Source organism: Paracoccus ravus (genome assembly GCF_004522175.1).
Taxonomy (GTDB): Bacteria; Pseudomonadota; Alphaproteobacteria; order Rhodobacterales; family Rhodobacteraceae; genus Paracoccus; species Paracoccus ravus.
In genome coordinates this window covers 1-53,414 of record NZ_SDEB01000012.1, presented here as the reverse complement: position 1 = coordinate 53,414, position 53,414 = coordinate 1, and the positions used below count along the sequence as shown (strand labels likewise).

Below are 53,414 nucleotides of genomic sequence, written 5' to 3'. Positions count from 1 at the left end.
ACATCATGTCCATGCCCCATTGGGGTTGAAAGGTCATCTCGACATCGACCTGCTTGACGCCGGGCAGCGCTTCGACGGCATCGGCGACCCAACCGGGCATCTCGCCCGCGACGGGGCAGCCCGGCGCGGTCAGGGTCATCACGACTCGCACCGCGTTTTCGGGATCGATGGCGATCGTGTAGATCAGCCCGAGGTCAAAGATGTTTACCGGAATTTCCGGATCATAAACCGTCTTGCAGGCTTCGACGACTGAATCGTAAAGCGGATGATCAGTTGTCGAAGGGGCAATCAGCGGATCGCCCTCCTGGAGGGTTTCAGTCGTCATGCGGCGCGTCCTGTCAATCGTTGATGATTATATAGGACTCTGGGCCGCCGGGGTCCAGTGCGCATCCTGGCCTTGATCAAAAGCGGAAATTCAGCCGCCGCGCGATGCCCAGATTGATCTCGGGCTGGTTGCGCTCTTGCACGATGGGACTGTCGCCGGCGTCGTTCAGAAGCCGTCCATAGGTGACCTTGCCCAGGATCGAGGTCTTGGGCGTCAGGGCGTAGCGCGCCTCGAGGCTGATATTCGCGCCATAGATGCCGCCCGAAGGATCATATTCGCGGAAATTGCTTGCCGCCGATTCGTCGGGGCTGACGCCGAAATAGGTATCGGTGAATTCGTCATCGCCCAGTTGCAGCTCGGCCGCGGTCCAGAGCGTCAGCTTGTCATTCACGATGAAGCGGTATTTCGTCCCGATTTCACCCACCAGCCCGTCATGGCCGCCGACGCCGAGGCGGACCGCGCCGTAGCTCATCGCCGGGCCCGAGACATAGTTCACGCGCAGCCCGATCTCGCCGGTCCAGTCGATGTCATCCAGACCCTCAAGCTCGTCGTGATCATCGGCCTTGCGGTCGCCGATATAGCCGAAGGAGGGGATAAGCGAGAAACCCTGCTTTTCCTCGCCGGTTTCGGTGCCGAGCGTCAGGTTGCGCATCGTGCCCCAGGGGCCAAGCTCAGTCTCGTCATCGCCGAAATAGCCGGGGCCATAGCTGATCCCCGCGCCGACATCGAAGGACGCCTCGCTGATATTATTGATCCATTGCGCGCTGGCAGGCGCGGCAAGGGCAGAGGTCGTCATCAGGGCAATCGCAAACAGGCAGCGCATCATCGAATCCGGGGAGCTAGTTGCCGCAAGCTATTGACGAAACTTTATCCTGCCCTCAACCCGTGAACAGATGGGGGCAGGCGATTATTCCAATGTGTGGCTTTCAGGTTCGCTCGGCCTGCTCCAGCTTTTCCAGCGCCTGCACCCACAGGCTTTCGGCGCGCTGCATGGCATCGACGGCCTCGGCATGTTTGCGGCCCAACTGCTTTGCCCGAAGCGAATCCTCATAGGTCGCGGGATCGGCGAGAATCGCGTCGAGCTTCTTCGTCATCTCTGTCAGCTTCTCGATGCGCTCTTCGGCCTTGCGGACCTCGGCGCGCAGTTCAAGGATCTTGTCGCGCGAGGGGCGTTTGGGCGCGGGCTTTTCCTCCGCTTTCGCGACCGGCTTTTCGTCGCCCGCGAGCAGCATCCGGCGGTAGTCGTCCAGATCGCCCTGCCAAGGCTGAACATCGCCCTGATCGACCAGCCAGAGACGTTCGGCGACGAGGCTCAGCAGGTGCATGTCGTGGCTGACCAGAACCACGGCGCCGGTATAATCGTTCAGCGCCTCGGTCAGGGCCTCGCGGCTTTCGATATCGAGGTGGTTGGTCGGTTCGTCGAGGATCAGCAGATGCGGCGCATCGATCGTCGCCAAGAGCAGCGACAGCCGTGCCTTTTGGCCACCCGAAAGTGCGCCGACCTTGGTCGTGGCCTGGGCCTCCATCAGGCCGAATCCGGCAAGGCGTGCCCGTTGCTTGGCGGGGCTTTCATGCGGGCGCAAACTGCGGACGTGATCCAGAGGCGTTTCCTCCAGATGCAATTCATCGACCTGATGCTGCGCGAAATAGCCGATGCGCAACTTGTTGGAGCGGGCAATCTTGCCCTCAAGCGGCTCAAGCCGTTCGGCCAGCAGCTTCGACAGCGTCGATTTGCCCTGACCATTGCGGCCTAGAAGCGCGATCCGGTCGTCCTGATCGATCCGCAGGTTCAGCTTGCGCAAGATCGCGCGGCCATCATAGCCAACCGCCAGACCCTCCATCGAGATGATGGGCGGCGACAGCTGGTCGGGCTGGGGGAAGGTGAAGCGGTGGAACTTGGCCTCTTCGGGGGCGGTGATCGGCTCCATCTTGGCCAGCATCTTGATCCGGGCCTGCGCCTGAACGGCCTTACTGGCCTTGGCGCGGAAACGGTCGACAAAGCTTTGCAGATGCGCGCGGCGGGCGTCCTGTTTCTTGGCCTCGGCGGCTTGCAGGGCGCGTTTTTCGGCGCGGGTGCGGGCAAAGGTGTCGTAGCCGCCGGTATAAAGCGTCAACTTGCGATCTTCGACATGCAGGATGTGTCCCACGGCGCGGTTCAACAAGTCGCGGTCGTGGCTGATGACGATGACGGTATGGGGATAGCGTTGCAGGTAGCTTTCCAGCCAGAGCGCGCCTTCAAGATCCAGATAGTTGGTCGGTTCGTCGAGCAGCAGCAGGTCAGGCTGCGCAAACAGCACCCCAGCGAGCGCCATCCGCATCCGCCAGCCACCCGAATAATCGCTGGTCGGGCGGGCCTGATCCTCGGTCGAGAAGCCAAGCCCCTTCAGGATCGCGGCGGCGCGCCCTTCGGCGGACCAAGCGTCGATATCGGCAAGGCGGGCATGGATTTCGCCGATGCGGATCGGATCGGTCGCATGTTCGGATTCGGCCATCAGGCTGGCGCGTTCGGTATCGGCGGCAAGCACCGTGTCCAGCACGCTGATATCGGTCCCTGCGGCTTCCTGCGCGACGCCGCCGATGCGCGCGCGCGTCGGCAGGCTGATCGAGCCCGCGTCCAGCGACAGCTCGCCCCGGATCAGCTTGAACAGCGTCGTCTTGCCTGCCCCGTTCGGGCCGACAAGGCCAACCTTATGGCCATAGGGAATGGAAGCCGAGGCCTGCTCGAAGAGCGGCCGACCGGCAATGGAATAGTTGATGTCATCAATGCGCAGCATTCGCACGGCATGGAGCAAGGCGGGGCGGTCGTCAATGCCGCGCCCGCTTTTCATCGCAGGCCGCGCGTGCTAACCGGGCGCGGATTTCGGGGCCATCTGGCCCTCATTTGTAAAAGGACATCTGACATGGCGACCGAACGCACGCTTTCGATCATCAAACCCGACGCCACCAAGCGCAACCTGACCGGCAAGATCAACGCCAAGTTCGAAGATGCCGGCCTGCGCATCGTCGCACAAAAGCGCATCCAACTGACCCTGGCTCAAGCCGGTCAGTTCTATGCCGAGCACAAAGAGCGCCCCTTCTTCGGTGAGCTGACCGAATTCATGGTGTCCGAGCCGGTCGTCGTGCAAGTTCTGGAAGGCGAAGGCGCCATCCTGAAAAACCGCGAAGTCATGGGCGCCACCAACCCGGCGAACGCTGACGAAGGCACCATCCGCAAAGAGTTCGCTCTGTCGGTTGGCGAGAACTCGGTCCACGGTTCGGACAGCCCGGAAGCAGCTGCCCGCGAGATCGCCTTCTTCTTCTCGGGTCTCGAACTGGTCGGTTAATCCCGTCTCGTTCCCCGGAAATGGAAAGGGCCGCCCCATAACGGGCGGCCCTTTTTCTATTGCTGCGTGGCGGTCAGATCGAAGCGGATCGTGACCGGAAAGCCCACCGTGCTTTCATCAGCATAGCCCGCGCCAATGCCGAAATCGCGCCGGTCGACCTTCATCTCGCCTTTGGCCTTGGCCTCGCTGCCGTTGATCTCCAGCGAGAAGGGCAGTTCCGCCGGGATGGTCTTGCCCGCGATGGTCAGCGTGCCCCGCGCGATATGCGGCGCGCCTTCGGAGGCCGGGGGCTGTATGTCGCCCTCGAACTTGGCAGTCGGAAAGGCGGGGGCGTTCAGGAAGTCCGGCCCCTTGGCATTGTCGCTGACCGCGCCCAGCGTCAGCGAGGCGATATCGATGCTGACCGCGACATGGCCGGTCTTGGCGGTCGGATCATAGTCGATAGCTGCCTGCCACGAGGCGAATTGCCCCGAAATCGGCGCGCCGCCTTGCGCCACCTCGATCCCCAGCGTGCCTTGCTGGACCGCCCAGCCCGAGGCGGGCTGCGCGGCCGTGGTGAGGGGTTCTTGGGCCTGCTCGGCGGGGATCAGTGCCGTTCCGGTCCAGATCGCGAGCGCGGCCAGAATGGGCAGAAGATGAGATAAAGGCGAAGCATGGGATTGCGGCGGTTCCGGCGCGCGGTCGGCGGGGCCTGCCATGCGCGCCAAAGTGCCGTCGCGGTCGATCAGCGCATGTTTCAGCGCCCCGGCGACATGCAACACGATCAGTCCCGCCAGCACCCACCAGCCGGTTTCATGAAAATGGCCAATGGATTTGGCCAGCTCGGCATCCTCGGGGATGAAGGGCAGGCGTTGGCCAATCGGCCAGAGGATGCGCGAGAAGCCCCCCGGCGCGGCCGAGTGGATGATCCAACCGGTCAGCGGCATGATCACCATGCCGATCCACAAAGCCCAATGAACCATCTCGGCCGCGAAAAGCTCAAGCTTGCGCCCCGGATGCAGGGGGCGGGGTTTGGGCTGGGTCATCGTCCACAAGATTCGCAGCACAGCCAGCGCCAACACCGTCACGCCCACGGTTTTGTGCCATGAGAAAGTCGCGAAGACCGCTTGCAATTCGGCCTCGGAGCCGGTGGGCAGGTTGTTTGCGTAAAACCCCAGCCCGATCGCCGCAAAGATCAGGGCGGCCACGCTCCAATGGAACAGGCGCGCGACCCAGCCATAGGCGCGGGGGGTATTTCGGGCAGTCATCAGCATTCTCCCATGACTTCGCGCCAATGGCGGCGGCAGAGCGAGACGTAGGTTTCATTGCCGCCGATCTGGACCTGCGCGCCCTCATGCAGCACGCGGCCCTGATCGTCCTGACGCATGACCATCGTGGCCTTGCGACCGCAATGACAAATGGTGCGGACCTCGCGCATGTCATCGGCCCATGCGAGCAGCGCCGCCGAGCCGGGGAACAATTGGCCACGGAAATCGACGCGCAAGCCGTAGCACATGACCGGCAAGCCAAGATCATCGGTAACGCGGGCAAGCTGCCAGACCTGAGCCTTGGTCAGGAACTGTGCCTCATCGACAAAGACACAGGCGCAGTCGCGGCCTTGGCCCTCGATCAGGGCGAATAGATCGGTCTCGGTGGAGAAAGAGGTGGCAAGCTCGGCAATGCCGATGCGGCTGCCGATGGTGCCCTTGCCCGCGCGGTCGTCGAAGGCGGCTGTCAGCAGCAGCGTCTTCATTCCGCGTTCGCGGTAGTTATAGGACGCCTGCAGCAAGAGCGTGCTCTTGCCCGCGTTCATCGTCGAGTAATGGAAATAAAGCTTGGCCATGGCGGCAGATAGCCTTGGCCGGAACGAGGTCGCAAGCCGCCGCGCGAGGATCACGCGGCGGCTCACGCATTGTTCAGTCGCGCTGTGCCGATTTCGGCGCACGCGAGGGGCGACGCGCCGGACGTTTGCGCGCGCCTTGGGCATTGTTGCCGGGACGGCCAGCCGGGCCGCCGCGCTCGCGGATCTTGCTGGCCTCGAAGGGCACTTCACCGCCGACGACCGGGATCGCGGCTTTCATCGCTTTTTCAATGGCGCGCAACTCGCCCATTTCGGCGGGGGCGCAGAAGGCGATGGCGCGGCCGTCACGACCGGCGCGCGCGGTGCGGCCAATGCGGTGGACGTAGTTTTCCGCGACGTTCGGCAGGTCGTAGTTATAGACATGCGCGACTTCGGGGATGTCGATGCCGCGTGCCGCCACGTCGGTCGCGACCAGAACCTTGGTGTCACCGGCACGGAAGCCCGCAAGCGCGCGTTCGCGCTGGCCTTGGCTCTTGTTGCCGTGGATCGCGGCGACCTTGAAGCCCCATTTCTCGAGCAGCTTCGACAGCTTTTCGGAACCGTGCTTGGTGCGGCCAAAGACGATCGCCAACTCGTCGCGGTGCTTGGCGAGATATTCGGCCAGAAGCGTCGCTTTCTCGCCTTGGTTCACGAAATGCACGCCCTGTTCGATCTTGGCAGCGGCCTGACCCGGAGGGTTCACGGCGACTTTCAGCGGATCGGTCAGGTAGCTCTCGGCCAGTTCTTCCATCAGCTTCGGCATGGTGGCCGAGAACAGCAGCGTCTGACGCTCGCGCGGCAGCATCTTGGCGATGCGGCGCAGCGCGTGGATGAAGCCGATATCCAGCATCTGGTCGGCCTCGTCGAGGACCAGATATTTGGTCTGCGACAGGTCGATCGCGCCACGCTCGATCAGGTCGATCAGACGGCCGGGGGTGGCGATCAGCACATCGACGCCGCGCTCCATCCGCATGGTCTGCACGTTGATCGAGGCACCGCCGACGACGCGGAACTGACGGATCGCCGTGCCGGCGGCATAGGCGTCGATATTCTCGGCGATCTGGGTGGCCAATTCGCGCGTCGGCGCAAGGATCAGCGCGCGGCAGGTCTTGGGCTCGGGCTTGCGGCCAATGTTCAGAAGGCGCGTCAGCATCGGCAAGCCAAAGGCCGCCGTCTTGCCGGTGCCGGTCTGGGCGAGGCCCAGAAGGTCACGGCCCTCGACGATGCCGGGGATGGATTTTTCCTGAATGGGCGAGGGAGCCTCGATGCCCATCGGCGGCAGGTTGATCGCAACGCGCGCGTCAATACCCATGCGGGTAAAGGGCGTGTCGATATCGGGAATGGCGCGGCGGATGAATTTCTCTTCCGGTTCCGAGCGCATCCGACGGTGGTTCGGATTGGGTTTCGGCTTGCCGTCGCGATGGAAGGGCGGCTTACCGCCGTGATCGCTACGGGTCTTGTTCTCGCCATGATGGCGGGGTTTGCCCGAGCGGTTCGGGCGCGGCGTGTCGTTGGTCATGTCGTCTTTCAGCCAGTCGCCCGCGTATCGGCGCACATGGCATATGGCCGCGACCAAAGCGCGGCGGTTGCGAGGGGGCGGGCGCGATACGCGTGCCCGCAAGCCTCCCCGCGTGAATGGGAAACTGAAAACAGGGGCCGACCTGACGCGAATAAGGCGTCGGCTGCTCACGCGGCAGCAGGCGGCAATCCGTTGCAGATGAGGGCAGGGGCGCAAAAAGTCAAGCGCGGTCTGCGGAATCCATCCAGATCGTCACCGGCCCGTCATTGACGAGCGACACTTTCATATCCGCGCCGAATCTGCCGGTTGCAACGGGAAGGCCCAGATCGCGCAGGCTTTGGGCAAAGCGAAGGTAAAGCACCTCACCGCGCGCGGGGGCCTCGGCGGTGGAAAATCCGGGGCGGTTGCCGGTACGGGTATCGGCAGCCAAGGTGAACTGGCTCACGACCAGAACCGAGCCGCCGATATCCGCTACCGACCGGTTCATCTTATCGGCCTCGTCACGGAAGATGCGCAGTTTGGCCACGCGGGCGGCGAGTTTGGCGGGCGTGTCGTCGGGGTCGCCCTGCATGGCGCAGACGAGGACCAAAAGCCCCGGCCCGATGCTGCCAATGCTTTCGCCCGCAACCTTGACCTCGGCCTCGGCGACGCGCTGGATCAATGCCCGCATTTTACTTGCCCAGAATGATGCCGAGGATCACGAACATCAGGCCAAAGACCGATCCGGCCAGCGCCGCCATGTTCACGGCGACGACACGGCGCATGATCTGGCGCATCGCCTCGTCATCCTTGAGGCCCTTGGCGCGCGCAGCCGTCATGATGCACCAGCAAAGTGCCGCAAGACCCAGCGCCGTCAGCGCCGTGCCACCCCAGATCAGCCCGTCCCAGATCGTCATTTCCGCTCGTCCCCGATGCACTCGTGATGATCTGCCGGGACTAGCGGTGATTGCACTAGCTCGCAAGACCGCCTATTCCGCTTCCACGCACAAAGGAGCCGACCATGAGTGACGACAACGCCTATGGCATCGCAGCTGGTGAGCTGCGCCAGTTCATCGAGCAGTTCGAGCAGCTTGAGGCCGAAAAGAAAGACGTCTCCGAACGCCAGAAAGAGCTGATGGCCGAGGCCAAGGCGCGCGGTTACGACACCAAGGTGATGAAAAAGGTCATCGCTTTGCGCAAGCGCGACCAGAACGATATCGCCGAGGAAGAAGCCATTCTCGAGATGTACAAGGCCGCTTTGGGTATGGCCTGAGGAGGCTGGCATGTCGGGACTCGTCATTGATCTTGCGGCAATTCAGGCCAATTGGCAGGCCCTTGCCGGGCTTGCGCCCGATGCCCGCGCCGGGGCCGTGGTCAAGGCGGATGCTTACGGTCTTGGCGCAGATCGCGTCGCACCCGCACTTTACGAGGCAGGGGCGCGTGATTTCTTCGTCGCCTTGGCTGCCGAAGGGCGTGCGATCCGGCCTCTGCTGGCGGATGACGCACAAATCTTCGTGCTGTCGGGCCATATGGAAGGCGAGGACCTGAGCGGTCTGATCCCGCTTTTGAACAGTCCCGAGCAGTTCTTCCGCGACCGGGCCTTGCGTCCGCGCGGGCCGTTCGGCATCCAGCTTGATACCGGCATGAACCGTCTGGGCCTTGAGCCGGGTGAATGGGCCGCGATCCGTGGCGAGGCGCTCGCCGCCGGACCGCGCCTTGTCATGTCGCATCTGGCCTGCGCCGATGAGCCGGAACATGCGGCGAATGCGGCGCAACTCGCGGCCTTCCGGGCGATGACCGGGGGCGTTGACGCTCCGCGTTCGCTTGCCGCGACGGGGGGCGTGCTATTGGGGCCGGATTTCCATTTCGACCTCATCCGTGCCGGTATCGGCATGTATGGCGGCTTGCCGTTTGCAGATGCGAAGCCCGTCGTGACGCTGTCTTTGCCGGTGATCCAGACCCGCGAGGTTCGTCCCGGCGAAGGCGTGGGTTACGGCTACAGCTGGACGGCTCAGCGTCCCTCGCGCATTGCGACCGTGGCCGCGGGCTATGCCGACGGTCTGGCCCGCGCCTTGGCGCGTCAGGGCGAGTTGAAGCTTTGGTGCGGTACGCGCGCTTGCCCGGTGATCGGTCGCATCTCGATGGACCTGATCACGGTCGATGTCACTGACCTGCCGGATGTCCCGAAAGATCTCGCTATCCTGAACGCCGCGCAGGGCGTCGATGCGCTGGCGGATCTGTCGGGCACGATCGGATATGAGATCCTGACCTCGCTCGGTCACCGCTACACGCGGACCTATCTGTGAACCCAATCCGCCTGATCGGCAGAGCAGGGATCGGCCTGACCCGGATGACGGGTCGTGTCGCGATCTTTGCAGCCAAGGGGCTGGCGCGGGTCGGGGCGCACCCTTCGGAATTGGCGCGGCAGATGCTGCATATCGGTTGGCTCTCGCTGCCGGTCGTCGGGTTGACGGCGCTGTTTACCGGTGCGGCCTTGGCGCTGCAGATCCATTCCGGGGGCGAGCGTTTCCAAGCCTCGGACGTGGTTCCGGCGATTGTCGCCATTGGCATGGCACGCGAGCTTGGCCCGGTTCTGGGCGGGCTCATGGTCGCCGCGCGGGTCGCGAGCGCGATTGCCGCCGAGCTTGGCACCATGCGCGTCACCGAGCAGATCGACGCGCTGGAGACGCTCTCGACAGATCCGGTGGGCTGGCTCGTCTCGCCCCGGCTCTGGGCGGCGATCCTGTGCTTGCCCGTGCTGGTCGGCGTCGGCGACATCATCGGCATTATGGGCGGCTGGCTGATCGGGGTGAATGCGTTGGGTTTCAACTCGACGACCTATATCAGCAATAGCTGGGCCTATCTCGAAGGCTGGGACGTCGTCTCGGGGCTGGTCAAGGGCGCGTTTTTCGGGATGGTCGTGGCGCTTTCGGGGTGCTGGTTCGGCATGCGCGCTGGGAATGGCGCAGCGGGCGTCGGTCGGGCGACGACGAATGCCGTGGTGGCAGCCTCGGTCGGTATCTTGGCGGTGAATTTCATCCTGACGGGGCTTTTCTTCTGATGATCGAAATTCGCGGGCTGACGAAAAGCTTCGGCGCGAAACGGGTTCTGGACGGGGTCGATCTTCGGCTTGCTGAGGGCGAAAGTCTTGTGGTGATCGGCGGTTCGGGAACCGGGAAATCGGTGCTTCTGCGCTGCATCCTTGGGCTTGAGCCCCCCGATGCTGGCGAGATTCTTTGGCGCGGCAAGCCCTTGGCTCAGCGGCGCACTGAATTCATGGACGAGTTCGGGATGCTGTTTCAGAACGCGGCTTTGTTCGACAGCCTGCCGATCTGGCGCAATGTGGCGTTCCGCCTGCTACGCGTGATGCCCACGGCGCGTGCCCGCGCCGTGGCGCTCGAGAAACTGGCCCGCGTCGGGCTTGGACCCGAGGTTGCGGATCTTTACCCTGCGGAACTGTCCGGTGGGATGCGAAAGCGCGCAGGGCTTGCGCGCGCCATAGCGGCCGATCCATCGGTGATTTTTTTTGACGAGCCGACGACGGGTCTTGACCCGATCCGGGCGGCGGCGATCAACACGCTGATCCGGGGCATTGTCGATGAGACCGGCGCGAGCGCAATTACCATCACCCATGACATGACCTCGGTGCGCGCGATCGGCGACCGGGTCGCGCTGCTCGATCAGGGTCGGGTGCGCTGGCAGGGCGGGGTGGGTGAAATCGATCACGCGCAAGACGAATATCTGCAGGATTTCGTCGCAGGCCGCGCCCGGCCTATCGGGTCGCAATCGCAAGACTGAATGCATATATATGCGACAGCACCTGCGCAAATGCGCGCCAGCCTGCCTGCAGGTCTTGTGCGAATCCCGCGCAGTTGCGACCATGAACCTGTACTTCTGCACTCTGACCGGAGACGAATTTGGGTCTTTCCCCGACTGCCCCCGCGACCACGACCGCTGGCGAAACCCTGCTGGAGTTCCACGACAACAGGCTTCTGATCGACCTTTGCGGCCCTCATGACCGTCATTTGGCGCGCATCGAGGAGGCCCTCAAGGTCCACATCCTTCGACGCGGCAATCTGCTTTCCGTCGTCGGACCGGCCGATGCTCAGGCCGAGGCGGCCCAGGTTCTGCGCGGGCTTTACGCCCGTCTCGAACAGGGTCGCCATGTTGAACTGCCCGAGATCGAAGCCGCGCTTCGCATGGGCACCGAACCGGCGCAGGAAAGCCTGAGCCCCGCCGAACAGCTGGAAATGTTCCAGACCGGCCATGTCGAATTGCGGACCCGCAAGAAAACCGTCGAGCCCCGCACCGAGGCGCAAAAGGACTACGTCCGAAACCTTTTTGCCAATGAATTGGCCTTTGGCATCGGCCCGGCAGGCACGGGCAAGACCTATCTGGCTGTCGCGGTCGGCGTCACCATGCTGATCGGCGGCCATGTCGACAAGATCATCCTGTCGCGCCCCGCCGTCGAGGCCGGCGAGCGTCTGGGCTTCCTGCCCGGCGATATGAAGGAAAAAGTCGATCCTTACATGCAGCCGCTCTATGACGCGCTGAACGACTTCCTGCCCGGCAAGCAGATGCAGAAGTTGATGGAGGAAAAGCGCATCGAGATCGCGCCTTTGGCCTTCATGCGCGGGCGCACGCTCTCGAACGCCTTCGTCGTTCTCGACGAGGCGCAGAACGCGACCACCATGCAGATGAAGATGTTCCTGACCCGTCTGGGCGAGGGCTCGCGCATGGTCATCACCGGCGACCGCACCCAGATCGACCTGCCGCGCGGGGTGCATTCCGGCCTGACCGATGCCGAGAAGATCCTCAAGGACGTCAAGGGCATCAGCTTCAGCTATTTCACCGCCAAGGACGTCGTGCGCCACCCGCTGGTCGCCCGCATCATCGAGGCCTATGACAGCGAGGCCGAGCAGGCTCTGGCGCGGGGCGAGCCCTTCGACGAGCGTGGCCAGCGCATTCCGCGCCGCGAGCCGCGCTTCGCGACCGCCGGGGGGCAAAGCGATGCGTGATCCTTTCGAGGATGAAGAGACCGGGGGCATTGTCGATCTGGTGATCGAGGATGAGCGCTGGGAGGATGTCGATCTGCCCGGCATGTCCGAGCGCGCCGCTCGCGCCGTCGGCGACTGGCTGGGTCTCAGCGAATTTCAGGTCGTGGTCATGGGCTGTGACGATCAACGCATCGCGGGTTTGAATGCCGAATTCCGCGACAAGCCCAAGCCCACCAATGTGCTGAGTTGGCCCGCCATCGAATTCGATGCGCGGGCTCCCGGCGCGGTTCCGCATCTACCCGAGATCGAGGAGCTTGGAGATATCGCCATCTCCTTCGATACCTGCTGGCGCGAGGCCGAGGCGCAGGGCAAGCCCTTTGCCGATCACGCGACACATCTGCTTGTGCATGCCATGCTGCATCTTGCGGGATATGACCATATCGACGATCAGGATGCCGAGACCATGGAGGATGCCGAGCGCTCGATCCTCGGCAAGCTGGGCATCTCCGATCCCTATCTGGAACTGGAAACATGAGTAACGACCGAAGTCCCGACACGCCCGTTTCTGCTGAACCCGCCTCATGGGCCGATGGCGTCGGCGGCGACGGGCGGGATCTTCCGCAATCGCGCGGCTTTCTGGGACGCATTTTCGGCGCTTTCGGCGGCGGGGACAGCGAGGCGGATGAACCGGAGATGGGCGAGGCCTCGGCCAGTGGAACCAGCAAATCTGCGCTTGGCATGGTCAATCTGCGCCGGATGCGCGTCGATGACGTTGCCATTCCCAAGGCCGAGATCGTTGCCGTTCCGGTCAATACCGCATTGCCCGAACTGGTCGAAATCTTTCGCGAGCATGGTTTCTCGCGCGTGCCGGTCTTCAAGGGCACGCTGGACAGCCCGCTGGGGCTGATCCATCTCAAGGATCTCGCGCTGAAATATGGTTTCGGTGCCGCCGCGCCCGCGCGTTTCGCCTTGCGGCCGTTGCTGCGTCCTCTGCTTTATGTCCCCCCCTCGATGCCCATTGGCGTGCTGCTCCAACAGATGCAGCAAAAGCGGATCCATATGGCACTGGTGATCGACGAATATGGCGGGGTGGACGGTCTGGTGACGATCGAGGATCTGATCGAACAGGTCATCGGCGATATCGACGACGAGCATGACGAGATCGAGGGCGGCTTGCTCATGGCCGAAAAGCCCGGGCAATGGATCGTACAGGCCCGCGCGGCCCTCGAGGATGTCGAGGCCGAGACCGGGCTGCGCCTGTCCTCGGACGAGGAAGAGATCGACACTCTGGGCGGGCTGATCTTCATGCTGACCGGCCGTGTACCGGTGCGGGGCGAGGTCATCCCCCATGACAGCGGCGTCGAATTCGAGATCATCGAGGCCGATCCGCGTCGGGTGAAACGGGTGCGGCTGCGCCAAACCAAGGCGCAACCGACCGAAGGCATGCCCACAGCCGAAGCGGGTTAAAGCCCGGAAAAGGCCCGAGCATGGGTAATGGTGCTGCCTGCGGGCAGCGCCGGCCCCCGTGCCATCAGATGCGGCCCGGCATAGGGCGATGCCAGATCGACCGGCGCAAAGCCGAAGCGCCGGTAATAGGCAGGATCGCCCAGAACGACGATAGAGTGCTCTGGCGCAGTCGCAATGGCCGCGCGGACAAGCGCTCCGCCGATGCCACGACCCTGTAGCGCAGGATGGACCGCGACGGGGGCAAGTGCGAAGGCCGGTCCTTCGGCCCCGAGCGGCGACATGGCGACATGTCCGATGATTGTTCCCGCCACATCCGCGACAAGTGATAAGGCGAGATCATCGTGATCGCGCAGGTTTTCGACCAGCCGGGCCTCGTCCTCGCCGTCAAAGGCGCGGCGCAGCAGGGCGGAAATAGCTGCGCCCTCTCGCGGATGTTCAGGCCGAATGCGGGGCAAGACATTGATGCGGTCGAAGGCGCGGGCAATGTCGCGGCTGCGCTCGCCCCATGCGCTGGCCGCCATGCGCGTCTGATGCGCGGCAAAAGCCTCGGCATCGGCGAAGAGCTCGTCCAGCCGCCAGACCATCGGGTCCTCGGTCTGCGACAGATCGAAACGCAGATTGCCGGGTTCGGCGCGGCTCAGGCTGACATGATCGGGCAGCAGGTCCAGCGCCAGCAGCATCTGATCCATGTCTGCGCAGATCAGATGACCAGAAAGCGCGACAAGCGGAGGCTCAAGCGCGAGCTCGACGCCTTCTGCCGCGTGTTGATGGGGGTGATCGTGATGATGATGGTGATGCCCGCAGGTGCAGCCGCTCATGGACATGGTCCTTTCGTTTGGGGAAAGGCTAGCAGGGGTGGCCTAGAAGCACCACCGCGATCAATGCGCCGGGCAGCCGCCTGGTATCGCTTTCCTTTTTCTCGCGCTCGTGTCGTCAGCCGACGGCCTTGGCGGGTTTGAAGGGCGCCATGCCGGCCCGGGCCAGTTCATCCGCGCGCTCGTTTTCGGGATGCCCGGCATGGCCCTTGATCCATGCCCAATGCACGGTATGGCGGGCTTGCGCGGCATCAAGACGCTGCCAGAGTTCCGCATTCTTCACGGGCTTCCTGTCAGCGGTGCGCCAGCCGTTGCGCTTCCAGCCGTGGATCCATTGCGTGACGCCGTTCTTCACATAGGCGCTGTCGGTGGTGATGGTGATCTCGCTGGGGCGCGACAGCACCTCCAGTGCCGAGATTGCGGCCATCAACTCCATGCGGTTATTGGTTGTGTCACCTTCGCCGCCAGAAAGCTCGCGTTCTTTCAGGATCGCGTCGCCATTCATGGCGCGCATCAGCACCCCCCAGCCGCCGGGGCCGGGATTGCCGCTGCAGGCCCCGTCGGTCCAAGCGTAAAGCGCCGTCATGCCTCGAGGCCCTTATAGCCGGGCAGGGCGGCGATGCGCGCGATCCATGCGTTGATGGCCGGGAAGCGGTCCATATCAAAGCCGCTGCGCGTGCCTGCGGTATGGGTGTAGCCGTAAAGGCAGATATCGGCGACGCTCGCGGCCTCGCCGACCAACCATTCGCGACCCGTCAGGCGGTTCTCCATGATCTGGAGCAAAGCATGGCCGCGTTCCAGAAGTTCCGCCATGCGCTCGGGCGTGGCGAGGTGGCGGCGGGCAGGATAGAAAAGCAGCGCGCCGCGCACGGCGATGACGCCCTCATGCTGGTTCTGCTCCCAGAACATCCAAGACAGCATCTCGGCGCGCAGGAAGGGATCGGCGGGGATGAAATCCGTGCCTTCGCCCAGCCAGCACAGGATCGCATTCGATTCCGGCAGCAAGCGGCCATCATCCAGTTCCAGAACCGGGGCCTTGCCGAAGGGCAGGGCACCTGCGGCCTTGGCCTGCTCGATCGCGGGGGAGTCCGACTCGACCGGGATCATTTCGCAATCGCGGTCCAAAAGCGACAGAAGCAGCCGGACCTTGTAGCTGTTCCCCGAGGAAGGCATTGAATAAAGGCGCATGTCCTGTCCCGTTTGCTGAAAGCCGTCCCTTGCCCGCAAATCGCCGGGAGGGTCGGCGGCCACTATAGGCGGGAAGGTCGTGGGCGGCCAGAGCCAGCCGCCCGCGCGGGGGTCAGGGGTTGGCCAGATAGGGGATCGTGCCGGCGATGTCGGTATCGTCGATCAGGCGGAAATGGCTGACCGAGCCCTCCTGACGGGCCTTGCCGAAGGGGGCGTATTCCTCGCAATTGACGAAGCCCATTGCGTCATCCCGGGTCGGGAACTGGATCAGAGCGATCAGGGTCTCGTCGGTCTTTTCGCCTTCGAGCGTCTCGATGCTGCCGCTGCGCGACAGGTAGCGGCCATTATGCTTGGCTGCAATGTCATGGACCCGGGCCGCATATTCAGGAATCCACGCGTCATCGGTCACCTTCACCTCGGCGATCAGAAAGACAGTCATTCGGGTTCTCCTCCCCTTGTTCCGCCACGCGGCGGCCTGGGCAGGATAGTGGCCGAAGCAGATCTGTTTCAATTGGACAATTGGGCGATCTTCACGCGGAGCAGGGCTTGGCCAGATAGGGGATCGCGCCCGCGATATCGCTGTCATCGATCAGGCGGTAATGTGACACAGAGCCCTTGTGGCGCGCGGCGCGATAGGGCGCATATTCCGGATCATGCATCAGGGCCATGACATTCTCGCGCGAGGGGAATTCGAGCAGCGCGATGCCGGTGAGATCGCGGGGCTCGCCTTCGAGCGTCTCGATATTGGTGCTGCGCGACAGGTAGCGGCCGCCATGCCGCGCGGCGATTTCATGGACATGGGCCACATAGCCCGGAAGCCAGGCCTCGTCGGTCACTTTGAGTTCAGCGATCAGATAGACGGTCATGCCGGATCACTCCCTGAGCGCCGCGACCCGCATGGTCGCGGCGGATGCAGGGCAGGATAGCAGAAAGGACCCTCGGCTGAAATCTTGGGCTTCAGGCCTCGCGCAGCACGCGGGGAACCTTGAACTCGACATTCTCGCGGGCGGTCTCGACCAGTTCCACGGTCACATCGTAGCGGTCGCGGAAAGCATCGACGACCTCGTCGACGAGCACTTCCGGCGCGCTGGCACCTGCGGTGACACCGACCGAGCGGATGCCCTCGATCGCGCGCCAGTCGATCTGGTCGGCGCGCATGACAAGCTGGGAATAGTCGCAGCCCGCCGCCGAGCCGACCTCGACGAGGCGGCGCGAATTCGAGCTGTTCGGCGCGCCGATCACGAAAAGCGCGTCGATCTGCCCGGCAATCGCCTTGACCGAGGCCTGACGGTTGGTGGTGGCGTAGCAGATGTCCTCCTTGGCCGGGCCGATAATGGCGGGGAAACGAGCCTGAAGCGCCGCGACAATGGCTGCCGTGTCATCGACCGACAGCGTCGTCTGGGTGATGAAGGCCAGCCTTTCGGGGTCGCGGGGCAGGATGCCCGCCACATCCTCGACGGTCTCGACCAGCAGGACCTCGCCCTCGGGAAGCTGGCCCATCGTGCCCAGAACCTCGGGATGGCCCTCATGGCCGATCATGACCATTTGCAGGCCGGCGGCATGATGGCGCTCGGCCTCGACATGGACCTTGCTGACAAGGGGGCAGGTCGCGTCGACATAGACCATTTCGCGGCGGCGGGCCTCGGCGGGGACGGCCTTTGGGACGCCATGGGCCGAGAAGATCACCGGGCGGTCATCCGGACATTCGTCCAGTTCTTCGACGAAGATCGCGCCCTTGTCGCGCAAGCTGTCCACCACGAACTTGTTGTGCACGATCTCGTGGCGCACATAGACCGGAGCGCCCCATTTCTGCAGCGCCATCTCGACGATCTTGATCGCGCGGTCGACGCCCGCGCAGAAGCCGCGCGGGGCGGCAAGGTAAAGGGTCAAAGGCGGTTTCTTGTCCATGTCCCTCACCTAGCGATCCGTCCCGTGCGCCGCAAGATCAGGCGCCGTCGAAGGCGGTCAGGGCATGGACCTCGTGGCCCATGCCTTCCAGAAGCGCCCGACCGCCCAGTTCCGGCAGGTCGATGACAAAGGCGCAGCCGATCACTTCGGCCCCAAGCTTCTCGCAAAGCGAGATCCCCGCCGCCGCCGTGCCGCCGGTCGCCAGCAGGTCATCGACGATCAGCACACGATCGCCCGGCTTCAGCGCGTCATTGTGGATCTCCACGACAGCCTCGCCATATTCCAGCGCATAGGCTTGACTGATGACCGCGCCGGGCAGCTTGCCCTTCTTGCGGATCGGCACGAAGCCCACGGAAAGCTGATGCGCCACCGCGCCGCCAAGGATGAAGCCGCGCGCCTCGAGGCCCACGACCTTGTCGATCGGCTCGCCGGCATAGGGCGAAAGCAGCTGGTCCACCGCCATGCGGAAGCCGCGTGCATCGGCGAAAAGCGTGGTCACGTCGCGAAAGATGATGCCTTCCTTGGGGAAGTCCACGATCGTGCGGATATAGTCACGGACCTCGCGGGTATCACGGCTGCGCTTGGCCGGTTTGTCCATCAGGGTCGCTCCATTTCGAAAGTTTCAGTCACGGCCGTGTAATCCTTGTAACCAAGGCGCGCCAGCCAGCCGTTACGGCGCAAATCGAACCGACCGTCGATCACGCAATCCTCGCGCAGATGGATGCCGGTCACGACGCCCAGAACCATGATATTGGCCTGCCCCGCGAGGCGGATGATGCGTGTCATCCGGCATTCGAGCGCGGCGGCCGCCCCCGCCACGCGCGGGCAGTCGATAGTCTCGCATTCGGCGGCCTCGATGCCTGCGGCCTCGAATTCGCTGACCCCGGCAGGCAGGGCGGCGGAACTGGCATTGACCTGATCGCGCATCGCGCCATCGGCAATATTGACGCAGAAAACCCGGGTTTCGGCGATCTGGGCCACGCTGTCCTTGGTGCCGGGCCGGTCGGGCTTGGCATTGGTCGAGGCGAACATCACCTGCGGGGGCACATAGGCGGTCAGGTTGAAGAAGGAATAGGGCGCGAGATTGTCGCCCAGATGGCCACGGGTCGAGATCCAGCCGATGGGCCGGGGGGCGACGATGGCATTCAGCGGATTATGCGGCAGGCCGTGACCGGCCTCGGGGCGATAGAACATGCTGTTTCCTCGGATCCTGTGCCGGATGCGACCCGGCCGCGCGGCGTGACCTCAACGATCTGCCCGCCAGCCCGGCGCGCGTCAAGCGGCAGGGCTTTACCAAGGCGTCACGAATAATTTGTCAAGCTGGCGCGCAACAGATGTTTGCGCAATGCCGATCGCATGATAACGGGGCGCTCCGGTCGGGCCAAGCAGTGCCGGACCATCCCAGCGGGAGATTCGATGTACCAACTCTGCCCCGAGACCGATCACGACACGCCTGAAGTCGAGGCACTTCTGGACCTGTGCTTCGCGCCGGGCCGAACGGCGCTTTCCTCATACCGATTGCGAGAGGGCGTGCCGCATGTCTCGGACCTGTGTCTGGTGCTACGCGACGGGACCGGGGTGCTGCTCGGTGCGATCCGCTATTGGCCGGTCCGGATCGGGGATGACGCGGTGCTGCTGCTGGGTCCGGTCGCGGTCCACCCGACCACGCAGGGCGAGGGGCTGGGGGCGCTTCTGATGCGCGAGAGCCTTGCCCGGGCCCGCGAATTGGGCTGGCAAAGGGTCATGCTGGTCGGCGATCTGCCCTATTACAGTCGTTTCGGCTTTGAAAAGCTTGAAGGCGTCGAGATGCCGCCTCCGACCAATCCCGACCGTGTGCTGGGTCTGGAACTGGTCGCAGGCGCTTGGACGGGCGTGACCGGACATGTCACGCGCCAGTTGGCAGATCACCCCGCCGCCGTCGATGCGGATCGGCTTCCGCGAGGCGAAAGCCGCGCCGAGACGGAGGCGCGCGCCTCCGAGAAGCTTTCGGCTCAATCGTAATCAAAGCCCTGCGGGTGGTTCGCAAGACTGCCCGTCAATGCTGCGAACAGGATGGTGCGGCCGTCGATCGATTCCGCGCCGCCGCCGATATTCAACCAATGCAGGATTTGCTGACCCTCGGCCTGCGTCTGGGACAAAACGCCATGCATGGCCCCGGTCTCGGGCGACCAGATCACGGCGATCTGATCAGCCGCACAGTGATGCGGCTTGCAGCCCGCCATGACGAGCCAATCCCTGCCGTCGAAACGGACCTTTTGCGCCGGGCTGGTGACCATGCCTTCGCGGCGCCATGCCGGCAGAAGGCGACCCTTGGTCATCGTCTCGAAGGCCGAGGTCAAGGCGGGGTCGCGGCCCAGATCGGCGAGGTTCGGGACCTCCTGCGCAAAGCCCGGCAGCGCCAGCAGCGCCACAGCGCTCAGCGTGGAACATATTGTTATGGCGATGGTTCTCACATCCTGTTCCTTCATCATCGGGAGGGAGGGTTTCGTTTTTCCGCTCAGGCGCGGGTGAAAAGGAACCCCTGAAGCCCCATCTATGTTTCCCCTAGGTCCCGCAAATCCGGGCCGTTTCAGAAAAGGCCAGTGTCTCAGGATGTCCGATCATCGCCCAGTTTCGACCGCTCAAGCCGTGCTGCCGCCGATCACCGATCCCACGATTCACGCCGAGATAGACCGCCTCGCGCGGCGCTATCTCCATGCCGGGGGCATCGCCATGGAGGTGATGAATGCCGTGGGCGACAAGGCCGAAGGCATGATCGAGCGCCTGCCCAAGCCGGTGCGCTCGCGCATGGACAAGCTGACCTTGGCGGCGTTGAACCGGGCCTTTGATGCGGCCTCGCGCTCTCGCGGCGTAATGGCCGAGCGCGGCGACTGGTTCAACCGGATGCTGTCGACGACCTCGGGCGCGGTGGGCGGTTTCGCGGGCATTGCCGGGGCCACGCTGGAATTGCCGATCACCGTCACGCTGCTCTTGCGGGCGATCATGGATATCGCCGCCGAGCATGGGCTGGACCCGGATAGCGATCTGGCACGGCGCGAGGCTCTGGGCATTTTCGCCTCGGCCGGGCCGCTTTCCAAGGATGAGGGCGCGGATCTGGGGCTGCTCGCGGCGCGCATGTCGATCACCGGCCAGACCATCCAGACGCTGATCGCGCGGGTTGCGCCGAAGCTTTCCACCTCGCTCGCGCAAAAGCTTGCGGCGCAGACGGTGCCGATCTTCGGCGCGGTGGCGGGCGCGGCGATCAATTACAATTTCACCCGCTATTATCAGGAAATTGCCCGCGTCCAGTTCGGTTTGCTGCGCATGTCGCAGGAAACCGGCCTGCCGCGCGAAGCGCTGATCGAGGCGCTTTTGCTGCGCATGGAGCAGATCCGCCCCGGCTCGACCGGCCGCGATGTGACGCGGGCCAGCGCCTAGTCCTCGGTTTCGACGGAAAGCGACAGCGGCGCGGGGCCGTTATCCAGATGATCTATGCCCAGCGGCGCGCTGGGCCGCGCGAGCCGTGAGCGCACGATCCAGTAAAGCCGTTCTTGTGCGCGGGTGATCGCGACATAGGTCAGGCGCTTCCACAGGGGCACGCCGGCCTCGGTCCGGCCCGACCAGGCGGCGGCGGAAATATCGGGGCCAAACACCTGCACATCGGGCCATTGCGAACCTTGCGCCTTGTGGATCGTCACCGCCGCGCCATGCAGGAAGGTCGCGCCCATGCGCGCGGCATAGGGGATGAAGGGCTCTTCGACATCGGGCATCTCGATCTTGACGATCGAGGCGGCGGACAGGCGTGGGTCTTCGGCCCCCACGACATGCAGGCGCGAGAAGCCGGGCTTGCGCCCCGGTCCCAGATAGATCACCTGCGCGCCCTTGATCAGGCCTCGGGCCTCGAGGTCGATGCGCTTCTTGCGGTGCTTGAGCGGCAGTTCCAGCCCGTCGCAGATCAGGGGTTCGCCCGGCAAAAGCGCATCTCCCGGCGCGCCATAGGCTGAACGAAAGGCTTGGATCAGCTTCACACGCGTGACATTGCGCCAAACCAGGACCGGGCTTTGCGCCATCAGGTCACTCTCGACGCGCTCGGCCCAGACGACGCGATCATCGCGTTGGGCGGCTTCACGGACCATGCGTTCGAATTCGGGGAAATCAAGCTGCGGATCGGCCAGAGCATGGGCGAGGTCGAGGATCGGGCTGTCATCGGTCTGGCGGTGGATGCGCGACAGTTCCAGCCGCTGCGACTTCGCCAGCTTGTCGAAGACCATCTCGCCCGACTGCCCGACAGGGGCCAGCTGCGCCGGGTCGCCGAACAGGATCAGCACCGGGAAGATCTCGCGCAGATCCTCGAATTGGCGTTCGTCCAGCATCGAGGCCTCGTCGATCAGCCCGACATCCAGCCCTTCCTCGCGCCGCTTCCAGCCGCGGATGAAATCCGAGCCGCGCAGCCCCGCCGCCGCCAAAGCGCCGGGGATCGAGGCGTGTTGGTCGTAAAACGCCTTGGCGCGGTCCAGAGCGGCATCGGTCAGCCCTTCGACTACGCCCTCGACGACCGGGCGGGGGCCCGCGCCGGTCAGCCAATCGGCGATGCGCTCATATTCCGGGTCATAGACCGGGGTGTAAAGGATGCGGTGGATCGTCGTCGCGGGCACGCCGCGCATCCGCAAGACGAAGGCCGCCTTGTTGGTCGGGGCAAGGATCGCGACGGTGCGGCGGTCCTTGCGTTTCTTGCCCTCGTAATCGCCCGAGATGATATCGGCCCCGGCCTCTTTCAGCGCCTTGGTCAACTCGGCCAGAAGCAAGGTCTTGCCCGAACCGGCCTTGCCGATCACCGCCATCACCTTGCCCTTGCCGGGCGAGGGCGGCGAGACTTCCTCGCTATGCAGGTCGATGCCCGCTTCCGCGAGTGTGGCAGCAAGCGCATCCCAGGCTTCGGCCTGGTCGGGGGAAAGGCTGGGCAGGGTCATGCCCCCCTGTTAGCCCGTGCCTCGCCCCCGCGAAAGGGGCATCAGGCCCGCTCATCTTTGGGCGAGCCCATCACGACATGGGTGGTGATGGTCGCGATCTGCGGGAAGGCCCCCAACACATCGCTATGGAAGCGGCGATAGGATTCGAGATCGCGCACCTCGACCCGCAGCAGATATTCGACCGAACCGGTGATATTATGGCATTCGCGAACCTGCGGTGCGGCAAGGCAGGCGCGCTCGAAAGCCAGCTGCGCCTCGTTGGAATGGCGCGCGAGGCCCACGGTGACATAAGCGGTAAAGCCGGCCTCGCGCGCTGCCGGATGGATCACGGCGCGATAGCCCGCGATCGCGCCACGGCGCTCTAGCTCCTGCACCCGGCGCAAGCAGGCCGAGGGTGACAAGCCGATCTCGGCGGCAAGCTGCTGATTCGGGATGCGGCCATTGCGCGCGAGGATCTGCAATATTTGAGCAGAAATTGGGTCAGTTTCGGGTTCTGGTTGTGCCATTTCAAATTCCATTTCCACAATAAATCAGAAATTGCGGACAGATAAGAATATAATTGCGCAGTAGCCGAATCGGAAATCACATGTCTCAGCAGGTCGTTCTTGCCCTTATCGCCTTTGCCTTTGTCACCTCGGTCACGCCGGGGCCGAATAATCTGATGCTGATGGCCTCGGGTGCAAATTTCGGGCTAAGGCGCAGCTTACCACATATGCTGGGGGTCGCGCTGGGTTTCGGAGCCATGGTCGCCTTGCTTGGTCTGGGCATAGATAGGATCATCGCCGCGATTCCACTACTCGCGCAAGGGTTGAAATGGGTGAGTCTGGCCTATGTGCTCTGGCTTGCCTGGAAAATCGCGCATTCCGCCGCGCCGGATGCGGATGATATGCCGAAAACGGCGCGGCCCATGAGCTTTCTGGCGGCCTGTGCCTTTCAATGGGTCAATCCCAAGGCATGGATGATGGGGCTGGGCGCGCTTTCGGCCTATTCCTCGGGCGCGGGTGGTGTGCTGGGGGTGGCGGTGGTCTTTACGCTGATCAACCTGCCCTCGGTCGCGGTCTGGGCCGCGATGGGTCAGGGGATGCGGGGCTTTCTCTCCAATCCGGGGCGGATGCGGCTCTTTAACCGGGTCATGGCGCTGCTTCTGGTCGGCTCGATGCTGCCCGTGCTTACGCACTGACCCAGATCAGCAAGCCCACGCCGGCGACGATCAGCGCCATGCCGGCCATTTGCCGGGGCGTCACCCCTTCGCGAAACACCCGGCCCGAGACGAGTTGCGCCATGGGCACCTCGATCAGCGCCAAGGTGCGGACATTCGCCGCCGATGTCAGGGTGAAGCCAAAGAACCAGAACAGCGAGGCAAAGGCCCCGAGGAACCCTGCGCGGAAAGATCCTCCCAGATGGCGCAGGATGCCGCGCAGGGCCGGGCGGTCGGCAATCCCCAGCCATGCCAGCATCAGAACCGTCTGAATGGCGAGGCTGGTTACCAGTCCCGTGGCCGAGCGGGTGACGAAATTCCCCTGCGGCAAGGCAAGTAGCCCGGCGCGGAAGCCCAGGGCGGACAGCCCGAACAGCCCCCCGGCCAGGATGCCAAAGAGCGCGGCGCGGATGCCGCCGCGCCGCCAATCCGCCCCCGACATCAGCAAGACCCCAAGGGTCGCGGTTGCAATGGCGAGCATCCGGCCCGGCCCCAGAGGTTCGGCCAAAAGGATCGCGCCGCTGATCGCAAGCGTCACCGGTTCGGTCTTGATCAAGGCCGTGGTGACCCCGAAGCCCCGGCTCTTCATCGTCGCGAGCATCAGCGCCGTCGCCGCGATCTGGCTGATCGCGCCGAGCAGGATCCATCCCAGCGCCTGACCGCCGGGCAAGGGGAGCGGATGCCACAACCCCCAGACCAGCAGGAACAGCAGGGCGAAAGGCAGGCCAAAGATGAAGCGGATCGCGGTCGCGCCCATCGTGCCGATCTCGACCGAGAGGCCGCGCTGGGCCGCATTTCGCGCCGTCTGGGCCGCCGCCGCGACCAGCGTGACCAGGATCCACATGCTCAGCCCCGGATCGCCGCGATCATGCGCGCGACATTCTCGGGATCGGCATCCGGAGTGATGCCATGGCCAAGGTTGAAGATATGCGGCCCCTTAGAGAAGGCCTGCACCACGCGGCGCGTCTCGGTTTCGAGCGCGGCCCCGCCGGACACCAGCAGCTTCGGGTCGAGGTTGCCCTGCACACAGCCATCCTTCTGGACCTCGGCCGCCGCCCAGTCGGCGCTGACGGAATTGTCGAGCGCCACGCAATCCGCCCCGGTGGCGCGGGCAAACCCGGCATAGCGGGGACCTGCCTCGCGCGGGAAGGCGATGACCGGGATATGCGGGTAGCGGGTCTTCAGCGCGGCGATGATGCGTTGCGCGGGCTGAAGCGCAAAATCGTGGAAATCTGCGCCTTGCAGCGATCCAGCCCAGCTATCGAAGAGCTTCACCACCTCGGCCCCGGCCTCGATCTGGGCCGAGAGATAGGCGATGGTCGCCTCGGTCACGCGCTCGATAAGTTGGGTGAAGGCGGCGCGGTCCGCCGCCTTGAAGGCATGGGCCGGGCCTTGGTCCGGGGTGCCGCGACCGGCGATCATATAGGTCGCGACCGTCCAGGGCGCGCCGGCAAAGCCGATCAGCGTGGTCTCGCGCGGAAGCTCGCGCGACAGGATGCGTACGGTCTCGTAGATCGGGGAAAGGGTTTCGTGGATCGCCTCGACGGGCTTCAGGCGGGCGACCTCGTGCGCGCGGGTGATCGTCGAGAGCCGCGGACCCTCGCCGGTCGCGAACCACAGGTCCAGCCCCAGCGCCTGCGGGATCAGCAGGATGTCCGCGAACAGGATCGCGGCATCGAATCCATAGCGGCGGATCGGCTGCAGGGTGACCTCGGCGGCGAGGTCGGGATTGTAGCACAGCGACAAAAAGTCGCCGGCCTCGGCGCGGGTCGCGCGGTATTCCGGCAGGTAGCGCCCGGCCTGACGCATCATCCAGACAGGCGGAATGGCCTGGGTTTCGCCCGCAAGGGCACGCAGAATGGTCTTCTGGGACATGTTCACCTCGTTCATGCCTTCATGGCGCGTGGGTTCCCGTTGTCAAGGGCGCGGGGGGGCGCTAAGCCCTTGGCCATGACCCAGATGCCTGACCCCCGGACCCCCCTTCGCATCGGCACGCGCGGCTCGGCGCTGGCGCTCGCGCAAGCCCATGAAACCCGCGACCGGCTGATGGCCGCGCATGGCCTGCCCGAGGCCGCCTTCGAGATCGTCATCATCAAGACGACCGGCGACCGCGTGCTGGACCGCCCGCTGAAAGAGATCGGCGGCAAGGGGCTGTTCACCCGCGAGATCGAGGAGGCGCTGACCGAAGGCGCCATAGACATCGCCGTGCATTCGATGAAGGACATGCCGACCCTGCAACCCGAGGGTTTGCTGATCGACTGCTACCTGCCGCGTGAGGATGTGCGGGATGCTTTCGTGTCAAATCTTTACGGCAGCATCGCGGAACTGCCGCAAGGCGCGGTGGTCGGCTCGTCGAGCCTGCGCCGTCGCGCACAATTGGCGGCGCGTCGCCCGGATCTGAAGCTCGTCGAGTTTCGAGGAAACGTCCAGACCCGCCTGAAAAAGCTGGAAGACGGCGTTGCGGTCGCGACTTTCCTCGCGATGGCGGGGCTGACGCGGCTGGGCCTGACCCATGTCGCGCGCGGGGCGGTCGAGTCGGATGAGATGCTGCCCGCCGTGGCGCAGGGCTGCATTGGCGTCGAGCGCCGCGCCTCGGATGCGCGGGCCGCGACCTTGCTTGCCGCGATCAATCACGCGCCTTCGGCGCTGCGGGTCGAGGCCGAACGCGCCTTCCTTCTGCGCCTCGACGGCTCTTGCCAGACCCCCATCGCTGGGCTTGCCGAGATCGAGGGCGACCGCTTGCGTCTGCGCGGCGAGATCCTGCGCCCCGATGGCGGCGAGGTGATTGCCTCCGAGCGGCTGGGCGGGCTGGGCGATGGCAAGGACATGGGCCTCGATCTGGCCGAAGAGCTTTTGTCCCGCGCGCCTGCCGGTTTCTTCGAGCCGCGCTGAATCACGGGGCCTTGCGATTGACGCAATCCACGCCCCAGCCATTCGGATAGCGGGTCAGGATCGTCAAAGACAGCGGCGCGACCAGAAAGGACAGCGCCGCCGGTCCGACCGCCAGCGCGAGCGCCGCGCGCACCGTCCCGGCATGGGCGATGATCGCGATCTCGCCCCGCGCGGCCTCCAGCACGGGCTGCACCCGCGCCGTCATGTCGAGAAAACTTTCGCCGCCCTCGGGCCGATAGGCGGCAAGCTCGGCGTGACCCAGTGGCCCGAGGTCGGGCAGGCTCGCGCCTTCGTAGATCCCGAAGTCCTGCTCCCACAGATCGGGGACAAGCTGGGGCTGAAACCCCATGGCGGCACTGGTCTGGCGGCAGCGCAAAGCCGGGCTCGACCAGACCGTATCTGTCCGCATCCGGTCCCGCAGCCAGCCAAGTGCCGCGAGATCCGAGCAATCCGCCCCCACATCCTGCCGCCCGGCAAGCCCGGTCCCGAGTTTCGGTGCGTGGCGGGCGATCAGCAAACGCGCCAGCATCGCCATCTCCCTTGATTTTCCGCCGTCTGGATCGCTTGCCCCATGGCGCAAGTCAACGCATCCTCGGCGCATAAGGGCCGATCGCGCGCCGATCGCCCTTGACCCGTCGGGATTCGCTTCGCATAAACACGTTAAATGAACGACTGTTCAATAAATGGGAGGGTTGGCGCATGTTCACGTCGGGGATGGAATTCGATCTGGGCGAGGATGTGAACGCGCTGCGCGAGATGGTGCATCGCTGGGCGCAGGAACGCGTGAAGCCGATCGCCGCCGAGGTCGACCGCTCGAATGCTTTCCCGAATGAACTTTGGCGCGAAATGGGCGAGCTGGGCCTTCTGGGCGTCACCGTCTCCGAGGAATGGGGCGGGGCGGGCATGGGCTATCTGGCCCATGTCGTGGTGACCGAAGAAATCGCGCGGGCTTCGGCCAGTGTGAGCCTGTCTTACGGCGCGCATTCGAACCTTTGCGTGAACCAGATCAAGTTGAACGGCACGGACGAACAGCGCGCGAAATATTTGCCCAGGCTCTGCTCGGGCGAGGCAGTCGGCGCGCTCGCCATGTCCGAGGAAGGCGCGGGCAGCGATGTCGTGTCCATGAAGCTGCGCGCCGAGAAGCGCAATGACCGCTATGTGCTGAACGGGAATAAATACTGGATCACCAATGCGCCGGATGCCGACACGCTGGTCGTCTATGCCAAGACCGATCCCGAGGCGGGCAGCAAGGGCATCACCGCCTTCATCGTCGAGCGCGGCATGAAGGGTTTTTCCACCAGCCCGCATTTCGACAAGCTGGGGATGCGCGGCTCGAATACGGGCGAGCTGATCTTCGAGGATTGCGAGCTGCCCTTCGAGAACGTGCTGGGGGCCGAGGGCAAAGGCGTCCGCGTGCTGATGTCGGGCCTCGATTACGAGCGGCTGGTGCTATCCGGCATCGGCACCGGGATCATGGCCGCCTGTCTCGACGAGGTTGTCCCCTATCTGCGCGACCGCAAGCAGTTCGGCCAGCCCATCGGCTCGTTCCAGCTGATGCAGGGCAAGATCGCCGATATGTATGTCGCGCTGAACACGGCGCGGGCCTATGTCTATGAGGTGGCGAGGGCCTGCGATGCGGGCAAGGTGACGCGACAGGACGCGGCGGGCGCGGTGCTTTACGCCAGCGAGCAGGCCATGGTGCAGGCGCATCAGGCCGTGCAGGCGCTGGGCGGCGCGGGCTTCCTCAACGATTCTGTGGTGAGCCGGCTCTTCCGCGACGCCAAGCTCATGGAAATCGGCGCGGGAACCTCGGAAATCCGGCGTATGCTAATCGGACGCCAGTTGATGGAACTGGCCTGATCCCATTCCGAGGATGGATTATGCTGAAACCCTTTGCCCTGCTCCTTCTCACCCTGCCATTTCCGGCCCTCGCGCAGGACAGCCCGATCGACGGCGCGCTGATCGAAATCTGTCTTCGTGACGCGCCACGCGGCCGCGCGGATGCCGATTGTATCGGGATCGCGGCACGCGCCTGCCAGGCTTGGACCGGCGAGACGACCGTGCAGATCAACACCTGCATCGAAGCCGAGCGGAAGGAATGGGATGAGGCCCTGAACCGCGAATACAAAGAGACGCGGGACCATTTCAAGGACAGGCCGGGCATCGCCGACAAGCTGAAGGTGGCCCAGAAATCCTGGATCGGCCTGCGCGACGCCGATTGCGAAGCCGAGGGCCTCCGCTACGAGGGGGGCACGATGCAGACGACCTCGACCCTCTATTGCCAGTTGGAACATACGGCCCGCCGGGCCCTCGAACTCAGGAACATGCGCGATCCATGAAGCTGACATCCCAGGCGCTGCCATCTTCCGACATGTTTCGCGCCAATCGCGCGGCCCATCTCGCGATGCTCGATACCGTGCGCGAAGCCGCGCTTATGGCGGCGGCAGGCGGCGGGGCGAAGGCGCTTGAGCGGCATGTGAGCCGGGGCAAGATGCCCCCGCGCGAGCGGGTGGCGAACCTGCTCGATCCCGGCTCGGCCTTTCTGGAAATCGGGGCGACGGCGGCGCATGGCATGTATGGCGGCGATGCGCCCTGCGCCGGCGTGATCGCGGGGATCGGGCGGGTCAACGGCATCGACGTGATGGTCGTGGCCAATGACGCGACGGTCAAGGGCGGCACCTATTACCCGATGACGGTCAAGAAGCACCTGCGCGCCCAGGAGATCGCCGAGGAATGCCATCTGCCCTGCATCTACCTCGTCGACAGCGGCGGGGCGAACCTGCCCAACCAGGACGAGGTCTTCCCCGACCGCGACCATTTCGGCCGCATCTTCTACAATCAGGCGCGGATGTCCGCGAAGGGCATCGCCCAGATCGCGGTGGTGATGGGCTCATGCACGGCGGGCGGGGCCTATGTGCCCGCCATGTCGGATGTGACCATCATCGTGAAGAACCAGGGCACCATCTTCCTGGCCGGCCCGCCCTTGGTGAAGGCCGCGACCGGCGAGGTCGTCTCCGCCGAGGATCTCGGCGGCGGCGATGTCCATACCCGGCTGTCCGGCGTCGCGGATTACCTGGCCGAGGATGACGCCCATGCTCTGGCGCTGGCCCGCCGCGCGGTCGGCAATCTCAACCGCGGCTTGCCGCAGACCGTGCAGTGGCAAGCGCCTGAAGCGCCCCTCCACGACCCCGAGGAGATCCTCGGCATCGTTCCCGCCGACCTGCGCACCCCCTATGACATCCGCGAGGTGATCGCCCGCGTCGTCGACGGCTCGCGCTTCGACGAGTTCAAGCCGCGCTTCGGCGAGACCCTCGTCACCGGCTTCGCCCATCTCGAGGGCTGCCCGGTCGGCATCGTCGCCAACAATGGCGTGATCTTCTCGGAAGCCGCGCAGAAGGGCGCGCATTTCATCGAGCTCTGCTCGATGCGGAACGTGCCCCTGGTCTTCCTGCAGAACGTCACCGGCTTCATGGTCGGGCGCAAATACGAGAACGAGGGCATCGCGCGCCATGGCGCCAAGATGGTCACTGCCGTCGCCACGACCAATGTGCCCAAGATCACCATGCTGGTCGGCGGCAGCTTCGGCGCGGGGAATTACGGCATGTCGGGGCGGGCCTATTCACCGCGCTTCCTCTGGACCTGGCCGAATTCCCGCATCTCGGTCATGGGCGGCGAACAGGCGGCAGGGGTCCTCGCCACCGTCCGCCGCGAGGGCATCGAGCGCGCGGGCGGCAGCTGGACCGCTGACGAGGAAACCGAGTTCAAGCGCCCCACCATCGAGATGTTCGAGCGCCAGTCGCACCCGCTCTATGCGTCGGCGCGGCTCTGGGATGACGGCATCGTCGATCCGCGCAAGACCCGCGACGTGCTGGCCTTGTCCCTGCGCGCGAGTCTCAACGCGCCGATCCAGCCGACCCGCTTCGGCATTTTCCGGATGTAGCCCATGGCCGCGCAGCCGATCACCATCTGGCAAGGCGACATCACCACCCTCGCGCTGGATGCCATCGTCAATGCCGCGAACCGGACGCTTCTGGGCGGTGGCGGGGTCGATGGCGCGATCCATCGCGCGGCGGGGCCGGGCCTCATCGCAGAATGCCGCAAGCTTGGCGGCTGCCCGACGGGCGAAGCCCGCATCACCCTTGGCCATGACCTGCCCGCCCGCCATGTCATCCATGCCGTCGGCCCGGTCTGGCGCGGCGGGGCGCTGGGCGAGGATGATCTCCTCGCGGCCTGTTACCGCAATGCACTGACGCTCGCCCTTGACCATAGCCTGTCAAGCATTGCCTTTCCCGCCATTTCGACCGGGATCTATGGTTTCCCTGCGGATCGCGCGGCTCGGATCGCGGTGCGAAGCATTCGCGCTTTTCGCGAGAACCTCGCCGTGACCTTGGTCGCCTATGACGCCGCCACCGCCCGTATTCTTGCCGAGGCGTGCGGATGAGTTCTTTCTTGCCCAAATATCCCACGGGGGTGCGGGGGTGTGAAACCCCCGCCGCCTCCCTCTCCAGAAGAGCCGCCGCATGTTCCAGAAGATCCTGATCGCCAATCGTGGCGAGATCGCCTGCCGCGTCATCGACACTGCCCGCCGCCTGGGTGTGCGCACGGTCGCGGTTTATTCCGATGCCGACCGCGCCAGCCGCCATGTCGCCATGGCCGATGAGGCGGTGCATATCGGTGGCCCTGCGCCCCGCGACAGCTATCTGCGGGGCGATGCCATCATCGCCGCGGCGAAGGAGACCGGCGCGCAGGCAATCCATCCGGGCTATGGGTTCCTCAGCGAGAACCCCGACTTCGTCGATGTGGTCAGGGCGGCGGGGCTGGTCTTCATCGGCCCCTCTGCCGAGGCGATCCGCAAAATGGGCCTCAAGGATTCGGCCAAGGCGCTGATGGAAGAGGCCGGCGTCCCGGTCGTGCCGGGCTATCACGGGGCGGAGCAGGACCCCGGGCACCTGGCCGCGCAGGCCGGGGCGATCGGCTATCCGGTGCTCATCAAGGCGGTGGCGGGCGGCGGCGGCAAGGGCATGCGGATGGTCGAACGGCCGGGCGATTTCGCCGATGCGCTCGCCTCGGCGCAGGGCGAGGCCCTGACCGCTTTCGGCAACCCCGCCGTGCTGATCGAGAAATACATCCAACGGCCCCGCCATATCGAGGTCCAGGTCTTCGGCGACGGCAGCCGCGCGGTGCACCTCTTCGAGCGCGACTGCTCGCTCCAGCGCCGCCACCAGAAGGTGATCGAGGAAGCCCCGGCGCCCGGCATGACGCCCGAGATGCGCGCCGCCATGGGCGCCGCCGCCGTGCGCGCCGCCGAGACCATTGGCTATTCCGGCGCCGGCACCATCGAATTCATCGTCGATGGCAGCCGCGGCCTGCGCCCGGACGGCTTCTGGTTCATGGAGATGAATACCCGCCTGCAGGTCGAGCATCCGGTGACCGAGGCGATCACCGGCGTCGATCTCGTCGAATGGCAGCTGCGCGTGGCGAGCGGCGAGCCCTTGCCCGCGCGGCAGGAGGAACTGCGCATCTCGGGCCATGCTTTCGAGGCGCGGCTTTACGCCGAGGACGTGCCGGCAGGCTTCCTGCCGGCGACGGGCACGCTGGCACATCTGCAATTCCCCGCGGCGGCCCGCATCGAGTCTGGCGTGCGTCCGGGGGATGCGATCAGCCCGTGGTACGACCCGATGATCGCGAAGGTGGTGACGCATGGCGCGACCCGCGCCATCGCGCTGCGCGCCTTGGAGGCAGCGCTTTGCGATACCGAGGTGGCGGGCTCGGTCACCAATCTCGACTTCCTGATCGCGCTGACCCGGCATGAGGGCTTCGGCCAAGGCGAGGTCGATACCGGGTTGATCGCCCGCGACCTCGCCGCGCTGACCGAGGCCTCGGAACCCGATCCCGCGACGCGGGTATTAGCGGTGCTGGGCCTGGCGGGGCTAGCCGATCCGCTGGTCCGGGGCGGCATCACCCTGTGGCAGCCCTTGCGCCGGACGATTTCTTGGGAGAGCGGCGAGGCGATGCTGGAGGTCCTTGGCCCCGGAGCGGCCCGGGTCACGTTGCAAGGCGTCGCGCATGAGATCCGGCATGAGGGCGGGCGCTGGTGGGTCGATGGAAAGCCGCGGCGTTCGCGCATCGTGAGCCATGCCGCCGGGACCAGCGTCTTCGGCGGGCGCTCGCTGACCCTTGTGCCGCTCGATCCGCTGGCGCGTGGCGGAGATGAGGTCGGCGGCGGGCTGACGCTGTCGCCCATGCCGGGGTTGGTCAAGGCGGTCTTCGTCACGCCCGGGCAGGAGGTCGCGGCGGGCGACCGGCTGGCGATCCTCGAGGCGATGAAGATGGAGCACAGCCTGACCGCCGCCCGCGACGGGCGCGTGGCCGAGGTGCTGGCGCAGCCCGGCGATCAGGTCGAGGCCGGCGCGGCGCTGATCCGGCTGGAAGAGGATGTCGATGCCTGACCTGACGCTCTGGCATGTGCCGCTGTCGCGCTCGATGCGGATCCTGTGGCTGCTCCACGAGATCGGCTGCGAATTCGATCTGGTCGAGATGAGCATGACCGATGGCTCGATGCGGCGACCGCCCTATGACGCGATCCATCCGGTCGGCCGGGTGCCCGCGCTGCGCGATGGGACGGTGGTGATCCACGAATCCGGGGCGATGACCGAATGGCTGTGCGAGACCCGCGCGCCGCATCTGGGCCGTGCGCCGGGCGAGGCGGGACGGCTGGCATGGCTCGACTGGCTGCATTTCGGCGAGACCCTCGCCCAGCATGTCGCGAACCTGACGCAATCGCATGTCTTCCTGCGCGAGCCTTCGCAGCGCTCGCAGACGGTGATGAAGCTTGAAGCCGCGCGGCTCTCTCGCGCGCTGACGCTGGTCGAAAGGCATGTCGAGAATTCGGACTGGCTGCTGAGCAAATTCTCGGCCGTCGATTGTCAGGTCGGCTATTCGGTCTGGATCGCGGGGCGCTTCGTGCGCCTCAACGACCGCCCGGCGCTTGCGGCTTATGCCGCCCGCTGTGCCGCTCGCCCTGCGTTTCAGGCGGCGCTACCCGCGCCCGGAACCCCGGTGATCTATCAACGCGACTTTTACGAGCTTCCCGATGCAACGCGCTGAAATATTTGAAATGAGCCCACGCGACGGGCTACAGAACGAAAGGCGCCTGATCCCCGCTGCCGACAAGATCGCGCTGGTGGACATGCTGTCTCGCGCCGGGTTCCGCCGCATCGAGGTCACGAGCTTTGTCAGCCCGAAATGGGTGCCGCAACTGGCCGATGCGGCCGAGGTCATGGCGGGCATCAGCCGCGCACCGGGCGTGAGCTACGCCGTGCTGACCCCGAATGTGAAGGGCTACGAGGCGGCGCGCGCCGCGCGGGCGGATGAGGTCGCGGTCTTCGCCTCGGCCTCGGAGGGTTTTTCACGCGCGAACCTGAACGCGACCATCGCCGAAAGCCTCGAACGCTTCGCGCCTTTGGCCGAAGCCGCGCGGGCCGATGGTATCCCCATGCGCGGCTATGTCTCGGTGGTGACGGATTGCCCCTTCGACGGGCCGGTGCCGCCCGGGAATGTTGCCCGCGTCGTGGCCGCCCTGCGCGATCTGGGCTGTTACGAGGTCAGCCTTGGCGACACGATCGGGCAGGGACGCCCCGAGACGGTGGATGCGATGCTGTCGGCTGTTCTGGACGAATTGCCGCCCGACAGGCTGGCCGGGCATTTCCACGACACGGCGGGCCGGGCGTTGCAGAATATCGACGCAAGCCTTGCGCGCGGGCTGCGGGTCTTTGACGCCGCCGTCGGCGGGCTTGGTGGCTGTCCCTATGCGCCGGGTGCACGGGGCAATGTCGCGACCGAGGCCGTTGCCGCGCATCTTGCCGCGCGGGGCTATGAGACGGGGATTGACCCGGCGGTGATCACTGAAGCTGCCGAATTCGCCCGCGCGCTTCGGGCAGGAGGTGCATGATGGAAACGATCCGCATTGAAACCGACGCGCGCGGCTTGGCCCATCTGTGGCTGGCGCGGCCCGAGAAGCACAATGCGCTTTCCGCTCAGATGATCGCCGAGCTGACCGAGGCCGCCGGCCGCCTGGGCGCTGACCCCGCCGTGCGCGTCGTGGTGCTGGCCGCCGAGGGCAAAAGCTTCTGCGCCGGGGGCGATCTGGGCTGGATGCAGGCGCAGATGGCGGCGGACGCCGCGACCCGCCGCGCCGGGGCGCGGGAGTTGGCGCTGATGCTGCAGGCGCTGAACACGCTGCCGAAACCGCTGATCGGGAGGGTGCAGGGCAATGCCTTCGGCGGCGGCCTCGGCATGATCTCGGTCTGCGACGTGGCCGTGGCGGTCCCGGAGGCCCGCTTCGGCCTGACCGAGACCCGGCTTGGTCTGATCCCCGCCACCATCGGCCCCTATGTCATCGCGCGGCTGGGCGAGGGCAAGGCGCGCCGCGTCTTCATGTCCGCGCGGCTCTTCAGCGCCGACGAGGCGGTGCGGCTGGATCTGCTTGCCGGTCTCGCCGACACCGATATCCTTGACGCCGCGATCGAGGCCGAGGTCGCGCCCTATCTCGCCTGCGCCCCGGGCGCGGTGGCCGAGGCCAAGCGCCTGACCCGCAGCCTCGGACCCCGCATCGACGCTGATGTGATCGAAGCAACCATCGACGCGCTCGTCCGCGTCTGGGAAGGCGCGGAAGCACAAGAAGGTATCAACGCGTTCTTTGAAAAGAGAAAACCCAATTGGGCTGAGTAAGCCTTGCGCGTAGCGCATGGCGGGCCTGTCTTGGGCGGGTGAAGACGGGGGCAGGGCGATTCTGTTATCGCCAACGTATACGTTAATCCCCTCAAATGCCGGAATGTGACGCGATGCCGCCCCAGCCGAACCTGAAACTTGCCATCCTTGCCCTTGGGCTGGGCTCCTTTGCCATCGGCACCTCGGAATTCGCGGCGATGGGCTTGCTGCCTTGGTATGCGAGCGATCTGGCCATTACCGAGCCGCAGGCGGGCCATGTCATCAGCGCCTATGCGCTTGGCGTGGTCGTGGGGGCGCCGATCACCTCGATTATCGGGGCGCGGCTGCCGCGTCGGCGCTATCTGGCGGCGCTGATCGCGGTCTATGGCGTGATGAACCTGCTGGCGGCGGTGCTGCCGGGCTATGGCACGCTGGTCTTCACGCGTTTCCTCGCCGGTCTGCCGCATGGCGGTTATTTGGGCGTCGCGATGCTGTTTGCCGCCGATGCTCTGCCCAAGGAGCAGCGCGCCAAGGGCGTCACGCAGGTCTTGCTGGGTCTGACCATCGCCAATATCGCGGGTGTACCTTTGGCGGGCGTGCTGGGGCAGGGCATGGGCTGGCGCTGGGGCTTTGCGCTGCCGGGTGTTCTGGCGCTGATCGCAGGCTGGCTGATCCTGCGCCTCGCGCCGCGCGTTGGCGCGAATGCCAAGGCCAACCCAATGGCCGAACTCAAGGCGCTGAAGAACCCCGCCGTGATGCTGACGCTGGCCGTCGGCGCGGTTGGCTGCGGCGGTGTCTTCGCCGTCTATTCCTATCTTTCCGCCGCGATGCTGGCGACGACGAACCCGCCCTCATGGGCCGTGGCGGCGCTGCTTTCGGCCTTCGGCGTCGGCATGACCTTGGGCAGCATCATCGCCGCCAAGCTGACGATCCGGCTGGGCGAGTTCAAGGCGGCTTTCGTGCTGATGGTCTTCATGGCGCTGACCCAAGGGCTCGCCTCGCTGGCGGTCGGGAACTGGATCCTGATGATCGCCTCGTCCTTCATCGTGGGCGTCGGTGCCTCCATGGCCGTGCCCTTGCAGACCCGCCTGATGGAGGTCGCCGGAGAGGCGCAATCCATGGCCGCCGCGATGAACCACGCAGCCTTCAACGCCGCGAACGCGTTGGGGCCTTGGCTTGCGGGCATGGCTCTGGCTGCGGGCTGGGGCTGGAGTAGCTCGGGGCTGGTCGGTGTCGGCTTGTCGCTTGCGGGCATGGTGATGCTGGCCATTGCTTGGTGGCAAGCGCGCGCCTCAGGGCAGGCGTTCGAGGATTACCCGGCGCGAGCCTGAGGCCCATTCCCTCCGGATGGTCATGGCCAGAACCGTCGAGGTCGCGATGAAGAGCCAGAGCGGTCCGGCGAGCCATCCCAAGGCCCCTAAGGCGAAGTAAACGCAGCGCAGGCCCGAATTGAAGCTTTTGGCGGCGGTGATATTTATCTCGGCCGCCTGCATGGCGCGGGGCAGGGCATGGGGATCGTCGGACTTGTTCGGGACCGCCGCCATCATGATCGCGCAATAGCCGAACAGCCGGTGCGACCAGATGAAGCGCAAGAGCGCGTTCGCAACAAAGAACAGCGCGATGACGATCTTGATTTCCCATTTCAGCGCCGGGGCGTGTTCGAGATCGAATTGCCGCGCGACGCCCGCAAGCTGATCGGTATTGCCGATCAGCGCGAGGCCGCCGCCAATCGCGATCATGCAGGCCGAGGCGAAAAACGCCGTCCCCTCGCGCAATGAGGACAGGATATTGCCGTCGAAAATGCGTGGATCGCGGGTCACGAATTGCCGCATCCATTCGCGGCGATATTCCTTCATCAGCACCGAAACCGAAGGATAGCCCTTTGGCGGGTGCTCGGTGAACCAGCCCACCGCATACCATGTGAAGAACAGCCAGACGACGGCGGCGGCGTCGGCGGTGGTGAAGGGGCCGGGGATCAGGGTGTTTTCCATGCGACGCTCATTATCGCTGCGGCTCTGTGGTTGCCAGAGACTGGCCTCGGGGCTAATCAAGTCAAGTCGTCTTTGCCTTGGAGGATGCAATGGCTGCATTCCGTGTCATCACGGTTGGGGGGATCTGATGCAGATGCCTTCTCCCGATCCGCGCATTATCGCGCGGCGCGCCAGCATTGCCGCAAAGCTGCGTCAGGCCGTTCCCACTGCCGTGATCGACGATCCGGCCGAGACGCGGGCCTATGAATGTGACGCGCTTTCCGCCTATCGCTGCCCGCCTTTGGCGGTGGTTTTGCCGGCAACGACTGCCGAGGTTTCGGCTGTCCTGCGCATCTGCCACGACGAGGGCGTCCCAGTTGTGCCGCGCGGCGCGGGGACCAGCCTTGCGGGCGGCTCGATGCCCACGGCGGATGCGGTGATCGTCGGTTTGTCCCGCATGAATGCGGTGCTGGAAACCGATTATAATGACCGGTTCATCCGCGTGCAGGCGGGGCGGACGAACCTGTCCGTCTCGGGCGCGGTGGATGCCAAGGGGTTTTTCTATGCCCCCGATCCGTCGAGTCAGCTTGCCTGCGCGATTGGCGGCAATATCGGTATGAATTCCGGCGGCGCGCATTGCCTGAAATATGGCGTCACCACCAATAACCTGCTGGGCGTGACAGTCGTCTTGATGGATGGTGAGGTCGTCGAACTGGGTGGCCCGATGGGCGAAGCGCCGGGCTTGGACCTGCTGGGTGTGGTTTGCGGGTCCGAGGGCCAGCTTGGCATCGTGACCGAGGCGAGTTTGCGCATCCTGCCCAAGCCCGTGGGCGCCCGGCCCGTTCTGGTGGCCTTCGACGCCTCGGAAACCGCAGGGGCCTGTGTCGCGGCGATCATCCGCGCGGGCGTTCTGCCCGTCGCCATCGAGTTCATGGACCGCCCCTGTATCCGGGCGACCGAGGCCTTTGCTCATGCCGGTTACCCCGATTGCGAGGCATTGCTGATCATCGAAGTCGAGGGCACGCCCCCCGAGATCGACGAGCAATTGGCCCTGATCCGCGACATCGCCGCACGTTTCGAGCCGATTGAGTTCCGCGAAAGCCAGTCCGAGGACGAATCCCGCCGCATCTGGCTGGGCCGGAAATCGGCCTTTGGCGCGATGGGGCAGATCAACGATTACATGTGTCTGGACGGGACGATCCCGGTCAGCACCTTGCCGCAGGTCCTGGCGGGCATTGCTCGGCTTTCGGGCGAGTTCGGGCTGGAAGTCGCCAATGTCTTCCATGCCGGCGACGGCAATATGCACCCGCTGATCCTTTATAATGCCAACAAGCCCGGCGATCTGGAACGCTGCGAGGCTTTGGGGGCCGAAATCCTCAAGCTCTGCGTCGAGGTCGGCGGCTGCCTGACCGGCGAACATGGCGTCGGCGTCGAGAAGCGTGAGCTGATGTCCACCCAATTCAACGAGATCGACCTTGAGGCGCAGATGCGGGTCAAGGACGCTTTCGATCCGCAATGGCTGTTGAACGCGGCCAAGGTCTTTCCGCTGGCCGTCTCGGCCTCTCGCCGCGAGGGTATCCGCAATGCGGCCTGAATCCGAAGATGACGTCTGTCAGCTGATCCGATCGGCCCGCGCCCCGTTGTCGCCCATCGGTGGCGGCACGCGCTTGCTGCCGGGCGAAGGGACGGGCGAGCGGCTGAACGTCTCGGGTCTGCGCGGGGTGGTGCTCTATGAACCCGCCGCGCTGACGCTGGTGGTGCGGGCGGGAACGCCCTTGGCCGAGGTGCAGGCCACGCTGGCCGCCGAGGGGCAGATGCTGGGTTTTGAGCCTGACGCCCGCCCCGGTTCGACCATCGGTGGCGTGGTTGCCGCCAATGCCTCGGGTCCGCGACGGGTGCAGGTCGGCGCTTGCCGCGATGCACTGATCGGGGTGCGCTATGTCAACGGGCAGGGCGAGGTCGTCAAGAATGGCGGGCGGGTGATGAAGAACGTCACCGGCTACGATCTCGTGAAGTTGATGGCCGGATCGCGGGGCCGCTTGGGCGTCCTGACCGAGGTCGCGCTGAAAACCGCGCCCATGCCACCCTGTTCCGCGACCTTGGCGCTGCCGGGAGTCGATGCCTCGGCGGCGATTGAGGCGCTGACCTCGGCGCTGACCGGGCCTTACGATGTGTCCGGCGCAGCGTGGCTGCCGGGGCAGGGCGCGCTGATCCGGATCGAGGGTTTGGAAGGCTCTGTCGCCATCCGCAGCCGCGCCCTGACCGAGCGGCTGTCGGCTTTCGGCGAAGCAGCCGAGGGCGACGGCGCAAGCTGGTCGCGGCTGGTCCCGACTACCCCCGAGGGCGATCTGTGGCGGATCGTCTGTCGTCCTTCCGAGGCCTCTGCGCTGCTGGCCACCCTGCCGCAGCCCTTGTCGGTCGATTGGGGCGGCAGCCTGATCTGGGTCGCGCTGCCCGCAGGAGAGGTTCCGAACCTGCCCGCGTGGTCGGGTCATGCGACCCGCGTGACCGGAGCCGAGGCGATGACCCTTCCCGCGCCAAGCCCCGTCGTGGCGCGGCTCAATGCCAGCATTGGCGAGCGGTTCGACCCTCGCCGGATCTTTGCCAGCTAGGATTTCATGCAGACGAACTTCACCGAAGAGCAGTTGCAAGACCCGCTGGTCGCGCGCTCGAACAAGATCCTGCGCGCCTGCGTCCATTGCGGCTTTTGCACGGCGACCTGCCCGACCTATCAGGTGCTGGGGGACGAACTCGACAGCCCGAGGGGGCGGATCTACCTGATCAAGGATATGCTCGAAAGCGGGCGCGATGCCGATGAAAAGACCGTCAAGCATCTGGACCGCTGTCTGGGGTGTCTGAGTTGCATGTCTACCTGCCCCTCGGGCGTCGATTACATGCACCTGATCGACCATGCCCGCATCCATGTCGAAAAGACCTATCGCCGCCCGTGGCAGGATCGCGCTTTGCGCTGGATGCTGGCGAAAGTGCTGCCCTATCAGGGCCGCTTTCGGTTGGCGCTGCTGGGCGCCAAGATCGCGCGACCCTTTGCGCGCCTGATGCCCGACGCGCGGCTGCGGGCGATGCTGGAGATGGCGCCGAAACAGATCCCCTCGGTCAGTCGCAACGATCAGGGGCAGGTCTTTGCGCCCATCGGCGAGAGGCGGGCGCGCGTCGCGATGATGCCCGGCTGCGCGCAAAGGGCGCTGAACACCGATATTAACGACGCGACGATCCGCCTGCTGCGCCGCGCGGGCTGCGAGGTGGTGATCCCCGAAAGCTTCGGTTGTTGCGGCGCTCTGACCCATCACATGGGCCGCGAGGAAGAGGCCCTGCATTCGGCCCGCGCCACGATCCGCAGCTTCCTTGCCGCCGGGGAGTTGGACGCGATCATCATCAATACCTCGGGCTGCGGCACGACGATCAAGGATTACGGCAAGATCTTCGCGGGCGATCCGATGCAGCCCGAGGCCGAGCGGGTCGCGCGCCTGACCCGTGACGTGACCGAGTTCTTCGACCGTCACGGCCTGCCCGAGGGGCAGGGCGAGGGGCTGCGCGTGGCCTATCACTCGGCCTGTTCGTTGCAGCATGGCCAGCAGATCAAGACCACGCCGAAAACCCTGCTGACGCGCGCGGGCTTTACCGTGGTCGAGCCGGAAAACCCGCATCTCTGCTGCGGCTCGGCGGGGACTTACAACCTGCTGCAACCTGAACTCTCTGGAGAGTTGAAGCGCCGCAAGGTCGCGACGCTTGAGGCGACCGCGCCTCAGGTCATTGCGGCGGGCAATATCGGCTGCATGATGCAGATCGGGTCGGGCACTGGGGTGCCGGTCGTCCATACGGTCGAATTGCTCGACTGGGCGAGCGGCGGGCCAAAGCCCCGCGCCTTGGCCGAGGCTTGAAACGTTGCCCGCGCATACCTAGCTAAACTCTGTCGGAGGGCCCGAGGGCGCCGACGGACCTGCCCGCCCGATAAGGGGGGCAAGCCTTTGTATCGCTTGAAGAAGGATGCGATAATGCGCAACTTTGATCTGACCCCGCTTTATCGTGCCTCGGTCGGTTTCGACCGTATGGCTGATGTCATGGACCGTGCTCTGTCCGCCGATATCGCGAGCTATCCCCCCTATAATATCGAAAAGACGGGCGAGAATGCCTATCGCATCTCGATCGCCGTTGCGGGCTTTGGTGCCGATGACCTGAATGTCGAGGTCAAGGACGGCGCGGTGATCGTCTCGGGCCGGAAATCGCCGGAAGAGGAAGGCCGGACCTTCCTGCATCGCGGCATCGCCACCCGCGCCTTTGAGCGCCGTTTCACGCTGGCCGATCACGTCCGCGTCGATGGTGCGAGCCATGAGGACGGGATGCTGAACATCGACCTGATCCGCGAGATCCCCGAGGCGCTGAAACCGCGCCGCATCGCGATCTCGAAAACAGTGAGATCGGTCGAGAAGCTAGACGCCTGACATCGCAGCCGGGGGCTTCGCGCCCCCGGACCCCCGCGGGATATTTATGCAAGAAAGAACCTGGGTGCGGCCGTGGCCGCGCCCTTTCCGATTCAGATACGGCGGCGGGCGCGGAGCGCGGCGGTGATGGTGCCGTCGTCGAGATAGTCGAGTTCCCCGCCGATCGGGACGCCTTGGGCAAGACCGGTGACGGTAACGCCGGTCGTTTCCAAGGCTTCGGCGATGTAATGGGCGGTGGTCTGGCCCTCGATCGTGGCCGAAAGGGCAAGGATCACCTCGGTGGCGCTTTCGTCCGTGATGCGGGCAATGAGTTGCGGGATGCGCAAATCCTCGGGGCCGATTTCATCCAGCGCGGACAGGCTGCCGCCGAGGACATGGTAGCGGCCCTTGAAGGCGCGGCCCCGCTCCAGCGCCCAGAGATCGGCGACATCGGTCACGACACAAATCTCACCGGTGGCGCGGGCGGGGTCCTGACAGATCGGGCAGATCTCGGATTGCGTGACATTGCCGCAGGTCAGGCATTCGCGGGCAGAATCCGCGACCCCCGACATCAGCGTCGCAAGCTGCGCCATCTGACCCGCGCGCTTGCGGATCAAATGCAGCACGATGCGGCGCGCCGAACGGGGGCCAAGCCCCGGCAGGCGTGCCATTGTCGTGATCAGCGCCTCGATATTGTCGCTGGGGCCAGAGGCCATGTCAGAAAGGCATCTTCAGATCGGCGGGCAAGCCCATTTCGCGGGTCAGACGCGCCATTTCCTCGGCGGATTTGTCGGTGGCGCGGCGCTGCGCGTCCTTGATGGCGGCAAGGATCAGGTCCTCGACCACCTCCTTGTCCTCCGAGCGGAAGATCGAGGGGTCGATGTCGAGGCCGGTCAGCTCGCCCTTGGCGGTGGCCGTTGCCTTGACCAGCCCGCCGCCGGCCTCGCCGGTGACGGTCAGGCGGTTAAGCCCTTCCTGCATCTCGGTCATCTTGGTCTGCATCTGCTGGGCGGCCTCCATCATCTTCGACAGATCGCCCATATCGCTCAAACCTTTGAACATCTTTTATTCCTCGTCCTCGAAGGGGTCCCATTCCTCTACCTCGGCCACCGGGCCTTCGGTCAGGTCATGCGGGGATGTATCCTCGCCCACCGGCTTTTCAACCGCTGGCGGGGCGGGAACGGGACGGATTGCGGTGATTTTTGCCGTCGGGAAGGCCGCGAAAATGGCCTGAACGGTCGGGTTCTCCATCGCGCGGGCGCGGGCTGCGGCCTCACGCGCGGCGCGCTGTTCGCTGATCGTGGGCTGGCCACCCTCGGAGACGACGGTAACTGCCCAGCGTTGCCCGCCGGTCCAGCCGCGCAGACGCTCTGCCAGACGCTGGGGGAAGTCGCGGGGGGCGCGGTCACTCGGTTCGAATTCAATCCGGCCCGGCGAATAGCGGACGAGGCGCAGGTGGTCCTCGACATCGAGCAGCAGCTTCATGTCGCGCATGCGGCGGATCAGATCGATGACGGACTCAAAGTCCGGGAAGGCCGCGAGGGCATCGGGCGAGACCGCGATTGCCAGCGCCCCACCATCGGGACGGGCCGCGATGGGGGCGCGGGGGGCGGCCATGCGTGGGGCGTCTGCGGGACGCTGCGCGGGGGCCGCGGGCGCGCGGTTGAACTCGCCCGCCGAGATCGAGGTCTGGACCTTGCGGATCAGCGCCTCGGGGTCGGGGAGGTCGGCGACATGGGTCAGACGGATGATCGCCATTTCGGCGGCCATCATTGCGTTCGGCGCTTGGCCGACCTCTTCCAGCGACTTGAGCAGCATCTGCCACAGGCGCGTCAGGGCGCGCATCGGGATGCGGGCGGCGATGTCCTGACCGCGGGCGCGCTCATCGGGACCGATGGTCGGGTCGTCGATCGCCTCGGGGGTGATTTTGACGATGGAGATCCAATGGGTGATCTCGGCCAGATCGCGCAGCACCGCCATCGGGTCGGCACCATCGGCATATTGCGCCTGAAGTTCGGCCAAGGCCTCGGCGGCGGCGCCGCGCAGGATCATGTCGAACAGATCCAGCACGCGGCCACGGTCGGCAAGGCCCAGCATGGCGCGGACCTGCGGCGCGGTGGTTTCGCCCGCCCCGTGGCTGATCGCTTGATCCAGAAGGCTGGTCGCGTCGCGGGCCGAGCCTTCGGCGGCGCGGGTGATGAGGGCCAGCGCATCATCGGTGATTTCGGCGCTTTCCGCCGAGGCGATGCGGCGCAGCAGGGCAATCATGACCTCGGGCTCGATCCGGCGCAGATCGAAACGCTGGCAGCGTGACAGCACGGTGACCGGAACCTTACGGATTTCGGTGGTGGCGAAGATGAATTTCACATGCGGCGGCGGTTCCTCAAGCGTCTTTAGGAGCGCGTTGAAGGCGCTGGTCGAGAGCATGTGGACTTCGTCGATGATGTAGATCTTGTAGCGCGCCGAGGCCGCCCGGTAATGGACGCTTTCGATGATCTCGCGGATGTCGCCCACGCCGGTGCGCGAGGCGGCGTCCATCTCCATCACATCGACATGGCGACCCGCGCTGATCGCGACGCAATGCTCGCAGGTGCCGCAGGGTTCGGTCGTGGGACCGCCTTGACCATCGGGACCGGTGCAGTTCAGACCCTTGGCGATGATCCGGGCGGTCGTGGTTTTGCCGGTGCCGCGGATGCCGGTCATGATGAAGGCCTGCGCGATGCGGTCGGCGGCAAAGGCATTTTTCAGCGTCCGCACCATCGCGTCTTGGCCCACGAGATCAGCGAAGGTCTCGGGGCGGTACTTCCGCGCCAGCACTTGATAGGTCTTTTCGCTTTCGCTCATGGTCCGCCTTTTCTCTGCCGCGATACATTAGACGCGGGTAAGCAGGGCGGCAACCTTTGGGCATGAAAGATGACGGCTTTTCGGGCAACGCAGATGTGATGGGGCGTGTCCCATAGCAGCGGGCATAGTCGGCAGATGCAGCGTCGTTCCCTGATCCTTTCGGCCCCCTTCCTTATTCTGGCAGCGCGCGGGGCGCGGGCGGCCACGCAGGTCTTGGACCGCGCCGGTTCAATGGCGCAGTTGCGCGCCATTGCCGTCTGGCAAGGCGGGGCCGAGGTTACGGCGCGCGGCTATGGCGGCTTTGCACCGGATCGGCCAACGAATATCAAATCGGCCTCGAAATCGGTGATCTCGGCTCTGGCGGGAATCGCAATTGCGAAGGGGCTGTTCTCGGGGCCGGATCAGAAGGTGGCCGAGGTGCTGGCGCGCGATCTGCCGTCTGATCCCGATCCGCGCATGGATGAGCTGACGCTCGGTCATCTTTTGTCGATGCAGGCGGGCCTGCAGCGCCAGTCAGGGCCGAATTACGGGCGTTGGGTCAGCAGTAGCAATTGGGTGCGCGCGGCGCTGGCTGCGCCCTTCGAGACCGATCCGGGCGGAAGGATGCTGTATTCCACGGCCTCCTCGCATCTGGTTTCGGCCATGCTGACCAAGGTCGGCGGCAAATCGGCGCTGGCTCTGGCCCGCGATTGGCTGAAGATCCCCGGCTTTGCCATCACCGCATGGGAACAGGACCCGCAGGGCATCTATCTCGGCGGCAACCAGATGGCGATGTCGACGCGCAGCCTGCTGGCCTTTGGCGCGGCCTATGCGCTGGGCGGGCGGGGGGTGATCCCGCCCGAATGGATCTCGGCAAGCTGGCAGCCGCGCACGCGTTCGATCTTTAACGGCGAGCAATATGGCTATGGCTGGTTCATCAGCCGGATCGCCGGGCGCGAGGTGCGCTATGGCTGGGGCTATGGCGGGCAGATGATTTATGTCTTTCCGGGAGACGAGCCGGTCGCCATCGCCATGACCTCGGACCCCGACCAGCCCTCGGCCCGGACGGGCTATCGGCAGGAATTGCACGGCTTGGCCGGAGAACTGGTGCAAAGCCTGTGAGCGGGCGTTGACCAAGGCCGCAGTGCAGCATATCTGCGCCTCATGGCACGCGCACCCCTTTTGCAACTCACCGACATTTCCCTGACCTTCGGCGGCAATCCCGTCTTTGACGGTCTGAACCTGACCGTCCAGCAGGGCGACCGCCTTGCGCTGGTCGGCCGCAACGGCTCGGGCAAATCGACCCTGATGAAGGTCATGGCCGGGCTGGTCGAGCCGGACTCGGGCGAGGTCATCACCCCCGCCGGCGTCAAGGTCGGCTATATGGAACAAGAGCCTGACCTGTCGGGCTATGCCACCTTGGGCGATTTCGCCCGCGCGGGCCTGCATGACGGCGAGGATTACCGCGTCGAAATGGCGGCCGAGGGGCTGAAATTCGACCCCGATCGCATTGTCGCCACCGCCTCGGGCGGAGAGCGTCGCCGTGCCGCTTTGGCCCGGCTGCTCGCCGAAGCGCCGGAACTGATGCTGCTCGACGAGCCGACGAACCATCTCGACATCGAGGCCATCGGCTGGCTGGAAGAACAGCTTTCGACGACCCGCACGGGTTTCGTGCTGATCAGCCACGACCGCGCCTTCCTGCGTGCTTTGACCCGCGCGACGCTGTGGATCGACCGCAGCGAGATCCGCCGTCAGGAACGCGGCTTCGAGCATTTCGAGGATTGGCGCGAGACCGTCTGGGCCGCCGAGGATGAGGCGCGCCACAAGCTTGACCGCAAGATCAAAGCCGAGGCCCGCTGGGCTGTCGAGGGCATCAGCGCCCGGCGCAAGCGCAATCAGGGCCGCCTGCGGGCGCTGGCCTCGCTGCGCGATGAGCGGGCGAACCAGATCCGTCGTCAGGGCACTGCGGCGATGGAGTTGGAATCCGGCCAGCAATCCGGCAAGCGCGTGATCGACGCCAAGGGCATCTCGAAGTCCTTCGGTGATCGCGTGATCCTGAAGCCCTTCGATCTGCGCGTGTTGCGCGGCGACCGCGTGGCCTTTGTCGGCCCGAATGGCGCGGGCAAGACCACGCTGATCAAGATGCTGACCGGCGAGATCGCCCCGGATTCGGGCGAGATCAAGACCGGCACCAATCTGGATATCGCGATCTTCGATCAGGCCCGCAGCGCGATCGATGAGACGGTGACGCTCTGGGACGCGCTGACCGGCGATCCCTCGATGAGTGTCTCGGGCCGGAACGATCAGGTCATGGTGCGCGGCAACCCGAAGCATGTCGTGGCCTATCTGAAAGATTTCCTCTTCGACGACGCGCAGGCGCGTGCGCCGGTCGGCAGCCTGTCGGGCGGCGAAAAGGCGCGGCTTTTGCTGGCGCGGATCATGGCCAAACCCTCGAACCTGCTGGTTCTGGACGAACCGACCAACGATCTGGACGTCGAGACGCTGGACCTCCTACAGGACATCCTTGGCGAATATGACGGCACCGTGCTGCTGGTCAGCCACGACCGCGATTTCATCGACCGCGTCGCCACGACCACCGTGGCGATGGAGGGCGATGGCCGTGCCGTGATCTATCCCGGCGGCTGGTCGGATTACCGCGCCCAGCGTCCCGAGGACGCGCCCGAGGTCGAGGTCAAGCCTGCGGCTGCAGCTGTTGCCAAGCCCGAGACCAAGACCCAAGCCGAGCGTTCGAGCCTGAGCTTCACCGAGAAAAAGCGCCTTGAGGCTTTGCCCAGCATTATGGAACGGCTAGAGGCTGAGATCGGCAAGCTGAACGAATTCCTCGCCCAGCCCGACCTGTTTTCCAGCGCCCCCGCAAAATTCGCGAAGGCGAGCGAAGGCTTGGCCGAACGCCAGACAGCCCTTGCCGCCGCCGAAGAGGAGTGGCTGGAGCTCGCGGAAAAGGACGGCTGAGGCGATTTCGCGCCGCGCTTTGGCCGGCCAAATGCCGGCCAGATTTGTCATTGGACCTCGTCGAAGGTGACGCGCTGGCTTCAACCGGCGCGCCAAGATGTTTCGCGTGTCGCGTCTAACCAGAGGACAGTCGAGGCTGCGTCAAGATGATCGGCCACGGAGCGAGCATCTTGCCAGTTGCGGACCGATAACTTTCCTTGAGAAACTGAAGATCGGTTCGCCAGTCATCGACGGCTTGAGCATACCGCTTGCAGTCGTTGCGAAGAAACATGTTCGCGTTGCCGGCAATCACATTGGCCACCTTGAGAACTCTCTTTTCCGAGAGCGGCGGACCGAATTGATCCCCAAATGTCCTCCTGACGATCAGGGGCAATTCCATTTCGACGAAGTCGGTCAGAAACTCGCTGCGCAGCTTGTCTGACCATCCCTTTTGACCGACCGTGTAGCCGAACATCTTCAAGGCCGATACCTCGTGCAGATTTGCGTCGAACTTGCTCTTGCCACGCACCGGGGCCTTGTCCGGGATGATCGGGTATTTTTTTAGGAAATCGACTCCCGGATCTGCCGGCGGCACTTGCGCGGGCAGTCCGCTGCCTGAAGTGGGAGTGGTGGCTGAGTGCCGCGGGGTGGGGGATGCGCCTGACGAATGTCCTGTCCTCGCGTACTTTTCTACAATCCGCCCCATCATGGCGGTGATATATTGAAGTGCGGCCTCGCGATCTTTCGCGTCACGTTGAAAGCTCTTCACGAGATCGTCAAAATAAGCGAGGGCGACCGCATCGCACTCTGGCGAGGGACGGAATGTCGGATTGCGGCGCAATGCGGCGCGAAGTTCCGTCATACGTCGTCGGGCGGGGAAATACGGTTCTGCCAACTTATCACCACTCAACAGCTTTACTCTGTGATCGACTGATCTTCCTACGTATGATGCTGAAAACAAAAATATTTCTTGGTGAATGGTTAAGTTTGTACCGAATATGAGAAAGGCCGCCCCTTTTGGGACGGCCCTCTCGTCTGTCTTGCGACAAGCGGATGATTACATCATGCCGCCCATGCCGCCCATGTCGGGCATACCGCCGGCCGGAGCTTTCGGCTCGGGCTTCTCGGCGATCATGGCTTCGGTGGTGATCAGCAGACCAGCGACCGATGCCGCGTCTTCCAGCGCGGTGCGGACGACTTTGGCCGGGTCGATGACGCCGAACTTGAACATGTCGCCGTATTCTTCGGTCTGGGCGTTGAAGCCGAAGGCCTTGTCGTTCGATTCGCGGACTTTGCCAGCAACGACAGCGCCGTCGACGCCAGCGTTTTCAGCGATCTGGCGCATCGGAGCTTCCAGAGCGCGGCGAACGATCGCGATACCGGCGTCTTGGTCCGAGTTCGCACCGGTCAGGCCTTCGAGGACCTTGCCGCCTTGCACCAGAGCAACGCCGCCACCGACGACAACACCTTCTTGAACCGCAGCGCGGGTCGCGTTCAGGGCGTCGTCAACGCGGTCTTTGCGCTCTTTGACTTCGATTTCGGTCATGCCGCCGACGCGGATGACGGCAACGCCGCCGGCCAGCTTGGCAACGCGCTCTTGCAGCTTCTCGCGGTCGTAGTCCGAGGTGGTTTCCTCGATCTGCTGGCGGATCTGGGCGACGCGGGCTTCGATCTCGGCCTTCTCACCAGCACCGTCGACGATGGTGGTGTTGTCCTTGGTGATCGAGACTTTCTTCGCACGGCCGAGCATGTCGACGGTGACGTTTTCCAGTTTCATGCCCAGGTCTTCCGAGATGACCTGACCGCCGGTCAGGATCGCGATGTCCTGCAGCATGGCCTTGCGGCGATCGCCGAAGCCCGGAGCCTTGACCGCAGCGATTTTCAGGCCGCCGCGAAGCTTGTTGACGACCAGCGTGGCCAGAGCCTCGCCTTCGACGTCTTCAGCGACGATGATCAGCGGTTTTTGCGATTGGATGACGGCTTCCAGCAGCGGGACCATCGGCTGCAGCGACGAGAGTTTCTTCTCGTGCAGCAGGATATAGGCGTCTTCCAGCTCGGCAATCATCTTGTCGGCATTGGTGACGAAGTAGGGCGACAGGTAGCCGCGGTCGAACTGCATGCCTTCGACCACTTCGACTTCGGTCTCCATGCCTTTGTTTTCTTCGACGGTGATCACACCCTCGTTGCCAACTTTTTGCATGGCTTCGGCGATTTGCTGGCCGATGAAGGCCTCGCCGTTGGCCGAGATGGTGCCGACTTGAGCGACTTCAGCCGAGTCGTTGACCGGACGGGCAGCCGCCTTGATCGCTTCGACGACTTTGCCGGTGGCGAGGTCGATGCCGCGCTTCAGGTCCATCGGGTTCAGGCCAGCCGCAACCGACTTCATGCCTTCCTTGATGATGGCCTGAGCCAGAACGGTGGCGGTGGTGGTGCCGTCGCCGGCTTCGTCATTGGTGCGCGAAGCGACTTCGCGGACCATCTGAGCGCCCATGTTCTCGAACTTGTCCGAGAGTTCGATCTCTTTGGCGACCGAGACGCCGTCCTTGGTGATGCGCGGAGCGCCGAAGGACTTGTCGATCACGACGTTGCGGCCTTTAGGGCCGAGGGTGACTTTGACGGCATCCGCGAGGATGTTCACGCCTTTCAGCATGCGGTCGCGGGCGTCGCTGTTGAACTTGACTTCTTTAGCAGCCATTTGTTCTTCTCCTGTAAGGGGTTACGCGAAAGCGGAGATCAGGCGATGACGCCCAGGATGTCGCTTTCTTTCATGATCAGCAGCTCTTCGCCGTCGATCGTCACTTCGGTGCCCGACCATTTGCCGAACAGGACGCGGTCACCGGCGGCAACTGCCGGTGCGATCAGTTCGCCCGAATCCTTGCGCGCGCCTTCGCCGACCGAGACGACTTCGCCTTCAGCGGGTTTTTCTTTTGCGCTATCGGGGATGATCAGGCCGCCCTTGGTTTTCTCGTCCGACTGGACGCGACGGACCAGAACGCGGTCGTGCAGCGGTTTGAAAGCCATGTGAACACTCCGGTGTTACAGGTTGCAGTGTTTTGTTGGCACTCGAGCTTGATGAGTGCCAGTGGCCGAACATCTAGGCAGCGTCCGAATTCGTGTCAACGGTCAAGCCTTACGAAATTTATGTTCAAATTTCTTGACGCCCTTTCCCGCGGCCAGCTAGGCCAGAGGGGCATGGATCGGCCGGGGTGAGACTTGACGGGACGAATACGGGCACTTGTCTTGGCCGAGGCGGCGAATCCGGAATGGGTTTCGGTTCCCCTTGTCGGCTGGTCCCTGGCCAATGCGCTGCGGGAGGTCGCCGATATCCATATCGTGACCCAGATCCGCAACCGCGACGCCTTCCTGCGTGCGGGATTGGTCGAGGGCCGCGAATTCACCGCGATCGACAGCGAGAAGCTGGCCGCGCCGCTCTGGCAACTCGCCGAGCGGCTCAGCATGGGCAAGGGCGTCGGCTGGACGATGAAGACCGCCGTCACCACCCTCGGCTACGGCTATTTCGAGCGGCTGGTCTGGCGCCGGTTCGGCGCGGCGATAAGGGCCGGGGAATATGACATCGTCCATCGCGTCACGCCGCTGACGCCGACCGCGAACAGCCTGATCGCCGCGCGCTGCAAGGCGGCGGGCGTGCCCTTCGTCATGGGTCCGCTGAACGGCGGCGTGCCCTGGCCCAAGGGTTTCGATGCCGAGCGGCGGCGCGAGAAGGAATGGCTTTCCTATATCCGCGGGGCCTACAAGGCGCTGCCGGGCAGGGGGGCGACGCTCTCTGCGGCCAGCGCCATCATCTGCGGCTCGGAACATACCCTGAGCGAGATCCCGGCGCGCCATCGCGGCAAGACCATCTGGCTGCCCGAGAACGCCATCGATCCCGCGCGTTTCGCCCTGACCGCGCCGCAGCCCGGGCAGCTGCCCCTGCGCGGCTGCTTCATCGGCAGGCTCGTGCCCTACAAGGGGGCCGACATGGCGATCGAGGCCGCGCTGCCCTTGCTGAGATCGGGCGCGCTCAGCCTCGACATCATCGGCGACGGGCCGCAGGCCGAGGCCTTGCGCGATCTCGTCGCGCGCGAGGGCGTGACCGATGCCGTGCGCTTCCATGGCTGGCTCGCGCATCTCGAGGTCCAGAAGGTCGCGGCGCAGGCGCAGTTGCTGGTCTTCCCCTCGGTGCGAGAATTCGGCGGCGGCGTCGTGCTCGAGGCCATGGCGCTCGGCGTGGTGCCGGTGATCGTCGATTATGCCGGGCCGGGCGAGCTGGTCTCGGAGGCGACCGGCCTGCGCATTCCCCTCGGCAGCCGCGACGAGATCGTCGCCGGGCTGCGGGCGCAGCTCGAGGCGATCGCCGCCGATCCCTCGGTGCTGCAGGCGATGGCCGGGCAGGCAAGGGCGAGCGTGCGGCAGGATTTCACCTGGTCCGCCAAGGCCGCCCAGGTCGAGCGGATCTGGCGCGCGGTGCTGGCAGGCGCGCCACTGCCGCAGGAATTGCCACGCCCTGCATGACATTTCCGCATTGGCGCGGTGACTTCTCCCGTGCAATCCTTGGGCGGAAATTGCCGGGAAAGTGCCTCTATGCCATTGCGCCGATTGCTCTCCGTCCTTCTCCTCGGGCTGGCCGCCGCGCTGCCTGCGCAGGCGCAGGAATGCCGCGGGCGCAACCTGATCGCGACGATGCCCGCCGCCGAGCTTGCCGAGATCCGGGCGATTTCCGCGAAAGTGCCCTTCGCGCGGGGCATCATGTGGCGTGCGAGCAAGGGCGCGCAGCGCATCATGCTGGTCGGGACCTATCATTTCGACGATCCCCGACATGCGCCGATCATGGCGCTCATCGGCCCCGAGATCGACCGCGCCGGCGCGCTCCTGGTCGAGGCCGGACCCGAGGAGGAAAAGCGGCTCGGCGCGGCCATGACCAGCGATCCCTCGCTGATGATGGATACCAAGGGCCCGACCTTGCCCGAGCGCATGGGCCCCGAGGATTGGAAGGCGCTGCGCCTTGCCATGGAGGCGCGGGGTATGCCTGCGGTCGTGACCAGCCGGATGCGGCCCTGGTATGTCTCGGTGATGCTCGGGATCTCGCCCTGCATGCTCGAGGCGACCAAGGCCAGAGGCGATACCGGCGGGCTCGATCACCAGATGATCGCGCGGGCAGAGCGCGCCGATGTCCCGGTCCGCGCGCTCGAGCCTTGGGATACGGTCTTCAGCCTCTTTGCCGATATGTCGCCCCAGGAAGAGATCGACATGATCCGCGCCGCGATGCCTGCCGCGGAGCATGCCGATGATTATGCCGTCACGCTCAGCGAGGCGTATTTCTCGGGGGAAAGCTGGCTCATCTGGGAATTCGGCCGATATGACGCCTACAGGAATTCGGGCCTTCCCCGGGCCGAGGTGGACCGGCAGATGCGCTTTGCGCAGGAAAAGCTGATGGACCAACGCAATCTGAGATGGATCGGACCGATCGAGGCCGCCGCAACCGAGGCGGCCGCACAGGGCAAGGGAATCGTCGTGGCTTTCGGCGCTTTGCACCTTCCGGGGCGGAACGGCGTTTTGTCGCTGTTGCAAAAATCAGGTTGGACGATCCAGCCCATCCTAGCAGAGGAGAAATGAATGGCCGATGACCTCTGGCGCGAAGAGCGCGACTTCTGGCTGGCAGGCAGCGCCGAGGCTGCGCGCAAGCTCGATGACGGCTGTCTGATGGTCTTTCAGCCCGCGGGAATCCTCACCCGGCGCAAGGTGGTCGAGAGCCTGTCATCGGCCCCGCGCTGGCAAGAGGTCACCATGACCGACCGCGCCAGCATCGAAACCGACGAGGTCTGCGTGCTGGCTTATCGCGCAACCGCCCGCCGCGCCGGCGCGGACACCTATCGCGCGCTCTGCACCACGACATGGATCCGTCGCGATGGCGATTGGCGCATTTTGCAGCACCAGCAGACCCCGGCCTAGCATTACAGTTGCATTTTTCGCGTCACTCTGAATCAATGCGCTATCATGAGTAAGTTAGGGATCATGGAAGGCGGGGTTGTCGGTCGAAGAGACGCTTGAGCTTTGGGCGTCCTCGCTACGTGAGGTGAAGGCTCGAATTCGGCCGCTGTTTTCGCAGGAACGGGTTGCGGCATCGGCCGGTCAGTTTTTCGAC

Annotated in this window: 59 protein-coding genes (1 of these 59 running past the window's edge); 30 read left to right on the top strand and 29 right to left on the bottom strand. The window is 65.0% G+C overall.

Annotated elements, in window-relative coordinates; translation table 11 throughout:
- The 3 genes from ESZ60_RS11395 to ESZ60_RS11385 all read right to left on the bottom strand — a co-directional run.
- Window positions 1–325, bottom strand: the 5' portion of a protein-coding gene (locus ESZ60_RS11395; protein WP_134680711.1) for an SUF system Fe-S cluster assembly protein. The gene continues 35 nt to the left of window position 1, outside the view; only the first 325 of its 360 coding nucleotides appear in the window; it begins with the start codon at window positions 323–325; its stop codon lies beyond the left edge, outside the window.
- Window positions 326–401: 76 nt separating this feature from the next.
- The gene (locus ESZ60_RS11390) at window positions 402–1,151 is read right to left on the bottom strand and encodes a MipA/OmpV family protein (protein ID WP_245155669.1); all 750 of its coding nucleotides are present in this window, start codon (window positions 1,149–1,151) and stop codon (window positions 402–404) included.
- A 100-nt stretch (window positions 1,152–1,251) separates the two neighbouring features.
- Window positions 1,252–3,099, bottom strand: a complete 1,848-nt coding sequence (locus tag ESZ60_RS11385; RefSeq protein WP_134680710.1) for an ABC-F family ATP-binding cassette domain-containing protein — start codon at window positions 3,097–3,099, stop codon at window positions 1,252–1,254.
- A gap of 126 nt (window positions 3,100–3,225) precedes the next feature.
- Here ESZ60_RS11385 and ndk point away from each other — a divergent pair, with 126 nt between their 5' ends.
- Window positions 3,226–3,648 (top strand): nucleoside-diphosphate kinase, encoded by a 423-nt coding sequence (gene ndk / locus ESZ60_RS11380; RefSeq protein ID WP_134680709.1) that lies wholly within the window; start codon window positions 3,226–3,228, stop codon window positions 3,646–3,648.
- 56 nt (window positions 3,649–3,704) lie between these two features.
- Here the strand turns inward: ndk and ESZ60_RS11375 are convergent, their stop codons facing one another.
- The 5 genes from ESZ60_RS11375 to ESZ60_RS11355 form a co-directional block, all read right to left on the bottom strand.
- Entirely contained in the window at window positions 3,705–4,895 is a 1,191-nt protein-coding gene (locus tag ESZ60_RS11375) for a cytochrome b/b6 domain-containing protein (protein ID WP_134680708.1), read from the bottom strand.
- Window positions 4,895–5,470 carry a thymidine kinase gene (locus ESZ60_RS11370; RefSeq protein ID WP_134680772.1) on the bottom strand — a complete coding sequence of 192 codons (576 nt, stop codon included), beginning with the start codon at window positions 5,468–5,470 and terminating at the stop codon, window positions 4,895–4,897. Before ESZ60_RS11370 ends, ESZ60_RS11375 begins: the two co-directional genes overlap by 1 nt.
- A gap of 73 nt (window positions 5,471–5,543) precedes the next feature.
- Window positions 5,544–6,986 (bottom strand): DEAD/DEAH box helicase, encoded by a 1,443-nt coding sequence (locus ESZ60_RS11365; RefSeq protein WP_134680707.1) that lies wholly within the window; start codon window positions 6,984–6,986, stop codon window positions 5,544–5,546.
- Window positions 6,987–7,206: 220 nt separating this feature from the next.
- Complete coding sequence (dtd, locus tag ESZ60_RS11360) at window positions 7,207–7,656, bottom strand: D-aminoacyl-tRNA deacylase (protein ID WP_134680706.1); 450 nt, start codon at window positions 7,654–7,656, stop codon at window positions 7,207–7,209.
- Between the two features lies 1 nt (window position 7,657).
- Entirely contained in the window at window positions 7,658–7,882 is a 225-nt protein-coding gene (locus ESZ60_RS11355; protein WP_134680705.1) for a hypothetical protein, read from the bottom strand.
- A gap of 104 nt (window positions 7,883–7,986) precedes the next feature.
- On the opposite strand from ESZ60_RS11355, the gene ESZ60_RS11350 reads away from it, so the two are divergent.
- From ESZ60_RS11350 to ESZ60_RS11320, 7 genes are all read left to right on the top strand, one after another.
- Window positions 7,987–8,238, top strand: a complete 252-nt coding sequence (locus tag ESZ60_RS11350) for a DUF2312 domain-containing protein (protein WP_134680704.1) — start codon at window positions 7,987–7,989, stop codon at window positions 8,236–8,238.
- A gap of 10 nt (window positions 8,239–8,248) precedes the next feature.
- On the top strand, window positions 8,249–9,271 hold the full coding sequence (alr, locus tag ESZ60_RS11345) for an alanine racemase (RefSeq protein WP_134680703.1): 1,023 nt from the start codon (window positions 8,249–8,251) through the stop codon (window positions 9,269–9,271).
- Complete coding sequence (locus ESZ60_RS11340; protein ID WP_134680702.1) at window positions 9,268–10,026, top strand: MlaE family ABC transporter permease; 759 nt, start codon at window positions 9,268–9,270, stop codon at window positions 10,024–10,026. Before alr ends, ESZ60_RS11340 begins: the two co-directional genes overlap by 4 nt.
- Complete coding sequence (locus ESZ60_RS11335) at window positions 10,026–10,763, top strand: ABC transporter ATP-binding protein (protein ID WP_134680701.1); 738 nt, start codon at window positions 10,026–10,028, stop codon at window positions 10,761–10,763. Before ESZ60_RS11340 ends, ESZ60_RS11335 begins: the two co-directional genes overlap by 1 nt.
- 119 nt (window positions 10,764–10,882) lie before the next feature.
- The gene (locus ESZ60_RS11330; protein ID WP_134680700.1) at window positions 10,883–11,983 is read left to right on the top strand and encodes a PhoH family protein; all 1,101 of its coding nucleotides are present in this window, start codon (window positions 10,883–10,885) and stop codon (window positions 11,981–11,983) included.
- Window positions 11,976–12,497: an rRNA maturation RNase YbeY gene (gene ybeY / locus ESZ60_RS11325; RefSeq protein ID WP_134680699.1), complete on the top strand. Its 522-nt coding sequence runs from the start codon at window positions 11,976–11,978 to the stop codon at window positions 12,495–12,497. The genes ESZ60_RS11330 and ybeY overlap by 8 nt, the downstream gene beginning before the upstream one ends.
- Window positions 12,494–13,429 carry a transporter associated domain-containing protein gene (locus tag ESZ60_RS11320; RefSeq protein ID WP_134680698.1) on the top strand — a complete coding sequence of 312 codons (936 nt, stop codon included), beginning with the start codon at window positions 12,494–12,496 and terminating at the stop codon, window positions 13,427–13,429. Before ybeY ends, ESZ60_RS11320 begins: the two co-directional genes overlap by 4 nt.
- On the opposite strand, the gene ESZ60_RS11315 is transcribed toward ESZ60_RS11320, so the two are convergent.
- The 8 genes from ESZ60_RS11315 to ESZ60_RS11280 form a co-directional block, all read right to left on the bottom strand.
- Window positions 13,426–14,247, bottom strand: coding sequence for a GNAT family N-acetyltransferase (locus tag ESZ60_RS11315; protein WP_134680697.1), 822 nt, complete (start codon window positions 14,245–14,247; stop codon window positions 13,426–13,428). The genes ESZ60_RS11320 and ESZ60_RS11315 overlap by 4 nt on opposite strands.
- Before the next feature lie 115 nt (window positions 14,248–14,362).
- Entirely contained in the window at window positions 14,363–14,830 is a 468-nt protein-coding gene (rnhA, locus tag ESZ60_RS11310) for a ribonuclease HI (protein WP_134680696.1), read from the bottom strand.
- A complete protein-coding gene (locus ESZ60_RS11305; protein ID WP_134680695.1) occupies window positions 14,827–15,432 on the bottom strand; it encodes a glutathione S-transferase family protein in 606 nt (201 codons plus the stop codon). The genes rnhA and ESZ60_RS11305 overlap by 4 nt, the downstream gene beginning before the upstream one ends.
- A gap of 112 nt (window positions 15,433–15,544) precedes the next feature.
- Window positions 15,545–15,871: a DUF1330 domain-containing protein gene (locus ESZ60_RS11300; protein WP_134680694.1), complete on the bottom strand. Its 327-nt coding sequence runs from the start codon at window positions 15,869–15,871 to the stop codon at window positions 15,545–15,547.
- Between the two features lie 91 nt (window positions 15,872–15,962).
- Window positions 15,963–16,298 (bottom strand): DUF1330 domain-containing protein, encoded by a 336-nt coding sequence (locus tag ESZ60_RS11295; protein ID WP_134680693.1) that lies wholly within the window; start codon window positions 16,296–16,298, stop codon window positions 15,963–15,965.
- 91 nt (window positions 16,299–16,389) lie between these two features.
- Window positions 16,390–17,340: a 4-hydroxy-3-methylbut-2-enyl diphosphate reductase gene (gene ispH / locus ESZ60_RS11290; protein ID WP_134680692.1), complete on the bottom strand. Its 951-nt coding sequence runs from the start codon at window positions 17,338–17,340 to the stop codon at window positions 16,390–16,392.
- Between the two features lie 37 nt (window positions 17,341–17,377).
- Window positions 17,378–17,938 (bottom strand): adenine phosphoribosyltransferase, encoded by a 561-nt coding sequence (locus ESZ60_RS11285; RefSeq protein WP_134680691.1) that lies wholly within the window; start codon window positions 17,936–17,938, stop codon window positions 17,378–17,380.
- The gene (locus tag ESZ60_RS11280; protein ID WP_134680690.1) at window positions 17,938–18,534 is read right to left on the bottom strand and encodes a flavin reductase family protein; all 597 of its coding nucleotides are present in this window, start codon (window positions 18,532–18,534) and stop codon (window positions 17,938–17,940) included. The genes ESZ60_RS11285 and ESZ60_RS11280 overlap by 1 nt, the downstream gene beginning before the upstream one ends.
- A 222-nt stretch (window positions 18,535–18,756) precedes the next feature.
- Here ESZ60_RS11280 and ESZ60_RS11275 point away from each other — a divergent pair, with 222 nt between their 5' ends.
- Complete coding sequence (locus ESZ60_RS11275) at window positions 18,757–19,341, top strand: GNAT family N-acetyltransferase (protein ID WP_134680689.1); 585 nt, start codon at window positions 18,757–18,759, stop codon at window positions 19,339–19,341.
- Here ESZ60_RS11275 and ESZ60_RS11270 read toward each other — a convergent pair.
- A complete protein-coding gene (locus ESZ60_RS11270; protein WP_245155668.1) occupies window positions 19,332–19,793 on the bottom strand; it encodes an Ivy family c-type lysozyme inhibitor in 462 nt (153 codons plus the stop codon). The two genes, ESZ60_RS11275 and ESZ60_RS11270, sit on opposite strands and share 10 nt — an antisense overlap.
- 139 nt (window positions 19,794–19,932) lie before the next feature.
- Between ESZ60_RS11270 and ESZ60_RS11265 the strand changes: the two genes are divergently transcribed.
- Complete coding sequence (locus ESZ60_RS11265) at window positions 19,933–20,757, top strand: EcsC family protein (protein ID WP_134680688.1); 825 nt, start codon at window positions 19,933–19,935, stop codon at window positions 20,755–20,757.
- Here the strand turns inward: ESZ60_RS11265 and ESZ60_RS11260 are convergent.
- Window positions 20,754–22,289, bottom strand: coding sequence for an ATP-dependent DNA helicase (locus ESZ60_RS11260; RefSeq protein WP_134680687.1), 1,536 nt, complete (start codon window positions 22,287–22,289; stop codon window positions 20,754–20,756). The genes ESZ60_RS11265 and ESZ60_RS11260 overlap by 4 nt on opposite strands.
- A gap of 41 nt (window positions 22,290–22,330) precedes the next feature.
- Window positions 22,331–22,795: an Lrp/AsnC family transcriptional regulator gene (locus ESZ60_RS11255; RefSeq protein ID WP_134680686.1), complete on the bottom strand. Its 465-nt coding sequence runs from the start codon at window positions 22,793–22,795 to the stop codon at window positions 22,331–22,333.
- Between the two features lie 80 nt (window positions 22,796–22,875).
- Here ESZ60_RS11255 and ESZ60_RS11250 point away from each other — a divergent pair, with 80 nt between their 5' ends.
- Window positions 22,876–23,469, top strand: a complete 594-nt coding sequence (locus ESZ60_RS11250; RefSeq protein WP_134680685.1) for a LysE family translocator — start codon at window positions 22,876–22,878, stop codon at window positions 23,467–23,469.
- Here ESZ60_RS11250 and ESZ60_RS11245 read toward each other — a convergent pair.
- The gene (locus tag ESZ60_RS11245; protein ID WP_134680684.1) at window positions 23,459–24,331 is read right to left on the bottom strand and encodes a DMT family transporter; all 873 of its coding nucleotides are present in this window, start codon (window positions 24,329–24,331) and stop codon (window positions 23,459–23,461) included. The genes ESZ60_RS11250 and ESZ60_RS11245 overlap by 11 nt on opposite strands.
- Window positions 24,332–24,333: 2 nt before the next feature.
- A complete protein-coding gene (gene hemE / locus ESZ60_RS11240) occupies window positions 24,334–25,362 on the bottom strand; it encodes a uroporphyrinogen decarboxylase (protein WP_134680683.1) in 1,029 nt (342 codons plus the stop codon).
- A gap of 75 nt (window positions 25,363–25,437) precedes the next feature.
- Here hemE and hemC point away from each other — a divergent pair, with 75 nt between their 5' ends.
- Window positions 25,438–26,379, top strand: coding sequence for a hydroxymethylbilane synthase (gene hemC / locus ESZ60_RS11235; protein WP_134680682.1), 942 nt, complete (start codon window positions 25,438–25,440; stop codon window positions 26,377–26,379).
- Between the two features lies 1 nt (window position 26,380).
- On the opposite strand, the gene ESZ60_RS11230 is transcribed toward hemC, so the two are convergent.
- On the bottom strand, window positions 26,381–26,908 hold the full coding sequence (locus ESZ60_RS11230; protein ID WP_245155667.1) for a histidine phosphatase family protein: 528 nt from the start codon (window positions 26,906–26,908) through the stop codon (window positions 26,381–26,383).
- Window positions 26,909–27,078: 170 nt separating this feature from the next.
- On the opposite strand from ESZ60_RS11230, the gene ESZ60_RS11225 reads away from it, so the two are divergent.
- The 9 genes from ESZ60_RS11225 (at window position 27,079) to ESZ60_RS11185 (ending at window position 36,419) form a co-directional block, all read left to right on the top strand.
- Window positions 27,079–28,239, top strand: coding sequence for an isovaleryl-CoA dehydrogenase (locus tag ESZ60_RS11225; RefSeq protein WP_134680680.1), 1,161 nt, complete (start codon window positions 27,079–27,081; stop codon window positions 28,237–28,239).
- Between the two features lie 20 nt (window positions 28,240–28,259).
- Window positions 28,260–28,718 (top strand): lysozyme inhibitor LprI family protein, encoded by a 459-nt coding sequence (locus ESZ60_RS11220; protein ID WP_134680679.1) that lies wholly within the window; start codon window positions 28,260–28,262, stop codon window positions 28,716–28,718.
- Window positions 28,715–30,319 carry a carboxyl transferase domain-containing protein gene (locus ESZ60_RS11215; RefSeq protein ID WP_134680678.1) on the top strand — a complete coding sequence of 535 codons (1,605 nt, stop codon included), beginning with the start codon at window positions 28,715–28,717 and terminating at the stop codon, window positions 30,317–30,319. Before ESZ60_RS11220 ends, ESZ60_RS11215 begins: the two co-directional genes overlap by 4 nt.
- A gap of 3 nt (window positions 30,320–30,322) precedes the next feature.
- Window positions 30,323–30,820: an O-acetyl-ADP-ribose deacetylase gene (locus tag ESZ60_RS11210; protein WP_134680677.1), complete on the top strand. Its 498-nt coding sequence runs from the start codon at window positions 30,323–30,325 to the stop codon at window positions 30,818–30,820.
- Between the two features lie 79 nt (window positions 30,821–30,899).
- Entirely contained in the window at window positions 30,900–32,828 is a 1,929-nt protein-coding gene (locus ESZ60_RS11205) for an ATP-binding protein (RefSeq protein ID WP_134680676.1), read from the top strand.
- Window positions 32,821–33,486: a glutathione S-transferase family protein gene (locus tag ESZ60_RS11200; RefSeq protein WP_134680675.1), complete on the top strand. Its 666-nt coding sequence runs from the start codon at window positions 32,821–32,823 to the stop codon at window positions 33,484–33,486. The genes ESZ60_RS11205 and ESZ60_RS11200 overlap by 8 nt, the downstream gene beginning before the upstream one ends.
- Window positions 33,473–34,330: a hydroxymethylglutaryl-CoA lyase gene (locus tag ESZ60_RS11195; protein WP_134680674.1), complete on the top strand. Its 858-nt coding sequence runs from the start codon at window positions 33,473–33,475 to the stop codon at window positions 34,328–34,330. Before ESZ60_RS11200 ends, ESZ60_RS11195 begins: the two co-directional genes overlap by 14 nt.
- Window positions 34,327–35,109: a crotonase/enoyl-CoA hydratase family protein gene (locus ESZ60_RS11190; protein ID WP_134680673.1), complete on the top strand. Its 783-nt coding sequence runs from the start codon at window positions 34,327–34,329 to the stop codon at window positions 35,107–35,109. The genes ESZ60_RS11195 and ESZ60_RS11190 overlap by 4 nt, the downstream gene beginning before the upstream one ends.
- Before the next feature lie 113 nt (window positions 35,110–35,222).
- On the top strand, window positions 35,223–36,419 hold the full coding sequence (locus tag ESZ60_RS11185; RefSeq protein WP_134680672.1) for an MFS transporter: 1,197 nt from the start codon (window positions 35,223–35,225) through the stop codon (window positions 36,417–36,419).
- On the opposite strand, the gene ESZ60_RS11180 is transcribed toward ESZ60_RS11185, so the two are convergent.
- Window positions 36,381–37,079 (bottom strand): DUF599 domain-containing protein, encoded by a 699-nt coding sequence (locus ESZ60_RS11180; protein WP_134680671.1) that lies wholly within the window; start codon window positions 37,077–37,079, stop codon window positions 36,381–36,383. The genes ESZ60_RS11185 and ESZ60_RS11180 overlap by 39 nt on opposite strands.
- A 127-nt stretch (window positions 37,080–37,206) precedes the next feature.
- On the opposite strand from ESZ60_RS11180, the gene ESZ60_RS11175 reads away from it, so the two are divergent.
- The 4 genes from ESZ60_RS11175 to ESZ60_RS11160 all read left to right on the top strand — a co-directional run bounded on the left by ESZ60_RS11175 (window position 37,207) and on the right by ESZ60_RS11160 (window position 41,518).
- Window positions 37,207–38,652, top strand: coding sequence for an FAD-linked oxidase C-terminal domain-containing protein (locus tag ESZ60_RS11175; protein ID WP_134680670.1), 1,446 nt, complete (start codon window positions 37,207–37,209; stop codon window positions 38,650–38,652).
- Complete coding sequence (locus ESZ60_RS11170) at window positions 38,642–39,670, top strand: FAD-binding protein (RefSeq protein WP_134680669.1); 1,029 nt, start codon at window positions 38,642–38,644, stop codon at window positions 39,668–39,670. The genes ESZ60_RS11175 and ESZ60_RS11170 overlap by 11 nt, the downstream gene beginning before the upstream one ends.
- A 6-nt stretch (window positions 39,671–39,676) precedes the next feature.
- Window positions 39,677–40,957, top strand: coding sequence for a glycolate oxidase subunit GlcF (gene glcF / locus ESZ60_RS11165; protein ID WP_134680668.1), 1,281 nt, complete (start codon window positions 39,677–39,679; stop codon window positions 40,955–40,957).
- A gap of 114 nt (window positions 40,958–41,071) precedes the next feature.
- A complete protein-coding gene (locus ESZ60_RS11160; protein WP_134680667.1) occupies window positions 41,072–41,518 on the top strand; it encodes an Hsp20 family protein in 447 nt (148 codons plus the stop codon).
- Window positions 41,519–41,610: 92 nt separating this feature from the next.
- Here ESZ60_RS11160 and recR read toward each other — a convergent pair whose 3' ends face one another.
- Genes recR through ESZ60_RS11145 form a run of 3 tightly spaced genes read right to left on the bottom strand, consistent with a single transcriptional unit; the run spans window position 41,611 to window position 44,341 of the window.
- A complete protein-coding gene (gene recR / locus ESZ60_RS11155) occupies window positions 41,611–42,213 on the bottom strand; it encodes a recombination mediator RecR (protein WP_134680666.1) in 603 nt (200 codons plus the stop codon).
- A gap of 1 nt (window position 42,214) precedes the next feature.
- Window positions 42,215–42,559: a YbaB/EbfC family nucleoid-associated protein gene (locus ESZ60_RS11150; protein ID WP_134680665.1), complete on the bottom strand. Its 345-nt coding sequence runs from the start codon at window positions 42,557–42,559 to the stop codon at window positions 42,215–42,217.
- A gap of 3 nt (window positions 42,560–42,562) precedes the next feature.
- On the bottom strand, window positions 42,563–44,341 hold the full coding sequence (locus ESZ60_RS11145) for a DNA polymerase III subunit gamma/tau (protein ID WP_134680664.1): 1,779 nt from the start codon (window positions 44,339–44,341) through the stop codon (window positions 42,563–42,565).
- Window positions 44,342–44,476: 135 nt separating this feature from the next.
- Here ESZ60_RS11145 and ESZ60_RS11140 point away from each other — a divergent pair, with 135 nt between their 5' ends.
- Window positions 44,477–45,442, top strand: coding sequence for a serine hydrolase domain-containing protein (locus tag ESZ60_RS11140; RefSeq protein ID WP_134680663.1), 966 nt, complete (start codon window positions 44,477–44,479; stop codon window positions 45,440–45,442).
- 42 nt (window positions 45,443–45,484) lie between these two features.
- Window positions 45,485–47,293: an ABC-F family ATP-binding cassette domain-containing protein gene (locus tag ESZ60_RS11135; RefSeq protein ID WP_134680662.1), complete on the top strand. Its 1,809-nt coding sequence runs from the start codon at window positions 45,485–45,487 to the stop codon at window positions 47,291–47,293.
- A 115-nt stretch (window positions 47,294–47,408) separates the two neighbouring features.
- Here the strand turns inward: ESZ60_RS11135 and ESZ60_RS11130 are convergent, their stop codons facing one another.
- From ESZ60_RS11130 to ESZ60_RS11120, 3 genes are all read right to left on the bottom strand, one after another.
- Entirely contained in the window at window positions 47,409–48,134 is a 726-nt protein-coding gene (locus ESZ60_RS11130; protein ID WP_134680661.1) for a hypothetical protein, read from the bottom strand.
- Between the two features lie 195 nt (window positions 48,135–48,329).
- Window positions 48,330–49,967, bottom strand: a complete 1,638-nt coding sequence (gene groL, locus ESZ60_RS11125; RefSeq protein WP_134680660.1) for a chaperonin GroEL — start codon at window positions 49,965–49,967, stop codon at window positions 48,330–48,332.
- Window positions 49,968–50,005: 38 nt separating this feature from the next.
- Window positions 50,006–50,293 carry a co-chaperone GroES gene (locus ESZ60_RS11120; RefSeq protein ID WP_134680659.1) on the bottom strand — a complete coding sequence of 96 codons (288 nt, stop codon included), beginning with the start codon at window positions 50,291–50,293 and terminating at the stop codon, window positions 50,006–50,008.
- A 192-nt stretch (window positions 50,294–50,485) separates the two neighbouring features.
- On the opposite strand from ESZ60_RS11120, the gene ESZ60_RS11115 reads away from it, so the two are divergent.
- The 3 genes from ESZ60_RS11115 to ESZ60_RS11105 all read left to right on the top strand — a co-directional run bounded on the left by ESZ60_RS11115 (window position 50,486) and on the right by ESZ60_RS11105 (window position 53,221).
- Complete coding sequence (locus ESZ60_RS11115) at window positions 50,486–51,784, top strand: glycosyltransferase family 4 protein (protein WP_134680658.1); 1,299 nt, start codon at window positions 50,486–50,488, stop codon at window positions 51,782–51,784.
- Between the two features lie 69 nt (window positions 51,785–51,853).
- The gene (locus tag ESZ60_RS11110) at window positions 51,854–52,885 is read left to right on the top strand and encodes a TraB/GumN family protein (RefSeq protein ID WP_134680657.1); all 1,032 of its coding nucleotides are present in this window, start codon (window positions 51,854–51,856) and stop codon (window positions 52,883–52,885) included.
- A complete protein-coding gene (locus ESZ60_RS11105) occupies window positions 52,886–53,221 on the top strand; it encodes a nuclear transport factor 2 family protein (RefSeq protein ID WP_134680656.1) in 336 nt (111 codons plus the stop codon). It begins immediately after the preceding gene.
- Window positions 53,222–53,414 lie beyond the last annotated feature (193 nt).

Bases quoted from the DNA above. Each gene is read 5' to 3' on its own strand.
- ESZ60_RS11390 (WP_245155669.1), bottom strand. From the start codon at position 1,151: ATGATGCGCTGCCTGTTTGCGATTGCCCTGATGACGACCTCTGCCCTT.
- ESZ60_RS11385 (WP_134680710.1), bottom strand. From the start codon at position 3,099: ATGCTGCGCATTGATGACATCAACTATTCCATTGCCGGTCGGCCGCTC.
- ndk (WP_134680709.1), top strand. From the start codon at position 3,226: ATGGCGACCGAACGCACGCTTTCGATCATCAAACCCGACGCCACCAAG.
- ESZ60_RS11375 (WP_134680708.1), bottom strand. From the start codon at position 4,895: ATGACTGCCCGAAATACCCCCCGCGCCTATGGCTGGGTCGCGCGCCTG.
- ESZ60_RS11370 (WP_134680772.1), bottom strand. From the start codon at position 5,470: ATGGCCAAGCTTTATTTCCATTACTCGACGATGAACGCGGGCAAGAGC.
- ESZ60_RS11365 (WP_134680707.1), bottom strand. From the start codon at position 6,986: ATGACCAACGACACGCCGCGCCCGAACCGCTCGGGCAAACCCCGCCAT.
- dtd (WP_134680706.1), bottom strand. From the start codon at position 7,656: ATGCGGGCATTGATCCAGCGCGTCGCCGAGGCCGAGGTCAAGGTTGCG.
- ESZ60_RS11355 (WP_134680705.1), bottom strand. From the start codon at position 7,882: ATGACGATCTGGGACGGGCTGATCTGGGGTGGCACGGCGCTGACGGCG.
- ESZ60_RS11350 (WP_134680704.1), top strand. From the start codon at position 7,987: ATGAGTGACGACAACGCCTATGGCATCGCAGCTGGTGAGCTGCGCCAG.
- alr (WP_134680703.1), top strand. From the start codon at position 8,249: ATGTCGGGACTCGTCATTGATCTTGCGGCAATTCAGGCCAATTGGCAG.
- ESZ60_RS11335 (WP_134680701.1), top strand. From the start codon at position 10,026: ATGATCGAAATTCGCGGGCTGACGAAAAGCTTCGGCGCGAAACGGGTT.
- ybeY (WP_134680699.1), top strand. From the start codon at position 11,976: ATGCGTGATCCTTTCGAGGATGAAGAGACCGGGGGCATTGTCGATCTG.
- ESZ60_RS11320 (WP_134680698.1), top strand. From the start codon at position 12,494: ATGAGTAACGACCGAAGTCCCGACACGCCCGTTTCTGCTGAACCCGCC.
- ESZ60_RS11315 (WP_134680697.1), bottom strand. From the start codon at position 14,247: ATGAGCGGCTGCACCTGCGGGCATCACCATCATCATCACGATCACCCC.
- rnhA (WP_134680696.1), bottom strand. From the start codon at position 14,830: ATGACGGCGCTTTACGCTTGGACCGACGGGGCCTGCAGCGGCAATCCC.
- ESZ60_RS11305 (WP_134680695.1), bottom strand. From the start codon at position 15,432: ATGCGCCTTTATTCAATGCCTTCCTCGGGGAACAGCTACAAGGTCCGG.
- ESZ60_RS11300 (WP_134680694.1), bottom strand. From the start codon at position 15,871: ATGACTGTCTTTCTGATCGCCGAGGTGAAGGTGACCGATGACGCGTGG.
- ESZ60_RS11295 (WP_134680693.1), bottom strand. From the start codon at position 16,298: ATGACCGTCTATCTGATCGCTGAACTCAAAGTGACCGACGAGGCCTGG.
- ispH (WP_134680692.1), bottom strand. From the start codon at position 17,340: ATGGACAAGAAACCGCCTTTGACCCTTTACCTTGCCGCCCCGCGCGGC.
- ESZ60_RS11285 (WP_134680691.1), bottom strand. From the start codon at position 17,938: ATGGACAAACCGGCCAAGCGCAGCCGTGATACCCGCGAGGTCCGTGAC.
- ESZ60_RS11280 (WP_134680690.1), bottom strand. From the start codon at position 18,534: ATGTTCTATCGCCCCGAGGCCGGTCACGGCCTGCCGCATAATCCGCTG.
- ESZ60_RS11275 (WP_134680689.1), top strand. From the start codon at position 18,757: ATGTACCAACTCTGCCCCGAGACCGATCACGACACGCCTGAAGTCGAG.
- ESZ60_RS11265 (WP_134680688.1), top strand. From the start codon at position 19,933: ATGTCCGATCATCGCCCAGTTTCGACCGCTCAAGCCGTGCTGCCGCCG.
- ESZ60_RS11260 (WP_134680687.1), bottom strand. From the start codon at position 22,289: ATGACCCTGCCCAGCCTTTCCCCCGACCAGGCCGAAGCCTGGGATGCG.
- ESZ60_RS11255 (WP_134680686.1), bottom strand. From the start codon at position 22,795: ATGGCACAACCAGAACCCGAAACTGACCCAATTTCTGCTCAAATATTG.
- ESZ60_RS11250 (WP_134680685.1), top strand. From the start codon at position 22,876: ATGTCTCAGCAGGTCGTTCTTGCCCTTATCGCCTTTGCCTTTGTCACC.
- ESZ60_RS11245 (WP_134680684.1), bottom strand. From the start codon at position 24,331: ATGTGGATCCTGGTCACGCTGGTCGCGGCGGCGGCCCAGACGGCGCGA.
- hemE (WP_134680683.1), bottom strand. From the start codon at position 25,362: ATGTCCCAGAAGACCATTCTGCGTGCCCTTGCGGGCGAAACCCAGGCC.
- hemC (WP_134680682.1), top strand. From the start codon at position 25,438: ATGACCCAGATGCCTGACCCCCGGACCCCCCTTCGCATCGGCACGCGC.
- ESZ60_RS11230 (WP_245155667.1), bottom strand. From the start codon at position 26,908: ATGCTGGCGCGTTTGCTGATCGCCCGCCACGCACCGAAACTCGGGACC.
- ESZ60_RS11225 (WP_134680680.1), top strand. From the start codon at position 27,079: ATGTTCACGTCGGGGATGGAATTCGATCTGGGCGAGGATGTGAACGCG.
- ESZ60_RS11220 (WP_134680679.1), top strand. From the start codon at position 28,260: ATGCTGAAACCCTTTGCCCTGCTCCTTCTCACCCTGCCATTTCCGGCC.
- ESZ60_RS11215 (WP_134680678.1), top strand. From the start codon at position 28,715: ATGAAGCTGACATCCCAGGCGCTGCCATCTTCCGACATGTTTCGCGCC.
- ESZ60_RS11210 (WP_134680677.1), top strand. From the start codon at position 30,323: ATGGCCGCGCAGCCGATCACCATCTGGCAAGGCGACATCACCACCCTC.
- ESZ60_RS11205 (WP_134680676.1), top strand. From the start codon at position 30,900: ATGTTCCAGAAGATCCTGATCGCCAATCGTGGCGAGATCGCCTGCCGC.
- ESZ60_RS11200 (WP_134680675.1), top strand. From the start codon at position 32,821: ATGCCTGACCTGACGCTCTGGCATGTGCCGCTGTCGCGCTCGATGCGG.
- ESZ60_RS11195 (WP_134680674.1), top strand. From the start codon at position 33,473: ATGCAACGCGCTGAAATATTTGAAATGAGCCCACGCGACGGGCTACAG.
- ESZ60_RS11190 (WP_134680673.1), top strand. From the start codon at position 34,327: ATGATGGAAACGATCCGCATTGAAACCGACGCGCGCGGCTTGGCCCAT.
- ESZ60_RS11185 (WP_134680672.1), top strand. From the start codon at position 35,223: ATGCCGCCCCAGCCGAACCTGAAACTTGCCATCCTTGCCCTTGGGCTG.
- ESZ60_RS11180 (WP_134680671.1), bottom strand. From the start codon at position 37,079: ATGGAAAACACCCTGATCCCCGGCCCCTTCACCACCGCCGACGCCGCC.
- ESZ60_RS11175 (WP_134680670.1), top strand. From the start codon at position 37,207: ATGCAGATGCCTTCTCCCGATCCGCGCATTATCGCGCGGCGCGCCAGC.
- ESZ60_RS11170 (WP_134680669.1), top strand. From the start codon at position 38,642: ATGCGGCCTGAATCCGAAGATGACGTCTGTCAGCTGATCCGATCGGCC.
- glcF (WP_134680668.1), top strand. From the start codon at position 39,677: ATGCAGACGAACTTCACCGAAGAGCAGTTGCAAGACCCGCTGGTCGCG.
- ESZ60_RS11160 (WP_134680667.1), top strand. From the start codon at position 41,072: ATGCGCAACTTTGATCTGACCCCGCTTTATCGTGCCTCGGTCGGTTTC.
- recR (WP_134680666.1), bottom strand. From the start codon at position 42,213: ATGGCCTCTGGCCCCAGCGACAATATCGAGGCGCTGATCACGACAATG.
- ESZ60_RS11150 (WP_134680665.1), bottom strand. From the start codon at position 42,559: ATGTTCAAAGGTTTGAGCGATATGGGCGATCTGTCGAAGATGATGGAG.
- ESZ60_RS11145 (WP_134680664.1), bottom strand. From the start codon at position 44,341: ATGAGCGAAAGCGAAAAGACCTATCAAGTGCTGGCGCGGAAGTACCGC.
- ESZ60_RS11140 (WP_134680663.1), top strand. From the start codon at position 44,477: ATGCAGCGTCGTTCCCTGATCCTTTCGGCCCCCTTCCTTATTCTGGCA.
- ESZ60_RS11135 (WP_134680662.1), top strand. From the start codon at position 45,485: ATGGCACGCGCACCCCTTTTGCAACTCACCGACATTTCCCTGACCTTC.
- ESZ60_RS11130 (WP_134680661.1), bottom strand. From the start codon at position 48,134: ATGACGGAACTTCGCGCCGCATTGCGCCGCAATCCGACATTCCGTCCC.
- groL (WP_134680660.1), bottom strand. From the start codon at position 49,967: ATGGCTGCTAAAGAAGTCAAGTTCAACAGCGACGCCCGCGACCGCATG.
- ESZ60_RS11120 (WP_134680659.1), bottom strand. From the start codon at position 50,293: ATGGCTTTCAAACCGCTGCACGACCGCGTTCTGGTCCGTCGCGTCCAG.
- ESZ60_RS11110 (WP_134680657.1), top strand. From the start codon at position 51,854: ATGCCATTGCGCCGATTGCTCTCCGTCCTTCTCCTCGGGCTGGCCGCC.
- ESZ60_RS11105 (WP_134680656.1), top strand. From the start codon at position 52,886: ATGGCCGATGACCTCTGGCGCGAAGAGCGCGACTTCTGGCTGGCAGGC.